This window comes from Erysipelatoclostridium sp. AM42-17, from assembly GCF_003480255.1.
In the GTDB taxonomy this organism is placed as follows: Bacteria; Bacillota_I; Bacilli_A; order Erysipelotrichales; family Coprobacillaceae; genus Faecalibacillus.
This window is the reverse complement of record NZ_QUIN01000011.1, coordinates 1-57,671: the sequence shown is the minus strand read 5'-3', so window position 1 is coordinate 57,671 and position 57,671 is coordinate 1. Positions and strand designations below refer to the sequence as shown.

At 30.0% G+C, this 57,671-nt stretch carries 48 protein-coding genes, 1 pseudogene and 1 riboswitch (1 of these 50 running past the window's edge); of the genes and pseudogenes, 6 read left to right on the top strand and 43 right to left on the bottom strand.

Annotated features, from left to right (window positions below; translation table 11 throughout):
* Positions 1-1,317, top strand: partial view of a glycerol kinase GlpK gene (gene glpK, locus DW911_RS05795; RefSeq protein WP_118607576.1) — the 3' portion only. The gene continues 165 nt to the left of window position 1, outside the view; 1,317 of the gene's 1,482 nt are visible here — the last part of the coding sequence; the start codon falls outside the window, past its left edge; its stop codon occupies positions 1,315-1,317.
* A 37-nt stretch (positions 1,318-1,354) separates the two neighbouring features.
* Here the strand turns inward: glpK and DW911_RS05790 are convergent, their stop codons facing one another.
* From DW911_RS05790 to DW911_RS05780, 3 genes are all read right to left on the bottom strand, one after another.
* Positions 1,355-2,056, bottom strand: a complete 702-nt coding sequence (locus DW911_RS05790) for a hypothetical protein (RefSeq protein WP_118431363.1) — start codon at positions 2,054-2,056, stop codon at positions 1,355-1,357.
* Positions 2,057-2,406: 350 nt separating this feature from the next.
* Positions 2,407-3,267, bottom strand: coding sequence for an alpha/beta fold hydrolase (locus tag DW911_RS05785; RefSeq protein ID WP_158568148.1), 861 nt, complete (start codon positions 3,265-3,267; stop codon positions 2,407-2,409).
* Positions 3,268-3,468: 201 nt separating this feature from the next.
* Positions 3,469-5,118, bottom strand: a complete 1,650-nt coding sequence (locus DW911_RS05780; protein WP_233543023.1) for a glycoside hydrolase family 13 protein — start codon at positions 5,116-5,118, stop codon at positions 3,469-3,471.
* Between the two features lie 140 nt (positions 5,119-5,258).
* On the opposite strand from DW911_RS05780, the gene DW911_RS05775 reads away from it, so the two are divergent.
* Positions 5,259-5,597, top strand: coding sequence for a hypothetical protein (locus tag DW911_RS05775; RefSeq protein ID WP_118431369.1), 339 nt, complete (start codon positions 5,259-5,261; stop codon positions 5,595-5,597).
* Positions 5,598-6,012: 415 nt separating this feature from the next.
* Here the strand turns inward: DW911_RS05775 and DW911_RS05765 are convergent.
* The 24 genes and pseudogenes from DW911_RS05765 to DW911_RS05650 form a co-directional block, all read right to left on the bottom strand.
* Positions 6,013-7,344: pseudogene (locus tag DW911_RS05765) on the bottom strand (MATE family efflux transporter).
* 86 nt (positions 7,345-7,430) lie between these two features.
* On the bottom strand, positions 7,431-7,805 hold the full coding sequence (locus tag DW911_RS05760) for a DUF956 family protein (protein ID WP_118431373.1): 375 nt from the start codon (positions 7,803-7,805) through the stop codon (positions 7,431-7,433).
* Between the two features lie 30 nt (positions 7,806-7,835).
* Positions 7,836-8,753: a PTS system mannose/fructose/sorbose family transporter subunit IID gene (locus DW911_RS05755; protein ID WP_118431375.1), complete on the bottom strand. Its 918-nt coding sequence runs from the start codon at positions 8,751-8,753 to the stop codon at positions 7,836-7,838.
* 20 nt (positions 8,754-8,773) lie between these two features.
* On the bottom strand, positions 8,774-9,589 hold the full coding sequence (locus DW911_RS05750) for a PTS mannose/fructose/sorbose transporter subunit IIC (RefSeq protein ID WP_118431377.1): 816 nt from the start codon (positions 9,587-9,589) through the stop codon (positions 8,774-8,776).
* A 16-nt stretch (positions 9,590-9,605) separates the two neighbouring features.
* The gene (locus tag DW911_RS05745) at positions 9,606-10,592 is read right to left on the bottom strand and encodes a mannose/fructose/sorbose PTS transporter subunit IIA (protein WP_118431379.1); all 987 of its coding nucleotides are present in this window, start codon (positions 10,590-10,592) and stop codon (positions 9,606-9,608) included.
* 210 nt (positions 10,593-10,802) lie between these two features.
* Positions 10,803-11,666, bottom strand: coding sequence for a nucleotidyl transferase AbiEii/AbiGii toxin family protein (locus tag DW911_RS05740; protein ID WP_118431381.1), 864 nt, complete (start codon positions 11,664-11,666; stop codon positions 10,803-10,805).
* Positions 11,666-12,244 carry a type IV toxin-antitoxin system AbiEi family antitoxin domain-containing protein gene (locus DW911_RS05735; RefSeq protein ID WP_233541806.1) on the bottom strand — a complete coding sequence of 193 codons (579 nt, stop codon included), beginning with the start codon at positions 12,242-12,244 and terminating at the stop codon, positions 11,666-11,668. The genes DW911_RS05740 and DW911_RS05735 overlap by 1 nt, the downstream gene beginning before the upstream one ends.
* 122 nt (positions 12,245-12,366) lie before the next feature.
* The gene (locus DW911_RS05730) at positions 12,367-13,191 is read right to left on the bottom strand and encodes a PRD domain-containing protein (RefSeq protein ID WP_118431383.1); all 825 of its coding nucleotides are present in this window, start codon (positions 13,189-13,191) and stop codon (positions 12,367-12,369) included.
* Between the two features lie 13 nt (positions 13,192-13,204).
* On the bottom strand, positions 13,205-15,292 hold the full coding sequence (locus DW911_RS05725; protein ID WP_118607574.1) for a PTS transporter subunit IIABC: 2,088 nt from the start codon (positions 15,290-15,292) through the stop codon (positions 13,205-13,207).
* 138 nt (positions 15,293-15,430) lie between these two features.
* Positions 15,431-15,943 carry an ATP-dependent Clp protease proteolytic subunit gene (locus DW911_RS05720; protein ID WP_118431386.1) on the bottom strand — a complete coding sequence of 171 codons (513 nt, stop codon included), beginning with the start codon at positions 15,941-15,943 and terminating at the stop codon, positions 15,431-15,433.
* On the bottom strand, positions 15,936-17,303 hold the full coding sequence (locus tag DW911_RS05715; protein WP_118607573.1) for an AAA family ATPase: 1,368 nt from the start codon (positions 17,301-17,303) through the stop codon (positions 15,936-15,938). The genes DW911_RS05720 and DW911_RS05715 overlap by 8 nt, the downstream gene beginning before the upstream one ends.
* A 237-nt stretch (positions 17,304-17,540) precedes the next feature.
* Positions 17,541-18,938, bottom strand: a complete 1,398-nt coding sequence (locus DW911_RS05710; RefSeq protein WP_118607572.1) for a Cna B-type domain-containing protein — start codon at positions 18,936-18,938, stop codon at positions 17,541-17,543.
* A gap of 379 nt (positions 18,939-19,317) precedes the next feature.
* Complete coding sequence (locus DW911_RS05705; RefSeq protein WP_158568149.1) at positions 19,318-19,473, bottom strand: hypothetical protein; 156 nt, start codon at positions 19,471-19,473, stop codon at positions 19,318-19,320.
* A complete protein-coding gene (locus DW911_RS05700) occupies positions 19,457-21,229 on the bottom strand; it encodes a hypothetical protein (protein WP_118431393.1) in 1,773 nt (590 codons plus the stop codon). The genes DW911_RS05705 and DW911_RS05700 overlap by 17 nt, the downstream gene beginning before the upstream one ends.
* Before the next feature lie 378 nt (positions 21,230-21,607).
* Entirely contained in the window at positions 21,608-21,814 is a 207-nt protein-coding gene (locus DW911_RS05695; RefSeq protein WP_118431394.1) for a hypothetical protein, read from the bottom strand.
* 56 nt (positions 21,815-21,870) lie between these two features.
* Positions 21,871-21,946: riboswitch (cyclic di-GMP riboswitch) on the bottom strand.
* 53 nt (positions 21,947-21,999) lie between these two features.
* Positions 22,000-23,664 (bottom strand): glycoside hydrolase family 13 protein, encoded by a 1,665-nt coding sequence (locus DW911_RS05690; RefSeq protein ID WP_118431396.1) that lies wholly within the window; start codon positions 23,662-23,664, stop codon positions 22,000-22,002.
* Positions 23,665-23,730: 66 nt separating this feature from the next.
* Entirely contained in the window at positions 23,731-24,546 is an 816-nt protein-coding gene (locus tag DW911_RS05685) for an AraC family transcriptional regulator (protein WP_118607571.1), read from the bottom strand.
* Positions 24,547-24,595: 49 nt separating this feature from the next.
* A complete protein-coding gene (locus DW911_RS05680; protein WP_118607570.1) occupies positions 24,596-26,446 on the bottom strand; it encodes an acyltransferase family protein in 1,851 nt (616 codons plus the stop codon).
* Positions 26,447-26,534: 88 nt separating this feature from the next.
* Positions 26,535-28,331, bottom strand: coding sequence for an acyltransferase family protein (locus DW911_RS05675; protein ID WP_118431402.1), 1,797 nt, complete (start codon positions 28,329-28,331; stop codon positions 26,535-26,537).
* A 65-nt stretch (positions 28,332-28,396) separates the two neighbouring features.
* The gene (locus DW911_RS05670) at positions 28,397-29,554 is read right to left on the bottom strand and encodes an MFS transporter (RefSeq protein WP_118431445.1); all 1,158 of its coding nucleotides are present in this window, start codon (positions 29,552-29,554) and stop codon (positions 28,397-28,399) included.
* A gap of 156 nt (positions 29,555-29,710) precedes the next feature.
* Entirely contained in the window at positions 29,711-30,178 is a 468-nt protein-coding gene (gene tnpA / locus DW911_RS05665; protein WP_118431404.1) for an IS200/IS605 family transposase, read from the bottom strand.
* A gap of 116 nt (positions 30,179-30,294) precedes the next feature.
* Complete coding sequence (gene bilR, locus DW911_RS05660) at positions 30,295-32,274, bottom strand: bilirubin reductase, long form (RefSeq protein ID WP_118607569.1); 1,980 nt, start codon at positions 32,272-32,274, stop codon at positions 30,295-30,297.
* A 4-nt stretch (positions 32,275-32,278) separates the two neighbouring features.
* Positions 32,279-34,189 carry an oxidoreductase gene (locus DW911_RS05655; protein ID WP_118607568.1) on the bottom strand — a complete coding sequence of 637 codons (1,911 nt, stop codon included), beginning with the start codon at positions 34,187-34,189 and terminating at the stop codon, positions 32,279-32,281.
* Between the two features lie 120 nt (positions 34,190-34,309).
* Positions 34,310-35,362, bottom strand: a complete 1,053-nt coding sequence (locus DW911_RS05650) for a helix-turn-helix transcriptional regulator (RefSeq protein WP_118607567.1) — start codon at positions 35,360-35,362, stop codon at positions 34,310-34,312.
* Between the two features lie 90 nt (positions 35,363-35,452).
* Here DW911_RS05650 and DW911_RS05645 point away from each other — a divergent pair, with 90 nt between their 5' ends.
* Positions 35,453-36,091 carry a GDSL-type esterase/lipase family protein gene (locus tag DW911_RS05645; protein ID WP_233541807.1) on the top strand — a complete coding sequence of 213 codons (639 nt, stop codon included), beginning with the start codon at positions 35,453-35,455 and terminating at the stop codon, positions 36,089-36,091.
* A 34-nt stretch (positions 36,092-36,125) separates the two neighbouring features.
* Here DW911_RS05645 and fic read toward each other — a convergent pair whose 3' ends face one another.
* The 10 genes from fic to DW911_RS05595 all read right to left on the bottom strand — a co-directional run bounded on the left by fic (position 36,126) and on the right by DW911_RS05595 (position 45,788).
* A complete protein-coding gene (fic, locus tag DW911_RS05640) occupies positions 36,126-36,728 on the bottom strand; it encodes a protein adenylyltransferase Fic (RefSeq protein WP_442896710.1) in 603 nt (200 codons plus the stop codon).
* An 80-nt stretch (positions 36,729-36,808) separates the two neighbouring features.
* Positions 36,809-37,927 carry an aldo/keto reductase gene (locus DW911_RS05635; RefSeq protein WP_118607566.1) on the bottom strand — a complete coding sequence of 373 codons (1,119 nt, stop codon included), beginning with the start codon at positions 37,925-37,927 and terminating at the stop codon, positions 36,809-36,811.
* A gap of 64 nt (positions 37,928-37,991) precedes the next feature.
* The gene (locus tag DW911_RS05630; protein ID WP_118431418.1) at positions 37,992-38,369 is read right to left on the bottom strand and encodes a nuclear transport factor 2 family protein; all 378 of its coding nucleotides are present in this window, start codon (positions 38,367-38,369) and stop codon (positions 37,992-37,994) included.
* A gap of 418 nt (positions 38,370-38,787) precedes the next feature.
* Positions 38,788-39,429 (bottom strand): HAD family hydrolase, encoded by a 642-nt coding sequence (locus tag DW911_RS05625; protein ID WP_158575439.1) that lies wholly within the window; start codon positions 39,427-39,429, stop codon positions 38,788-38,790.
* Between the two features lie 2 nt (positions 39,430-39,431).
* A complete protein-coding gene (locus DW911_RS05620) occupies positions 39,432-40,427 on the bottom strand; it encodes an SIS domain-containing protein (RefSeq protein ID WP_118607565.1) in 996 nt (331 codons plus the stop codon).
* Between the two features lie 17 nt (positions 40,428-40,444).
* Positions 40,445-41,278, bottom strand: coding sequence for a PTS system mannose/fructose/sorbose family transporter subunit IID (locus DW911_RS05615; RefSeq protein ID WP_442896709.1), 834 nt, complete (start codon positions 41,276-41,278; stop codon positions 40,445-40,447).
* Positions 41,259-42,026, bottom strand: coding sequence for a PTS mannose/fructose/sorbose/N-acetylgalactosamine transporter subunit IIC (locus DW911_RS05610; protein ID WP_118607564.1), 768 nt, complete (start codon positions 42,024-42,026; stop codon positions 41,259-41,261). The genes DW911_RS05615 and DW911_RS05610 overlap by 20 nt, the downstream gene beginning before the upstream one ends.
* 15 nt (positions 42,027-42,041) lie before the next feature.
* Positions 42,042-42,512 carry a PTS sugar transporter subunit IIB gene (locus tag DW911_RS05605; protein WP_118431426.1) on the bottom strand — a complete coding sequence of 157 codons (471 nt, stop codon included), beginning with the start codon at positions 42,510-42,512 and terminating at the stop codon, positions 42,042-42,044.
* Positions 42,513-42,522: 10 nt separating this feature from the next.
* Complete coding sequence (locus DW911_RS05600) at positions 42,523-42,936, bottom strand: PTS sugar transporter subunit IIA (RefSeq protein WP_118607563.1); 414 nt, start codon at positions 42,934-42,936, stop codon at positions 42,523-42,525.
* Between the two features lie 176 nt (positions 42,937-43,112).
* Complete coding sequence (locus DW911_RS05595) at positions 43,113-45,788, bottom strand: sigma 54-interacting transcriptional regulator (protein ID WP_118431430.1); 2,676 nt, start codon at positions 45,786-45,788, stop codon at positions 43,113-43,115.
* A gap of 137 nt (positions 45,789-45,925) precedes the next feature.
* Here DW911_RS05595 and rpoN point away from each other — a divergent pair, with 137 nt between their 5' ends.
* Complete coding sequence (gene rpoN / locus DW911_RS05590; RefSeq protein WP_118431432.1) at positions 45,926-47,158, top strand: RNA polymerase factor sigma-54; 1,233 nt, start codon at positions 45,926-45,928, stop codon at positions 47,156-47,158.
* A gap of 183 nt (positions 47,159-47,341) precedes the next feature.
* Here rpoN and DW911_RS05585 read toward each other — a convergent pair whose 3' ends face one another.
* The 6 genes from DW911_RS05585 to DW911_RS05565 all read right to left on the bottom strand — a co-directional run bounded on the left by DW911_RS05585 (position 47,342) and on the right by DW911_RS05565 (position 54,914).
* Positions 47,342-48,580, bottom strand: coding sequence for an MFS transporter (locus tag DW911_RS05585; protein ID WP_118607562.1), 1,239 nt, complete (start codon positions 48,578-48,580; stop codon positions 47,342-47,344).
* Positions 48,570-49,418, bottom strand: a complete 849-nt coding sequence (locus tag DW911_RS05580; RefSeq protein WP_199669458.1) for a zinc dependent phospholipase C family protein — start codon at positions 49,416-49,418, stop codon at positions 48,570-48,572. The genes DW911_RS05585 and DW911_RS05580 overlap by 11 nt, the downstream gene beginning before the upstream one ends.
* Before the next feature lie 67 nt (positions 49,419-49,485).
* Entirely contained in the window at positions 49,486-49,656 is a 171-nt protein-coding gene (locus DW911_RS10920) for a hypothetical protein (protein WP_158568150.1), read from the bottom strand.
* Positions 49,657-49,746: 90 nt separating this feature from the next.
* Complete coding sequence (locus DW911_RS05575) at positions 49,747-52,233, bottom strand: excinuclease ABC subunit UvrA (RefSeq protein ID WP_233543021.1); 2,487 nt, start codon at positions 52,231-52,233, stop codon at positions 49,747-49,749.
* Positions 52,234-52,617: 384 nt separating this feature from the next.
* Positions 52,618-53,055 carry a hypothetical protein gene (locus tag DW911_RS05570; protein WP_118607561.1) on the bottom strand — a complete coding sequence of 146 codons (438 nt, stop codon included), beginning with the start codon at positions 53,053-53,055 and terminating at the stop codon, positions 52,618-52,620.
* A 224-nt stretch (positions 53,056-53,279) separates the two neighbouring features.
* Positions 53,280-54,914 carry a glycogen synthase gene (locus DW911_RS05565; RefSeq protein ID WP_118431438.1) on the bottom strand — a complete coding sequence of 545 codons (1,635 nt, stop codon included), beginning with the start codon at positions 54,912-54,914 and terminating at the stop codon, positions 53,280-53,282.
* Positions 54,915-55,248: 334 nt separating this feature from the next.
* Between DW911_RS05565 and DW911_RS05560 the strand changes: the two genes are divergently transcribed.
* Entirely contained in the window at positions 55,249-55,983 is a 735-nt protein-coding gene (locus DW911_RS05560) for a MurR/RpiR family transcriptional regulator (protein ID WP_158568151.1), read from the top strand.
* An 83-nt stretch (positions 55,984-56,066) separates the two neighbouring features.
* Positions 56,067-57,491, top strand: a complete 1,425-nt coding sequence (locus DW911_RS05555; RefSeq protein ID WP_118607560.1) for a 6-phospho-beta-glucosidase — start codon at positions 56,067-56,069, stop codon at positions 57,489-57,491.
* Positions 57,492-57,671 lie beyond the last annotated feature (180 nt).

Here is a 57,671-nt window from a genome sequence, read left to right as displayed (position 1 = left end):
ATAGAAGTTGTACAAAGTTTATTCATTGAAAATAATATTAAAGCAAACCAAATAAAAGGAATTGGTATTACAAACCAAAGAGAAACAACTGTAGTATGGAATAAAAAAACAGGTCAACCTATTTATCATGCTATTGTCTGGCAATCACGTCAATCTCAAGATATATGTGATCAACTTATTCAAGAAGGATATAGTGAATTTATACAAAATAAAACGGGTTTACTTATTAATCCTTATTTTAGTGCCAGTAAGATTAAATGGATCTTAGAACATACTCATGAAAACAAAGATGATTTATTATGTGGTACGATTGATAGTTGGTTAGTATGGAAATTAACAGGTGGAAAGGTTCATGTGACTGATTATAGTAATGCTTCTAGAACATTACTTTATAATATTTATGATTTTAAATGGGATGAAGAATTATTAGATTTATTTTCTATTCCTCAATCTATGTTACCAGAAGTAAAGGATTCTTCTTGTATATATGGTTATAGTGATGAATCTTTACTTACTGGTTTACATTTTAAAGCCCCTATATGTGGTATTGCTGGTGATCAACAAGCATCCTTATTTGGTCAAACATGTTTTCATCATGGCGATGTTAAAAATACATATGGCACAGGATGTTTTATGTTAATGAATACCGGACATCAACCTGTTCATTCTAAAAAAGGCTTACTTACAACAATCGCATGGGGCCTTCATCATCAAATTACTTATGCTTTAGAAGGATCCGTCTTTGTCGGTGGTAGTGTTATGCAATGGCTAAGAGATGGTCTTCATCTCTTTGATAATGTAGCTTGTAGTGAAGAAATGATTAAAGATTTAAAAGATAATGAAGGGGTTTATTTAGTTCCTGCTTTTGTGGGTTTAGGTACCCCTTATTGGGATAATGATGTAAGAGGGACATTACTAGGTCTTACAAGAGGAACAACTCAAGGCCATATTATCCGTGCCGCTTTAGAATCCATTGCATATCAAAGTAAAGATGTCATTGAAACTATGAAAGAAGAATCTAAACTAACATTAGATCACTTATTTGTTGATGGTGGTGCTACTGCCAACCACTTTTTGATGCAATTTCAAAGTGATATGCTCAATACTCAAATACTGATTCCTCAAGTAAAGGAAACAACGGCGTTAGGTGCTGCTTATCTAGCAGGACTCGCTATTGGTTTTTGGAAAGACCAAGAAGAAATAAAACAACTTCATACTATTTCTACAACCTATAAACCTAGCATGTCTTTAAAACAACAAACTCAAAACTATGAAGGTTGGAAAAAGGCTATTGCTGCAACAAAAGTATTTAAATAACCAAAAAGCTTGTATCCAAATACGATACAAGCTTTTCTTATTTAACCATGTCTCTTACAAATTCAACAACTTCGCTATTTTTCTCTTGAATATCTGAATCATTCATCATCTCATCTAAAGTCATCCAATAATAATGTTTATTATTAATAACAAAATTATCCTTTTCCATCATGGGCAATAATGGCTGAATAGTCATAATATATAATTTATGATTATAGACTCTATTTTCATTGTGACTTACAGAATACTTTTCCTGTATTCTAGAAGCAATATATTGACAAGATAAAGATGATACGTCTATATCTAAATCTTTACTAACAGCATTAAGAATAAACTGTTCATTATTTACTTTTTGTGTTTTATAATTTAAAAACAGTTTACATTGCCATCTTTCATCATCATATAGTAAATAATGTTCACTATGTTTAATGATAACAAGAGAATGATTATGCTGTATGAGATTTAAATTGTTTATATCAACTATTAAATTTTCATGGTCATATTTTTTCATCATACTTCTTTTTCCTATCTTCATTAAATATATTATTCCAATAAGAATAAATATAGTCTTGATTTGATTTCCAGATAGTAACCCAATTTGATCATATTGCGCTGTTAAAACAGACAATATAAATGATACTGCTGCTATCCATGTATCAAAAGTTACTTGATTTCCTATATAATCCCTTTTTTTCTCTACTAGTAATTCTAAATCCTTTGTATCTATTAATAATCTCATTGCTTTATTAATCTTTCCAAAATTATAACTTAATCCCCAACAATATACAAGAAATATAGTTTTTAGGGTATCGGATTAATTAATAATTTCACCTCCCATATTTATATATAAAATATAAGTTATTTTTTCTTCTATTTATTAAAAAAAAGGTTTTTGGTTTGATTTTCTTCAACTTTTTTTAGTTCTTTCGTAACAGCCTCTTGAGAATATTTTCTCTAAGCATCGTCAATTTATTATTTTGCTCTTTGACCATCTTCTTTAGTTTGATCAAAACTTCTCATTATAATATGCTCCTTATCTTATATGTATATTATTTTAAGCATATTAACTATTATAATAAATATATTCTTTTATGACTCATTATTCATCTTTTCTAAAAATGCACGTATTGTTGTTACATATTCATCTACATTAAGAACAGTAGAAAGATGCCCTCCAGATATATATTTGATTTCTGGTTGATGCATAAGCTGAATAAGATCTTCTTGCATCTTGCCTGAAAAGAAATCTTGGTTTGGAAGAATAAGCAATATTTTACCTTCTAATGCTTTAAAATCATCTTTAGTAACTGGAATTTGATTCATAACATCAGCTAACAATCCTGTAATATGAACATCTTTTTCTTTAGTGTAATCTTTAAAAATGGTTTCAAACATATCTCTAGCATAGTTGATTTGTTCTTGACTTTCTCCTCGAATATGCCCCATTCCTAATTTAATAAGTCTTGGTTTTAATTTCTCATAGTTACAATGTTTCATATAAAATAACATGATCGGTGCAAAAAAATATTTCTTTTTAAGACTCTTAATTGTATTAGCGTCTAATCCGCCGGTAGAGATTAAAACAAGTCCTCCCACTTCTTGAGGATATTTTTGCACGTAGATTTGAGCAACCATCCCACCATCACTAGCACCAATAAATATAGGATCAATAATGTTAAGCTTGTTAAAAAAGGCATGTATTCCTGTTACTAACTCTTGATTTGTTTTCAATGTTTGGGGATAGTCAAAGAGTAAAACTTGATAATCTTGAGCTAAATTATCTACATACTCCATCCACATTTCTAAAGTATTCATTCCCCCATTTAACATCACTAATGTTTGACTATTCTTATTTTCGCTTAATACATACTTAAATGTATTACCATCAATATTTATATTTTTATATGTATGGCTTGCTTGAAATGACTTTAAATCTTGAGAATATGACATATCGTTTTCCCCTTTCATAATTAAATGGCATTAGTTAGTCATATCTAACCAATGCTATTTTAACATATCTTGAACATAATTTCTTTAGTCTTATAGACAAAAAAGCTATTCTTGAATTTATATTTATCGGCAAAAATATGAATATTTAACACGATGTATTTGATGTTTTTTTGCTGATAAAGGAAAAAACCTTTAGTTAAACTAAAGGCTTTTTATCATAACAAACTGATATGGCTTTAAGGTTTTATCTTGATAATTGTTATAGTTATCTAGTAAGATATGTCCTTTTATATCAGGAATATCTTGAATCTTATTTGTAAAGTTACATAAACATATGATTTCTTCACCTTGATATAGACGTTTATAACCAATGACTTCATCATTCGTTTCTAATTCTTTAAAATCACCATAAATAAGTGTATCTTCTTGTTTTCTAATAGAAATCATTTGTTTATAGAAATGATAGATTGAATGAGGATCATGGATTTGACTAGCTACATTGATTGTATCTTGACTCCCTGTCATTTTAATCCATGGTTGCTGATCACTAAAACCACCATATTCACTATTATCCCATTGCATTGGTGTTCTGGTATTATCTCTACTTCTTAAATTAAGAAAATGCATCGCTTCATCTTTACTGAAGCCTTCAGCTAAAGCTCTTTGATATTGTCCATGACTACCTATGTCATCAAATTCATCAATGCTAGTTCTTTCAAAGTTTTCCATTCCTATTTCTTCACCTTGATAGATAAATGGTGTCCCTCTTAAGTTAAAGAACATTCCCGCTAACATAGTTTGACTATAATAAGAATGATCTTTTTTATCTAAGATAAATTTATTAATTGCTCTTGGTTGATCATGATTCTCTAAAAAGCTTGCAATCCAACCTAATTTTTGTACTTCCCTTTGACTCGTAAATAACAATTCTTTAAATTGTTTTATCGTCCAATTTTGTCTTCTAAACCATTCTTCATCTTCACTAATATCAAAATTACAATAATTAAAATCAAACATCATTGAAAAACAACCTTGTTTGCCAATAAAGATACCTAAATCAGAATACTTAACACCTACAGCTTCAGCTACTGTCATACAATCATATTTAGCGAAAGTTTCTCTTTTTAATTCATCAAAAAATACTTCTATTCCTGGTTGATTTCTAGCATAGGCAAAACAAGCACTTAAACCATCTTGTCCATCAACTGGTCCATCTAAATATCTTTGATCTTTTTTAATAAAGTTGATCGCGTCTACTCTAAATCCGGCAATTCCTTTTTCTAGCCACCAGTTAATCATCTTGTATAATTCTTGTCTTAATTTCGGATTCTCCCAGTTTAAATCAGGTTGTTTTTTTGAAAAAGAATGAAAATAATATTCATCTCTTCCTTCCACCTTTTGCCATACTGAACCTCCAAATACCGATCTCCAGTTATTGGGTTCTTTCCCATTTACTGAAGGTTTAAAGATATAATAATTATGATAAGGACTATTGGAATCTTTTAATGCTTCTTTAAACCAAGCATGTTCATCAGAACTATGATTGATGACTAAATCCATAATAATCTTAATTCCCTTTGCTTTAGCCTTTTCTATCAATTCATCCAAGTCTTTCATTGTTCCAAATTCAGGATTAATATCATAATAATCCGATATATCATAACCATTATCATCCATAGGTGACTTATAAATAGGACATAACCATAATAAAGTCACTCCTAAATCTTCTAAATAATCTAATTTTTCAATAATCCCTCTTATATCACCTATTCCATCATGATTTGAATCCTTAAAACTCTTAGGATAAATCTGATAAGCGATTTCTCTTTTCCACCATTGCTTTTCCATCATCAAGCCTCCTTATCTTTATTATATCTAAATTGTTTTATTTTTTTGAAGAAAACGATGAATTATTTTTATATATAATAACGAAGGGTATAGATTGACTTCAATAAGATAAATAGATATTGTAAAAATAGGAGTGTGATAAAATGTTAATGGAAATCTATTTAAATGAAAATAAAGCTAAATCAAACCATATTGATATTGAAGCATGTTATCAAAAAATTGATTATTATTTTCTATCCCGTGGTGTAGAAATTATATCTAAAGGTATTTATAGAGGAACAAAAAAGGATTTCAATACCTTTGCTTTAGCCCAAGGCTCTCTTCCTAGATCATCATGGTTTTTAAAAATAGTAGATCAATGGTATATTAGCTATTTTGGCGATACACCCGATAGTCCAGAATATAGATCAGATGCTTTAGCTTCATATTATCGTATCAACAAGCAAACAAATGAATACTTTAAAAACCAAAAAAGCCATTAATTTTGATTTAAGTGTTTCTGCATTAAAACAACACTACCCTTCAAATAATTACAATAAAAGTTGGTATGACATTAAAAATTATCTCCAACAAAACAACTTTTGCCATAGGCAATACTCTGGTTATGTTTCGAGTAGTACTATTGAAATGACAGATGTCATTGAAATAATTATAAGTATGTCTTTATATTTTAAATGGCTTCAATATTGTGTAAAACAATTTGATATCACTATAGTAAGTGATCAATATAGCATGTTAGAGTACATCCACCATCAGATTTTGTTTTAATTAACCAATACATATAGAAATGAGTATTATTTTTATTGTTTTTTAAACACTATTAACCAGTGTATAATATAGGAAGAAAATACGTATGATAGTACGTAAGAAAAGAGTTCACTTCAAAAGTGAACTCTTTTAGTTTAATTTATGGTGTTTTTTCATGTATTGATAAACAATGATACAAATAATAGCTGATAATAGAGAACCAGCTGGTGATGCTAATCCCATTGGAAATAGATTATCTGGAAATAGATAAGAAGCCAAATATGCACCCGGTATCCTTACAGTTAAAATAGATATAAAATTATGAATAAATGAAATGATCGAATAACCATAAGCTGTAAAGTAACCACTAAATCCAAATGAGATTGCAGCAAAGATACAATCAAATATATAAGATCTTAAATATTGTCCCCCATACATAATCACAATCTGTTCTTGGCTAAATAATGAAACAAGTGGTTTAGAAATAAATTGGCAAAGGATAGTAAATAAAATCCCAAAGCTTAACGCTATAATAATGCCATATTTAAGGGTATCTTTCGCTCTTTGATGTTGTTTTGTTCCAATACATTGAGCACATATTGCTGAAATAGCTGATAACATACTTGAAGGTACCAAGAAGCAAAAGCCAATAATTTTTTCAACTACCCCAACTGCGGCAGCTACATCGACCCCTCGACTATTAGCGATAATGGTGATAATTATAAATGAGATTTGAATAAACCCATCTTGAATACAAATGGGAAATCCTATTTTAATTACATCTAAAATGATAGATTTTTTTACTTTAAAATCTTCTTTATGTATTTGAATTAACTTTCTTTTATAAATAACAATGAAAGCAATGATAACACTCATGACTTGGGCTCCTACCGTTCCCAGTGCTGCTCCCATGGCATGTAAATCAAAGTAACCAATAAACAAATAATCTAAAACAATATTAAAGAAACAAGCAATCGCAACAAAGTACATTGGACTTTTAGAATCACCCAGTCCTCTAAATATTGAACCCATAACATTATAAGCAACAATAAAAGGAATACCTAAAAAACAAATTGTAAGATAATACTTTGTTTCTTGAATTGCTTCTACTGGTGTCAACATGACATGAATAATAGGTTGAATACACAATAATAGAACTCCCGTTAAAACAATAGCCATGATTAAAAACAGGATAATCGTATTTCCTATTGTTTGTCTTTTTTCCTATTCCCTTCTTTCACCAACGTAACGCCCTATCATGACAGTAGAACCCATTGCCAGTCCAACAATCATCACCGTTAACATATGCATGACTTGGCTACCAATAGAAACCCCTGATAAAGAAGCTGCCCCATTATATTGACCAACAATAAATAAGTCAGCCATCCCATAAAATGTTTGTAAAAGGTTAGCTAATAAAAAAGGAAGTGAAAAAGTAATAATATTTTTTAAGGCACTGCCTTTCGTTAAATCTTTTTGCATAAGTTGTCCTCCATGCATCATTATAACGAATACTATTAAAAGATAAAGAAAAAAGGTTAAGAATAATTCTTAACCTCAACTCAATATTATTTACGTTTGAACAATGATTTAATTCCTCTTTTAAGAACTTGAAAGAAACTTAATGAACGTACCATGTTTTCAGATGGTATATAGTGATTAATTGCTTGTAAGGTTTTTCTATTATCACGGGTTGAAAAAATAAAGTTTCCATTATTCTTAGTTACTAAAGCAAAGCGAGGAATCCATTTTCCTTTAAACATCACTGATGCAATGACACCAGTTACTTCACTCCAAGGAATCTGAATATAATCACTTATATTTTTATCATTATAATATTCAAAGGCTTCATCGCCAATCATGGCTTGACCATAACTGGCCATACCAAGATAAGATGTAGCTTTAATTGTAAGGTCGACTTTTTTATTTAATGATTGTACCATAATGTTCCTCCGTAAATATTGAGTTTATTTTTACATAATTCCTGCTAATCTAGCTAAGATACCTACTACGAATAATGCAATGATAATAACGATAGGAGATACTTTTTTCTTTAATAACCAGCAGCATAATAATGTTAATAATAAAGCTGCAAGTCCAGGAATTAATTGATCTAAGTTTTGTTGTAAAGTTGTCACTTTAACTTTGTCTAATCCATTTGCTCCAAGAGCTGCATATTGAGTTAATGCTGATTTAATACCAGCAGCACCACCTTTGATTGAACTCCAATCAATGTAAGCACCTTGAGATTGAGTAACTCTTGATACAACTGGTGTAAATGAAATACTTACCCAACGTTGTACTAAAGCACCAATGATGAACATACCTAAAATTGATGCACCTTGAGTGATTTTACCAAGTAAACCACCAGATAAGTCTTGAGCAATAGATGTTCCTACTTTATATCCAAATTCTTGAGTATACCACAAGAATGCCATACGAATAATATTCCAAGCAAAGAAGAATAATAATGGACCAACAATATTACCACTTAATGCAAGAGATGCACCTAAAGCTCCTAAAATAGGTCTTAAAGTAAACCAGAATACTGGATCTCCAACCCCTGCAAGAGGTCCCATCATACCAACTTTAACCCCTTGAATAGCTTGATCATTGATTGCTGCTCCATTAGCTCTTTCTTCTTCTAAGGCTAATGTAACCCCCATAACTGGAGCTGATACATATGGATGTGTATTATAGAATTCCAAATGTCTTTTTAAAGCTTCAGATTGTTCTTCTTTAGTTTTATATAATTTTTTGATAGCTGGAATAATTGAATAACACCAACCACCATTTTGCATACGTTCATAGTTCCATGATCCTTGAAGGAACTGATGACGCCAACAAACTGATAAACGATCTTTTTTAGATAATTGAATTTTTTCTGCCATTTTTCTTTCCTCCTTCAAGATTAATAATCATTTAAGATATCACCTAATGGGTCTCCAGATCCTGTAGATCCTCCACCATTAGAACCACCATTTTCTTTAAGTCCTAAATAGATTAAAGCAAATGCTACACCTAATACACCTAAAGCAATTAATGTTAATTGACTTAATGCTGCTAATACAAAACCAATAGCAAAGAATGGCCATGTTTCTTTAGTAGACATCATATTAATAACCATTGCATAACCTACAGCGGCAACCATTCCACCACCAACAGTCATACCACCTGATAACCAAGCTGGCATTTGATTTAATGCTCCAGTAACTACAGAAGCAGGAACTACACATAAAGCAGCAGCAGGAATAGCAATTCTGATACCTTGTAATAAGATAGCTAATACTTGCCACATTTCTACTTTACGAATATCACCTTTTTCAGCAGCACTGTCCATGAAATGTACCATTGGAATTGCAATAGTACGACAAATCATAGTTAAGAATAAACCAGCTACTGAAAGTGGAATTGCAACTGCGATTGATGTAGAAATAGCAGTTTGTGTATTAACAGTTCCACCATTTAAACCTAAAACCATAATGATTGCTGATGCAACAGAAGCTAAAGCAGCATCTGGAGCAACGGCTGCACCTACGTTAGCCCAACCAAGTGCGATCATTTGTAAAGAACCACCTAAGATAATACCTTCAGTTAAGTGTCCTGATACTAAACCAATTAAAGTACACGCTACTAGAGGTTGATGGAATTGGAATTCATCTAAAATACCTTCCATACCTGCTAAAAGCGCAACGATAACAATTAAAATAATTGTAATTGCAGACATTTATATTTCCTCCCTTTTACATTCCTAATTCACTTTTTGCTTTATTAAGTAAACTATCCATACTTTCTTTAGAATCTGCTGGAACTTTACGTACATCAAAAGTAATTCCTTTTGCTTTTAATGCTTCTAAAGTTTCTACATCTTCTTTACCCATAGCGATAGCTTTATTTACAACCACTTTACCAATTGAATGAGCCATTGATCCAATATTTAATTCTTTAATATCAACTCCACCTTCAATCGCTTTTAAAGCATCTTGAGGAGTTTCAAATAATAACATTGCTTTTGTATTACCAAAGCGTGGATCTTTAGCCACTTGAATCATTTTTTGAATTGGTACAACATTAGCTTTAACACCTGGAGGTGCTGCTTGTTCAATCATTTGTTTACGTAAATTATCATGTGCTACTGAATCGGATACAACAATAATACGATTTGGTTGTGTTGTTTTTGTCCATGTAGTAGCAACTTGTCCATGTAATAAACGTGTATCAACACGTGCTAATACATATTTAATATGACCATCACCAATGACTGTTCCTTCAGGAATAGCTCCTGTAGGTTGTGCTTTTTCAACTTTAACTGCTTCTTCTTTTTTAGGTTCTAAAGTTTCTGGTTTAACTTTAACCCCTTCTCTAGCAACTTCACAAATATGAGTTGCAATTTCATGTGCAGTTTCCATAGACATACGTGATGCATAAGCCTCAATTAACATCGGTAAATTTAAACCTGTTACGATTGCCCAATGATCTTCATGTCCATTAATCAATCCATTAGATTGATTAAATGGAGTTCCACCCCATAAATCAACTAAGAAAAGTACTTCTTCCTGATTTTCAAAGCTTGCGATAGCTTCTTCGATTTTAGCTTTTAAATCATCAGGACCTTCACTTGGTTGTAAAGTCACAGCTTTAACATCTTTTTGTTCACCAAAAATCATAGAACCTGATTGTAAGATTCCATTAGCGAATTCACCATGACTTGCAAGAATAATTCCTACCATCTTTTTTCCTCCCTTTCTTTTTACCTAATAACGTAAAAAAAGCAGGCAAACTATTAAAATAAGATACAATGATATTAGTATATCTTATAAAAATAGTTCATGCCTGCTTAGAGTAACACACTATTAAGTATTCACTTTTGACTACGTTATTTATGATAGCACTTACTTTTTTTATTGTCAATCATAATTATTATTCTTTTCTCTTAAAAATTAAACATATTCTTTGGTTTCTACTGATTTCATTTGTTCTATTAAATTATAAATAATAGAGATGTTTGTAGAAAATGCTATATGTTTTGCATACTGGTATTTTTTACAATAGTTTCTCCATAAATTTTGTAATGATGAATCTAAATTTAATTCATCCAATATCTCATTTGCTTTATCTAGTAAAGAATAAGTTCCCCTTTTGTTACATGTTTTTTCAAATGCTGAAGCTAAATTCACATAGTTAATTGATTCTTTATAATAATCAAAAAGAATAGTTACATCATAAAAATCTCTCATTCGTGTATTTAAAATTCCTCGAGATAGTATTGTTTGTATCTTTTCTGCAAGAATTGTTTCTAAATTATATGACCATAATTGAATGGTACGATTTTCTAATAATAGTGGATATTCATATTTAATTTCACTTGGTGTAATCATATCACCCGTTGATATATCAATTTTAATTGGAACAACTAAATTTTCCAAATTAGCATTTAGATGAATACGAATACCTGGGTATTCCATATTATCCATAATGTTTGATACATCGTTTAAAATAAATTCAATATTATCATCTAGTTTAATATCTTTAATCTCGTATATAATTTCTGTAATTTTCTCTTTTGTTAAGTCGAAATTCCGTATTGAAGTATCAATATCCATTGTTGCTTGCATCGATATACCTATCATTGAAGTTACAAGTATTCCGCCTTTTACAATGAAATCATCCTTATATTTTGAATATGTTATTCTTTCAAGAAATCGTTCCATCATATAAATACGCATCAAAGTAATAGGATCTGCTTTGTTTTTCTTTGCTATATTTTTAATTCTTCCTTTCACTTGTGCAGGAGTTAAGTACATTATAATAGTACCTCCAAATATTGTCGTACTAATTTTTCTATTCTAAATACTTTTGCATAAGTCATTAATTGATTTAAATCTTTTTCTTTACTTTGTACATAAGTTTTTAGTGCCATTGTGAAATCTTGAATCTCAAAATTGTTACGACTTCTTATTAAATCACATATCGTTCTTTCCAAATCATATATAGGTATCTCATGTCCAAATTGATTCTTAACCATTGTTTTACCAAGATTTAATAAATCTTTTTTTACTGTGTACACTTTATAACCAGAATCGGTTAAAGATGTAGGATTATAACCACTATAAATCGTGATAGAATGCACAAAAGGTTCTCGATCAACTAATCCATAATAATATAAAGCATCATCATGAGAAATAACACCTTTAGGACATCGTAAAGATAAAGTATATGCCTCATCTTCTAATACATCTGGTGCGATATAAATCCCCGGTCCGACATTTTCCATATGATGTTTTTTTATAAAATTATAAATAGTTTGTCTTGAAATATTCATATCTTTTAAACTTTTAATATTCAAAACACCGTGATTTACATAATAATTTACATTACTCATCATCTCACCTCGCATTTACATTCTTGCTAATATTATAAATCATATTAGCAAGAATGTAAACTTATGACTATTTTTATATAATAAAAAAATATCCTAATTATAAAAGGATATTCTTCTCAATTTTAAAATGCACTTGATAAAATACGCTCTAGATGTAAAGCAAGATAGCCTACTTCTGATTCAGGTAATTCCATTTTTAAGACCTTAGATAAGGCATCGCACATTGTAATAGCCTGTTCATAAGCAAAAGGGAATTTTTCTTTCGTAAATTCACCAATATCCATTTGTAATTGTTCATGATTATTTAAACGAATAATTAAGAATTTAATATGATTCATTAATCTGGCATAAGAAATGGATTCGACATCTATTTTAATATGTAAATCATTTTGTAGTTTAACAATACTTTCATGAACAACTCTGGCTGCTTCCATTGACTCTCCTACTTTATTTGTTGAAATAGCAGAGTGAATATGCAAAGTAATAAAACCAACTTCATCTAGATTAATTTCTTTAGAAACATACTGTTTAATAATCTCTCTAGACTTTAATGCTACTTCATATTCATCGGGGAATAAAAGTCTAATATCATAAGTAAATGGATTAGTTGGCATGATGTTTTCATCCATACGTTTAATCGCAAAATAAATATGATCCGCTAAAGGAAGTAAAATATCATGTTTAACATCATTAAATTTAATTGTCGCTTCTTTAATAATTTCAGCCGCAATTTCTAAGTAAACAGGATCAATATAATCAATAATATTACCTGGTTCTTTAGGCTGGTAATTCTTTTGCATCATATACTTTTTAGCGTTCGTTGGTATTTCAATCATTTGTTTCACTTTTTTACCAAAACCAATACCTTTAGCCATGACAATCATTTCTTCACGGTCATGTTCTACCAAAATCGTATTATTATTCAATATTTTAATAATTTCATACATGTTATTTCACCTCCTAACTACGTATTTTCATAATTGTTGCTTCACATTTTTTATACCCATATTCTTTTTCGATAGTACTATGATCTGGTATTTTTGAGACAACTACTAATAATTTATCATCAATAGCGTGTTCTTGTATATAGCCTAAATCAACATTCCATAAAACATCACCTTTTTTTACTTTTTGATTAACATTAACAAGTAACTCAAATCCTTGTCCATTAAGACTTACTGTATTAATTCCAAAATGTAATAATAATTCAATACCATTATCTAAAGCTAAACCAAGGGCATGTTTCGTTGGATAAATCATGGTAATTGTTGCATCACATGGAGCAACGACCACACCATGGCGCGGACTAATCATAACACCATCGCCCAAGAGTTTATGTGCAAAAATATCATCACTACAATCTTCAATTGGCAATACTTCACCCTCAACAAGATTACCAATATCAACACTATCATTTGAATAAGTCATCATTTCTTCTTCATCATAAGCTTCAGGTACATGTGCTAGATAATCATCTATTTTCGTTTTAATAGAGGAAGCTTTAGGTCCAAAGATAACTTGAATCGCATTTCCTTGAATCAATACAGCGGCTGCTCCTGCTTGTTTTAAGACACTTTCACTAACTAGACTTGGATCATCTAAATTAGCCCTTAAACGCGTAATACAACAGTCTAAATCACTAAAATTATGTCTACCACCCATTCCCCTAATAACAAGTTGTACTTGAGAATCTAAATAAGATTTATCAAAAGAATAATCCATTTTCTTTTGTTTAAAGATAGTAAGTTTATTATCATCTTCCCTACCAGGTGTTTTTAAATCAAATTTTTGAATTAAAAATCTAAAAATTAAATAATAAGCACTAAAATACAAAATACCAAAGAAAACAACAAAGACCCATCTTGTCTTATCATTACCTTGTAAAACGCCAAAAACAATAAAATCAATCAAACTAGAAGAAAAAGTAAAACCTATCGTTACTTTTAAAACATGACCTAATAAAAAAGCAGTACCAGCCAATAAGACATGACTCACAAACAAAATAGGAGCTACAAACAAGAAAGTTAATTCAATCGGTTCTGTAATCCCTGTTAAAATACTTGTTAACGCTGCTGAAAGGAGTAAACTCTTCACTACTTTTTTAGATTCTGGTTTAGCCACATGATACATTGCTAAAGCTGCTCCAGGTAATCCAAACAACATAATCATGAATTCACCAGAAAAATAACGTGTTGCTTCGACACTAAAATGAGTTAAATGAGGATCTGCTAATTGAGCAAAAAAGATATTTTGAGCCCCATTTACAACGACCCCATTAATTGTCATGGTTCCCCCAATAGCCGTTTGATAAAAAGGCATATAGAAAACATGATGTAACCCAAAAGGAACCAATGCCCTTTTGACAATCCCATAGATAAATGTTCCCAAATAGCCTGTGTTCGCAATAAACTTACCAAAAACAAAAATACCACTTTGAATTGTTGGCCAGACATAAAACATCACACATCCCACCACAATATAAACAAGGGTAGAAATAATAGGCACAAAACGTTCACCTTCAAAAAAAGATAGAATATCCGGTAATTGAATACGATAGAAATGATTATGAAGATAGCTTACTCCTAAACCAACAATGATTCCTCCAAAGACACCCATTTCTAAAGACATCATCCCACACACATTACTGAGCGTTCCTGATAAAACATGACCAACTATTTGATTATTTTTAATAACACCGGTCCATGTAAGTAATCCATTGATGGTAGAATGCATGACAAAAAAGGCGATGACTGATGATAATACAGCCACCTCTTTTGCCTTTTTAGCCATTCCTAAAGCTACTGATGCTGCAAAGATAAGCGGTAAATTATTGAAAATTACCTCACCTACCGACATCAATAAAGTTAATATATGATTTAAAAAAGTTCCTTTACCTAAAAGATATTCTAAATGTAAAGAAGAAATTGTCGCCATATTCGTAAGAGAACTACCAAGACCTAAAAATAATCCAGCAATTGGTAATACCGCTATCGGTAACATAAAACTTCTACCAATTCTTTGTAAAACCCCAAAGATTCTCTTTTGCATACATTCTCCCCCTACTCTATACATAGTAAAACTATTTTATTATTCATACTTATAAATTTCAATTATATTTATATAATTTTATTCATTTATTTGCATTTTAAATATAAAAGAGGAGATTTAAAACCTCCTCATCTTCATTTATATACTTTGGTCAATTAAACCGCAATCAATAGCTTGTTTTGTCGTCATAATATAGTCTTTTTGAAGATTCTCTCTTAACTCCTTTTCACTCATTAAAGTGTAATTTTCATACATTTGCAAGACTGTATCATTGATATATGTCATTCTTTGATATCGATCTTGGATATCATGATAACTCCCACTTAATGTTGATTGTGCTTGGTGTAATAAGATAAAACAATGCTCATTAGCTTGACGATGTCCTTTCTTCCCTGCCGCTAATATTAATGATGCCATTGAAGCACAAGTTCCTATCCCAATAGTGTAAACATCACTTTCAATTGAATTCATGATATCAATGATAGCTAACCCCGCATGAACTTCTCCTCCCGGTGAACAAATCTCCATCTTAATGGGTGCATGATTTTCTTGATTATAATATAATAACTGATTAATGACATTGATCATCATTTCATTATTAATTTCTCCACACACTCTAACAATACGATTATCTTGGTCATATCTATCCATTGATACATACCTCCATATCTTCAAATAATTCAATTTTCTTATATAATATATCTCTTAACTCTTCTTCACTGCCATATTCATGTAAAGCTTGTCTTGTTTCTATGGCTTTTTGATAATCAGCATCATCAAGTTCCATTTCATCTTGATATAAATCTTCTATCATAATCAAGCTTCTCAATATTCCTTGTTGGACAAATATCTTGAACAAATTATAACTGATTTCAAACTCAGCCATATATAAAGAAACTAACATGTCCACATGATAATCCAGTAATATTTTAATTCCTTTCTGTTCATTTTCATTTAGACTCTTAACTTCTTCTTTAAAGAAATCAAGAAACTCTTGAACTCTTTCAATATCATCTTTATCTTCTATGTATAATTTTGATTTTTCTTTTTTTTCAATTACTATAGGTTCTTTGATAACTTGATACTCATATTCTTGTGTTTCATGATGATAATTTAAAATATGAAATTCTTGGATTTGATAATTCATTTCACTTTGATATAAGTATTCATTGATGAATGTTTTAATCTCTTTATTTACACCTCTTACCCCAAACTGACTGGTACTAGCTAAATCAATAAGATGTTCTTTAACATCATCACTGACATATAATTGTCCTTTTCTTCTTTGAATCAACATATCTAATCTTTGATACAAAGATCCTTTAGAATGAAAGATAATATCTTCATATTGTTGGTAAGACAATTGATTAACAGAAATAACTTTATCTATTCTCCCCATGAATTCAACAGGAACATTTTCATAACGCACGAAATCATCATCTATTAACTGAATATCATTCTTTTGATTAGTAAATAGATCAGACTTATTTTTCTTGTCAGTGAGCCTTAAAAAGGCTCCTGAAAAGATGAAAGATACTTTAGATAAATCTATTGTACTTTCTTCATACGCATATTGATCATCTTCCATCAGTTTTAAGAATTCTTCATAGACTTTAGTTGCTGCACGATTACTTTCTTGATAGGGATCATATACTTTATCAAGTTCATCGAAAAAGACAATAAGTCCATTTTCATCATCTACATCAAGACTAAGCATCATCTTGCCAATACTGTTTCCTTTATAACCAATAGAAGTAATATTTGAACAATCTACCTTTTTAAAGTTACAATTCAACAATTTGGCTAAGACTTCTACACCATAAGTTTTACCACATCCAGATGGTCCCACCACTAACAAGTTAGATGCCATCTTTCTATCAATTAATCCTTTACATTTTAATTCATGTAAATGACCAAAAACGGATAACTGTTTACAGTATTCATCTTGTCCTTTTACATATTTTTTTAATTCCTCACAAATAGCTTGTGGATAAGATTTATTTAATTCCATAGTATCGTCCTCCTTGTATAAATCTTAAAAAAAGTTCATTCATCATATTTTCATTTCATTCATTACTACTTAAAAAAAATTAATTAACGATACTATTTTTATTACACCCAAATTATATCTCATTATATTCTGAATATGTTATCTAAAATATAAAATGAACACCAATAATAAGGTGTTCATTTTACTAAATATATCTCACTTTTTATAATAAAGTGCTATGAAGTTTGTTTTATATAATTAATCTTCTTTTCTTTTTTTCTTTAAGAAAGTTAAACCACTTAATGATAATAATCCCATTAATCCAAATAATCCTACTTCTTGGTTATCTCCTGTACTTACATGAGATTTCTTAGAATTAGATTTATTATTTTGAGATGGTTTATCGCTATGAGGTTGATCTGCTACAGGGGTTGAATCTTTTTGATATGTATTTGTAATAACAAATCCTTGATCTTGATCACCTGTAACAGTTGCCTTATAGCTATTTACTTTTTCTTCTTCTACAGTATATTGAATAACTTGTCCATCTTTAAATTTGTCTAAGTTATCAAATACTGCCATCCAATTATTATCATTCGATAATTCTACTGTTTGATCTGTTTTTTCACCATTTGCATATAAGTGAACAACGACACTATCAGGACGTTTTCCATCTTGGTCATCATGATCATCCCATGTTTTTGATACAGGGACATCTACTTTTTGTTCAATTAAACCTAAGTTTTGATCTGGTAAATTATAAGTTGTTTTACCTTGTGATTCCATCTCTTTTATAGATGGCATTGTAATTTCTGTAATTGTTCCTGATTGTAATTTACGTCCGTTTTTATCAACATGACCTGTATCTACTTTAGAACTTTGCTCTTTATTACCTTTATCAAAATCAGTTACATTATAGTCTTCAATACTATTATCACCTGATTCAAAGATAACTTTGAATTCACCTTCAGGTAATCCTTCAAATTTATAATGACCATTTTCATCAGTATTTACTGTTGTAGGATGTTTTACTGTTGTAACTTTACCACCTTTATCAACTGTTATTTCTTCATAGGCATCAAATGGTACATAATTGCCATCTGCATCTTTCTTTAATAATGTAACTTTTGCACCTTTAAATAGTGTTTCATCATCAGATGTACCCAACTTACCATCTTTGTCTTTATCAACCCAAACAGTTCCTTCTAATGTACGTTTATAAATCTTAACTTGTGTTTCATCATTTAACGTACTACCTTCATTTCCTGGTGCTGATAAACTATTAGATAGCTTATCACCTTCAGCAACCTTTGCATTATATTCAAGTTTTATCTTTGCAATCGTGTCTTTTTTCAAATTATCATCAACATAAACAATTGCTGCTGGCCATGAACCAATAAGTCCAGTTCCTGTAAATTTTACATCTTCACCTTCATCTGTTTGTGTAGCTTCTTTCCAAACTTTATTGCCTTCAGTATCTGTTTTATTTAAATCATCTTTGGTAATTTCACCAGCTTTTTTCCCTTTATATTCACTGTCGCTTGTATAATAAAGTTTAAAATCATTATCATTTTTTAATAGTTTTTTGTTAATTGTGACTTTAGAAATTTTATATTGTCCTTTCATCACAGTTCCATTAATACCATCTTGTGGCATTGTATCGACAACAAATAAATTTTCTTGATTACTTGAACTATTATTTGTAATTGTTAAATCGAAATAAGCTGTATCATTTAATTCTAGTGTTTGTTTTCCACTTTTTGTTAAATAATATTCTTTATCTTTTACAACTGTAATTGAAGTAGAAGCAATATTATCATTAGCTGATGTAAGTTCTCTTTGATCTTCAGTTGTTTGAATTCCAATATTATTCTTTAATGCAACTTGATCATTAACATCATTTTCTGGATTTTCATCATCACCAATTTTACATGAATAATGAATTTGAGGTAATTGAGTTTCGCTTAATGAAACATTAGGAACTTCCCATTTTAATGTTGTTGTCCCGTTTTCATTTTTTGTAACTTCCGTTGGCTCAATTTTTTGTTCCTCCAGTTACTGTACCTTTATCTTTATCTTTTGACTTATAAGTTCCGCCTAAATACAATGTACTATCAACGTAAGTAAGACCTTTAGGTAAAGTATCTGTATAATAAACTGTTGTTTTTGCATCCTTATCTGGTGTTACCATTATTCGCAAAAGTAATTTGGCTTGCAACAACATAATCAACGTATCTTTCTTTTTTACTTACATTATAACTTGTTTTAATTTTATCGTTTTCTTTTTGTGCTACTTTCTTTTGAATAGATACTGTATAAGGAACTAAATATAAAGCATCAGCACTATTCCTACTAAACTTATGTGTTGTTGAATCTGGATTATACTTTTTATTAACATATTCAGGAACAGTATAGTAATCTCTATGATCTATTGCCGCTTGTGTGTGTGCATGATCAAATAAGTTAACTTCTGGATGATCTTTTATCCATTTACTATATTCTGCTCTTGTAATGTTATTAATACTTGTTTTATGTGTATCAGCTAATATTTGTGCTTTTTCTTCATCTGTTAAATCTCTTGCATCCCATGTATTCGTTACAGCAGTAATCATATAAACATGATCTGACAAGTCATAATTAGGTTTAACATTACAGAAGAATCTTGTCATTTGATTTAAATTTGTACTTTCTTTATTTGTATAGCATCCACGATAACGAACAACAACACCATCGCAATCGGTTGAATCATCTGTTATATTAAAATCACTTAACTGTGCACTACGCATTGATTCTGCAGTTAAACCTTGTCCATCTTTATGATGTAGATATAAATATTCAGCTTCATAGCCTTCCTTATTCGATAAGTTAACATTCATATCTTTTTTTAATTCTATGGCATTTCGATCAAAGAGTACCATTTGTTCAATTCCTAATGGCACTTGACTTGATTCGTCTGCTTCACCTACATTAGTTTGACTATAAGTAGCCGTAAATGCAAGATCTTTAGCTCCTACAGTTGCAATATCATCATCTTTATTTCCTGAACCATCAGTATAACCATTATTCCAATTTGCTGAATCTCTATTTGAATAAATAATAGCATGGTCACGTGTCCCTTTATTATTTTTTGTGAATGTTTCACTTGCTTTATTATCTGTATTTTCATATAAAGTACCATCACTGTTATATAATGGGATTGTTTCTTGATCAGATGTAGTATTTGTTTCTGATACTGCGTGCATATTATTTACTGTTACAGATGCATTAGCACTAATTTGGTCTACACCAAATTGACTCATTAAAGTATCCCCATTTGCATTTTTATAAGGATAAACTACTTGGAATTGGTATGATGAAAAAAATCCATCTTTCATCATTTCTACTTGTTTTCCATCCCAATAAGAAATATTTCCATATGCATCTTTTTGAGGAAATTTTTTATAATCTACACTATAATTTTTTACTTTAACATGTAAAGTTGATCCTTCTTGAGTTATTGTATATTCCCCACTATTATCACAATATTTTTCTGGTTGAGGTGTTTTACCTGACGCACTACTATCTGTAAATGGGATGCCATTAACTTGCGCTCCACCTGCGTTATTAGCTCCACAATAATATAAAAGAGGTACAAATCCCGTATCATTAGCTGATTCTCCATTTACCTTATAATCTGATAAATTGATATCAAAAGTAAAATATTGACTAGGATCTGGTAATTCAACACCTTTGATTCCATTTCCCGGCTTTTTAATTTCTAAAGCAAAACCAAAAACTTGTCTAAAACCAGTAACTTTGTAATCACTATCTTTATAAGCTGCTGCATTTTCTTTATAGGCTGTTTTGTCTTTTGCTCCAAAATCATAAATATTAAACGTATTTTGGAAATTTCCTTTTTTTAATACAATATTATACATTGGGGCTGAGGTAACAGTAACTGGTTGCATTGCTACAGTTTTACTGTTAGCTTCATCATCAACGTAAACTGTAACCTTTGGTTCAATAACATCTCCTTGATGTTTGTTACCAACATTTATTATAAAACCATGTTCAATAGATCCTGCAGATTGGTTAGCTTCTACATCCCATTGAAAATTATATATTTTTTTATCATTTTCTTCTTTTTCTGAAATAAGTTCTCCATTAATTGAAGTTACATCTAGAGCTTGATCATTAGGTATCTCAACAATAAATCCTATTTTATGTGCTTTTCCACCTAAGTTATTTACTCCTGTATTAATATTATAAGTAATGACATCAAATGAACGAACAATATCATTTGCATTCGAGTTATCATACCCTCGATTAGTATCATCAGCTCTATTCTAACATTTATCATCCATTTCTTCAGTACCATTATCTGTTGTACCAGTAAGGATACCATTTCCATATACTGATCCGTTATTTTCTAGTAATTGCGCAGATGAAATCACAACTGCTGAATTATCTGCATAAGCTGTTGTAGGTAACATACCCATTAACATGCTTAAACAAACCATGAAGCATAATATAAATTTACATCTTTTCTTCATAGATATCCTCTTCCATCATTTATGTAAAATAAAAGCCAAATGCAATCAAATGAACTGAGTGCAGCTGGCTGGCAGTTTAAAGCCCCTATAGCTTTGCGTCACTATTTTTCAATAGTTTTGCCTATCTATTACAACTTTAAATATAATGATATGTTTTAAAAAATAAACAATTTTTAAGAGATATGTTACATCTTTTGTAACAAGGCGTAACAGCCATAAGGTTTGATATGTAAAATATCGTGTATTTTATCACATTGATCATTAGAAATTAATAACTGACTATACCTAAATTCTTTTAATTCATAGTCATATTCATGACTAGAAAAATTATTAATAACTAATAATTTTTCATCTTGATATGTTCTGGTATAAATATATAAATCAGGATGATTTTCTTCTAATAATTCATATGTACCATAAACAATGATTGGCATTTGATGTCTTAACTGAATTAATTTTTGATAATAATGAAAGATAGAATTAGGATCTAATAATTGTTGGTGAACATTAATGGTTTTATAGTTTGGATTAACATTGATCCAGGGATTACCGGTTGTAAAACCAGCATTGTTTTCATTATTCCATTGCATTGGTGTTCTTGCGTTATCACGACTACTTGCACAGATTCCTTTCATCATTTGTTCATGCGTTAATGCTTTTTTATCTTTAACTAAATCTTGGTAAGCATTGAATACTTCAACATCTCTGACTTCATCTAAAGAGGTAAAAGGATAATTTGTCATGCCTATTTCTTCACCTTGATAAATATAAGGTGTCCCTTTTAAAAAGTGTAAAGTCGTAGCTAACATTTTAGCTGAGTCTTGCATATAATCTAAATTACCAAATCTTGATAAGACTCTAGGTTGATCATGATTATCCCAAAATAAACTATTCCATCCTTCTTCTTGTAAACCATATTGCCATTTTGTAAGAATCTTCTTTAGTTTTACTAAATCTAAAGGAACCGGTGTCCATTTACCATAAGGACCCGCATCAACATCAGTATGTTCAAATTGAAATAACATGCTTAATTCATGCTCATTTTCTCCTGTATATTGTTTAGCTTGTTCAATAGTACACGAAGTAATTTCCCCAACTGTCATGACATCATAATGAGATAATGCTTTTTGATTCATCTCTTTTAAGAATTCATGAATTCTTGGTCCATTACTGACATATTTTGATGGTCTCATATATTTTTTAGTTTGTGGAAAAACATCTTGGAATGTTTGTACTTTACTTAATTTATTAATGACATCCATTCTAAAACCATCAATACCTTTATCTAACCACCATCTCATCATCTTATAAATATCATTTCTTACATCTTCATTTTCCCAATTTAAATCCGGTTGTTTATCAGAATAAAGATGCAAGTAATACATATCCGTTTGCTTATCGTATTGCCACGAAGAACCGGAAAAGACTGATTCCCAGTTATTAGGTGCTTGATGATTCTTGCCTTCTTTCCAAATATAGTAATCACGATAAGGATTATCTTTGCTTTTTCTGCTTTCAATAAACCAAGGATGTTGATTGGAGGTATGATTAACAACTAAATCCATCACAACCTTGATTCCTCTTTGATGTGCTTCTTTTAATAAACAATCAAAATCTTCCATTGTTCCATATTCTTTAGAGATTGCCTGATAATCACTAATATCATAACCATTATCAACTTGTGGTGAAGCATAGACAGGTGATAACCAAATAATATCTATTCCTAATTCTTTTAAATAATCTAACTTTAATATAATTCCTTTTAAATCACCAATTCCATCCCCATTACTATCATAGAAGCTTTTAGGATAAATTTGATAAATAACGCTCTCTTTCCACCATGTTTTCATATTCCACCTCTTTCATCTAACATTTTATCTTTTTATTTTATCTTTTATACCCAAAAAGGACCTATCTTATAGGCATTTATTATCCTTTCGATAAGTTCCCGGTGTTTTTCCATATTTTTGTTTAAAAGCTTTGATAAATGATTTACTGTCAACAAAACCATGACGATGACTAATAGTCGCAATAGATAAATCTGTGCTACACACATCAATATAAGCATGATTAAGTTGAACCGTTTTAATATATTGTAAAACAGTCATGCCACACATCTTTTTAAAATAACGACATAAATAGTTAGGTGAATAATGAAATTCTTGGGCTAATAATGAAATACTTAATGATTGCCCGTAATGTAATTCGATGTATTCTAAGATATTTTGAATACGATGCGTATTAGTTAATAAAGGGGTTGTTCTTTTTATTTTATAATCAGTTAATAATAGATAATAAATACGATGTAAGTATTCAATAACTTTAAGATATTTATAGTGATCTTGACTTTTACGATATTGATCCATAGTCTGAATTATTTCTTTTAATTCTTGTTGTCTATCTAAAGATAAGTGAATATCAAAATAATAGTTATCTATTTGAGGTTCATATTGTTTTAAAGCATCATAAGAGATAAGGATTGTGATCATTTGACAATCTTCCAGCATCTCAAAGTAATGAATTTCATTTGTATTGACTAAAAAGAGTTCATTTTCACACACATGATAAGCCTTACCATTTATATAACCCATAAAGCTTCCTTGTATTAAATAGACTAATTCTACATTATGATGAAAGTGTTGTTTCATATAATGATAATGCGGTAAATAAAGATGATATATTTTAGCACTTTCATATTCTTTTGTATCAACAACTTCTAATTCGTAATTCATATTGTTACCTCTATCTCATTATATAAAATAAGAGGTTATTTGAAACCTCTTATGATTTTTTAGTGAGTTTAATTTTATCTTTTTGATATGCTTTAATAATACTTTCTTTAATACAATTTAAGAATTGTTCAGTTCCCCCAAGTTTATTAGGATGAGTTTGATCTTTTTCAAACCAATCATTATGTCCTTTACAATATTGAGCCCAATCAATCAAATAAACATTATCTGTATTTTTACAGAATTCTTCTATTTTTTGATTATTATCATCTTGCCACTGAGTATAAGGTGCATGTAAAGAAATAACAAACATCGTTTTATCTTGTGGTAAGAGTTCTCTTACTTTAGGTAAATAGTCATATAATGGACCATTTGTTCCTAAAGCAAAGATTAAACTATCCCCATTCCATCCTTCTTCATTTAATGCTGAAGTTAAAATAGGAATACTTAAATTAGCTTGTCTTGATTCTTTACTACTTAGTTTTAAATGAGGGAATGTCTCTTGGAACTTAGCAAAAGATCCACTTACAATCGAATCACCAATAACAAAAACATCTAAGTTATTGATAATTTCTTGACCATTAGATAAATCTACATATTGACTATCTTGACTATTGGTTGTAGATGGTGTTGTTTCAGGTTTCTTGATGTCTTTCTTTACGACTTTGTTTGATGATTCTTGAACGATATCATCTGACATATTTTCTTTAGGAACAAAGGCTACACATAACGTACTCGTAACAACTAACGCTAAACAAACAGAGGCAATCGTGATTCCTTTTTTGATGACCCTTTGATCTTTTTGAATCTTGTCTTTTAACATCTTTATTGTCTTAGATAAGATACCTCTTCTTATTGGTGTTTCTACTAAATAATATGATAATACTGAAGCCACTAATGTCAAAGTAACTTCTAATAACATAATTGAAAGAGAAGCACTTTGTCCGCCACTAATTAAAATAATAATCGGATAATGCCATAAGTAGATACTATATGATAGTTTTCCTAACCAATCAATAACCGGTATTGATAAAAACTTAGATAGCATACTTTGTTTTCTTAAGATCGATAAGATCACAAATGCTGTAAGAATAGAAGTTAGAAGATATCCTCCCTTATATAGAAAAGCATCATATCCGGCTACTTTTGTTACAATTATACATACACATACTAATGAAATGATTCCAATAATATCATTTGCTGGTTTAGTTAAACCTATCTTGATATCACTTTCTACAATGATAGCGAGTAACGCTCCTACTAATAATGAAAAACATCTTGTATCTAATCCATAATAAACACGACTTGGATCTCCATTTGGATTAAACAAGACAGCCATTAAGATTGCAGAAATAATAATAAGTAATGTTGTGATAACAGAAAGAACTTGATGACGTTCTTTCTTTGTTGATTTAAACTTTGCGATAATAATGATAATCAATGGGAAAATAAGATAGAATTGGGTTTCTATCGCTAATGACCAACAATGTAATAATGGTGATGGAGCACCCCCATTATCAAAATATGAAATATTATTAAATATCTGATACCAGTTATTATATCCTAGTAAAGCAGATATAAAATCTCGACAAGCTTTCGTAAAAACTAAACGATTAAAAATAGCACTTAAAATAACTGTCACTGACACCATTAAAATAAGGGCTGGCCAAATACGTTTAATTCTTTTTATCCAAAAATTCTTTAAATCTATTTTATTTGTTTTTTGTAATTCTTGTAGTAATAATCTGGTAATTAAAAATCCTGATATGACAAAAAAGATTGTCACTCCTAAGACCCCACCCTTAAAAATAGGCAGTTTTAAATGATAACCAATAACCATCAAGACAGCCACAGCCCGTAATCCATCTAGTCCGGCTATATATTTTTCCTGTAAATTCTTCATATTTCCCTCCCATAATAAGCATGGACATTATAACAAAAATATGAATTATAAAAATACAAATTTTATCAAATTATACAAAAAAAGGTGATTAATTCACCTTTTTATCTTTAAATACTGAAAATACTTTTTCTTTTATACAATTATTAAAAGCATCTATCCCTGTATCCGTTAAATGCGTTTCATCTTTTACAAACCAATCTGGATGTCCTTCACTATAACTTGCCCAATCAATTAAATAAACATTATCATTTTCATCAACAAATTGTTTGATTTTTGCGTTGTTATCATCACTCCATGATTGATAAGGTGCATGAACAGATAAGACAAACATTGGTTTGTTGGCATCTAACATACTGCGTACTTTAGGCATAAAGTCGTATACAGGACCATTGGTACCAAGAGAGAAAATAAGTCCATCACCGTTCCATCCTGAATTCAGTGCTGCTTGTAAAATATCTACACTATCTGAACAATGTCTAGATACTTTGGCGTCTATTTTTCCTTGAGGGAATGTTTCTTGTAATTTTGATGAAGCACCCAAAGCCACTGAATCACCAATGACAAAGATATTAAGCTTACTACATACTTCTTCTTGTGATAATGTTGGTTGACTTTGTTGAGGTGCTGGTGTTTGTTTCTTTTTAGGTTGAGTTTTTGTTGTTTGGGTAATCTGTTTTGACATAGTTTCTTTAGGAACAAAAGCTACACATAGACTACTTGTTATAAGTAATGCTAGACAAACTGAGGCAATCGTGATTCCTTTTTTGATGACTCTTTGATCTTTTTGAATCTTGTCTTTCAACATCTTTACTGTCTTAGATAAGATACCTCTTCTTATTGGTGTTTCTACTAAATAATATGATGCACTCGCTAGTACAAGGGTTAAAATAACTTCAATTAACATGATGTACCATGATGAAGTTTTTCCCCCACTTATTAAAATAATAATTGGATAATGCCATAAGTAGATACTATATGATAGTTTTCCTAACCAATCAATAACCGGTATTGATAAAAACTTAGATAGCATACTTTGTTTTCTTAAGATCGATAAGATCACAAATGCTGTAAGAATAGAAGTTAGAAGATATCCTCCCTTATATAGAAATGCATCATATCCGGCCACTTTTGTTACAATTATACAAACACATATTAATGAAATGATTCCAATAATATCATTTGCTGGTTTTGTTAGACCTATCTTGATATCACTTTCTACAATGATAGCGAGTAACGCTCCTACTAATAATGAAAAGCATCTTGTATCTAATCCATAATAGACACGACTTGGATCTCCATTTGGATTAAATAAAATCATCATTAATAATGAAGAAACAATAATCAATACTGTTGTAATAATAGAAAGGACTTGATAACGTTCTTTCTTTGTTGATTTAAGCTTTGCGATGATAATGATAATCAATGGGAAAATAAGATAGAATTGGGTCTCTATCGCTAATGACCAACAATGTAATAATGGTGATGGAGCACCCCCATTATCAAAATATGAAATATTATTAAATATCTGATACCAGTTATTATATCCTAGTAATACTGAAATATAATCTTGGCTGGCCTTAGATAGTAATAAACGATTAAATAAAGCACAGACAATGACTGTTACAGAAACCATTAAAATAAGGGCTGGCCAAATACGTTTAATTCTTTTTATCCAAAAATTCTTTAAATCTATTTTATTTGTTTTTTGTAATTCTTGTAGTAGTAATCTGGTAATTAAAAATCCTGATATGACAAAAAAGATTGTCACTCCTAAAACTCCACCTTTAAAAATAGGCAGTTTTAAATGATAACCAATAACCATCAAGACAGCTACAGCACGTAAACCATCTAGTCCGGCTATATATTTTTCCTGTAAGTTCTTCATATTTCCCTCCCATAAATAAGCATGGACATTATATCAATTATATCGATAAATAGATACCTATTTCGTCATGATTTGCAATAGATAGCCGATAATAATCCGGCAATGATACAAATACAAGCCAAAAATAAATATGCATAAAGCATGGATGATACACTGACAATATGACCACATATAATTGGAAATAATGTCATTCCCAAAGCATAAACAGCTTGAAAGAATCCCATAGCTGTTGATTTACATTCTTGAGGAACATATTTCATGGCCTCACTTGTTAGATAAGAAAATAAAATCCCAGTAGCCATACCCGGTAAAATTTGTAATATGTAAAGAAGATACAATGATGAACATTGGGGAACAAGAATACAATAGATTGCTGTTGTAAAGAAAGTGATCGTAATCCATTTCCCTGTTGATAATGACATACATAACTTACTTGAGGCCATTTTTGCAAAGCATACCGCTGATAACATATAAATAATAGAAGAAAGACCTATTTGTAAAGATGTTGCCCCTAAATTTTTAATAATTTGATTTGTAAAGGACATTGTTGTTGTCATTTGCACGCCTTGTTGAACTAGGGCAAGAAGTGAGTATACAATAAGATTTTTTTGTAAACATATTTTGAGTAGTGAAGGTATCGTTTTTGTAGTAGGCTGCGCCTCTTCTTTTGGTAGAAGAAAGATAAAGAAAGCACTGATTAAACCTGATAGTACACTTAACATACAAATAAATGTCATTCCTACAACGTCATATAAAAGTGTACTTGTTATAAAACCAATAAGCATACCTAAATTATTAGCGACAACAATTGAACTTGTCGCCTTAGCTTGATGATCTTGATCATAAAAACTCATATACATAACCATAAAGGATATCCACATTGCACTAGCTAGTCCTGAAAATAAATTACCAATTAAAAAACCAATCCCATTATTAAAGATAATTCTAAATAGTGACGCCATTCCTGATGATAAAGACCCGATCATCATAATAACTTTATGTTTATTTTTATAATCTGCTAATAATCCTACTGGCAATCTTAATACCATTTGTGAGATTCCATAAGTTCCTACAATCAAACCAATAAAAGATGCACTTGTATGAATGAGTGTTAAATATGGTGTTTGATAAGGTATATAAACATATTGACCAAACCAAAAAAAGATGACAGCAATAAATAATATATTTTTCTTTTCTAATTTCATGATCTTTCCTCTTTCCATCATATAAACCTCATTTAATATAGTTGAATTCAATTAAAATAGCAAATAATAATTATTCACCGGCTTAGCCGGTGGTTTTCTGTTTCGGGCATAGCCCTGCTCCTAGAGCTATGTCTTAAGACATTTTCTCAGCCTACGGCTACCCCGTGCATTTCTCTACTTTCCTTTAAATGGATTTTCTAAATCCAATGTTAATTGTTCTGATTCTTTATCTTCTTTTAATTGATTTGCTATATATTCTTTTATTTTCTTTGTATTTTTTCCTACTGTATCTACATAGTATCCTCTACACCAGAATGATCTATGTCGATATTTATATCTCGCATTTGCCCATCTTTCATATATCATTTGTGAGCTTTTTCCTTTTAAAAATCCCATTATGCCTGATACACTATATTTGGGTGGTATCTCTATTAACATATGTACATGACCTATACATACTTCTGCTTCTATTATGTTTATTCCTTTCCATTCACATAGTTGTCTCAATATTGATCCTATTTCTACTCTTCTTGCATCATAAAACGCTTTTCTTCTATACTTTAGTGCAAATACCACATGATATTTGCAGTTCCATTTTGTGTGTGATAAACTGTGTAAGTCATCTAAATATTGTTTGTTCATATGATTCCCTCCGTGTTCATTATCACTCCACTAAAGTTTTCACTGACCCCCAGCCTAGCTGGGGGTTTTATTGTAAGACAAAAATACCCTACAGTCTATCCTGTAGGGTACAATTATTATTCAATATTGTTTGCGGCTTGATATCCACTTCTAATAGCACTAGCAATATCTGCTGTTTTCTCTCCTGAACAATCACCGGCATTTACAAAAGGAATTATTATTGTTGATTCATCAAAGATATTTTTCTTTGATCCTAATGCATTAATAATTGTATCAGCTTTAATTTGTTCATTTTCTGTATAAACAATATTGTTTTCAATATGGTCAACTTTAGTGTTCACTAATTGTTTTACGTTGTGTTCTGCAAAATCTTTCATCATTAATGGTAAAACAGTTGTTGATTCACCAGAAGCAATCTTATCCATCATTTCTACAATTGTGACATGATGTCCTTTGTTAGCTAAATATTCTGCTGTTTCAGCACCTACAAGACCTCCACCAATGACAACACAATCACCTTGGACTTCTTGACCAGCTAAAACATCCCAGCTTGAAACAATATGACTCTCATCATGAGGAATTGGCATTTCCATATTATGTGCTCCAATCGCGATAATCGCATAATCATAATGATTGAAATCTTTTACTTCTTCATTTAAATGAATATCAACATTTAATGTTGGTAAGATTTTTTGATAGTATTCTACACTTCTTAGTATTTCACTTTTTCTAGGTGGCATTGCTGCAATATTAATTTGACCACCTAAATGATGCGTTTTTTCAAATAAAGTCACTGTATGTCCTTTAATAGCTGCTACTCTTGCGGCTTCTAAACCAGCAATACCTCCACCAATGACAACTACTTTTTTAGGATGATTTGTTGGTTTGATTGAAATTGTTGCTTCATTACCATTTTCAGCATTTAATACACAAGAAATGTATTGTCTATTTTGAATAGCATCAACGCAACCTTTGTTGCAGTTTAAACATTCTCTAATACATTCTCCTCTTTTTACTTTTAAGGCAATATCAGGATCAGTTAATAAAGAACGACCATAACCGATCATATCAGCATCACCATCATTTAAGATTTTTTCACCAGCTTCTACTGTGACTACTCTTCCTACTGTCGCAACCGGAATAGAAACAGCATCTTTGACTCTTCTAGCAATAGGTAAAGTCCAATTATAAGGTACATCACCCATTGGAGGAATGGTATCTCCCATATTGCCTGTATGATTGGCTTGGGCTACTTGAATCATATCTACGCCAGCTTTTTCTAGTAACTTAGCAAAAGCTACACCTTCATCTGCTTCTAAGCCACCTTTTCCTCTAAAAGAACCATCTTGATTAACAGTGATAATTGGTAATTTATATTCAATCGTTAAATCTGGAGCAGCTTCTTTAATAGCCTCAACAACTTCTAAAGCATAACGTGTTCTGTTTTCAAAACTTCCACCATATTCATCACAACGATGATTAAGTACTTTTGAACATAATGATCCTAGTAGTCTATCACCATGAACTTCAATAGCATCAATACCCGCAAGCATTGCTTTATGCGCACAACTTGCGATACTGTCTTTAATTTGCGCTAATTGTTCATGAGTCGCTTCACTAACAAAGTGTTGCATATCATGATGTAATTTAGCATAAGCATCTTTAGTAATCTTTTGTGCTAATTCGTTTTGTTCTGTAGCTTTTGCTTCATCCCCTTCAGCTTTGGCTTTAGCCGCATTTTGACGAGCAATACCAGCATCCATAATCATTTTTCCTACACCAGGAACATCATATTCTGGATGAAATAATTGTAAAGCGACTTTACAATCATATTGATGTAATGTATCAGCTAGTTTTTTAAAGGCAGGAATTTGTTCTTCGCTATAAAGTTTAGGAGTTGGTGAAGCAGTACGTACTGGGGCTACATCTCCAATGACAATATAAGAAACACCACCTTTAGCTAATCTTTCATAAAAACTTAAACTTCTTTGTCCAATAGATCCATCTCTTTCTTCATAACCTGTTGTAAGAGGTGGAAACATAATTCTGTTTTTTAATGTCATCTTTCCTACTTGGATTGGTTCTAATAGTTTCATTTCATTAAATCTCCTTTGTTATATGATATGCATTTGTAATAGCATCTTTAAGTGTTCCTACTTTTTGACAATCACCAATTAAATGGGCATTTTCAAATGGTAACGCAATTGGATTATAACCTACAGCAAACACTAATGTATCGACATCATCTAAAACATATTCTTGATTATTTTTTTCATATTTAATGATATTTTCATCTACATATGTCACTTTAGAGTTTAATTCAATTTTAACTCCTTTTTCCATCATTCTTCTTGTAAGTAATGATTTTGTTGCTCCAGATTCTCCCGCCATTAAACCATTTGTCATTTCAATTAAAGTGATATCTCTATTTGTAGGGAATAAATCATTAATTAATGGTGCTAAGTAATCTGCTGTTTCACAACCAACAGAACCTCCACCTATAATAACAATCTTTCTACCTGGGAATTTCTTTCCTGATAAAATATCATCCGCTGTCATAGTTTGTTTAAAGACTTTATAAGGTTCAATTTCTTTAGGTGTAGCTCCTACGGTTGTAATGATTTCATAATCTTTAAATTCACTATCTATCATTTCTGGTGTTACTGTCGTATTTAAACGAACATCTACACCTTTTAATTGACTCTTCATAAATTTAACAACTTTAGTAATTTCTTGTTTACCAATAGGTACACAAGCAATATTTAATTGACCACCTAAACGATCACTTTTTTCACATAAAACAACTTCATGTCCACGTTTTTTAGCGACATAAGCAGCTTCCATACCAGCTGGTCCACCACCAATAACAAGAACTTTCTTTTTAACTGGCGCTTCGTCAATTTCTTCTTTTTCTACAGCAGGATTGACTGTACAACTAATGGGTTTACCAAACATGATTCCTGTTAAACATCTACCACAACCAATACAAGGTCTAATTTCATCAGTTCTTCCTTCTTTTGCTTTATTCGCAAATTCACTATCACATAGATTAGGACGTCCAATCATACAAGCATCACATTTTCCATTTGCGATTAATTCATCCGCTACCCAAGGTTCATTGATACGAGAAACGGTTGTAACTGGAATAGAAACATGTTTTTTAATTTCTTCACTAGCAGGCATATGTGGGGCTGGTGCTGTTCCACTAGCAGGCATAGAACTTCCTCTTTTAATGGTGTTTCCTCCTGATACATGAATAAAATCTACTGAAGCTTTTTCTAACTGTTTAGAAACATAAATCATATCATTAAGAGTAAGTCCACCATCACTGTATTCATCTCCAGAAATACGCACATCAATGATAAAATCTTGACCACATTGTTTTCTTACTTCTTCTATGACTTCTAAAGTTAAACGTAATCTTCCATGAATATCGCCACCATATTCATCGGTTCTTTTATTATATAAAGGTGTTAAAAATCCTCCTAGTAAACCATGAGCATGGGCAGCTTGAATTTCTACACCATCTCCCCCTGCTTTTTTAAAACGTAAGGCCGCCTCACCAAATTGTTTAACAATGACTTTTAGTTCTTCTTTCGTTACTTCTCTTGGAGCACTTTTGGCGTAATAAGGTCCTACATTAGATGGGGCAATAAGTTGAGGTGTTCCCGGAATAGGAAAAGCCATATAAGCAGGATGAAATAATTGTGATAAGATTTTAGTATCATATTGATGTACAGCATCTACTAATTTTTTCCATCCTGGAATATAAGAATCATCATAAATTGACATATCTCCAGGTAAATATGTATAAGTAGGTTCTACTGTGGTAACTTCTGTTACAATCAGTCCTACTCCTCCTTTGGCACGGGCTTGATAATGTTTGACTAAAGCATCCGTTACATATCCTTTATCAGCTAAATTGGTTGATAAAGGCGGCATAAAAATACGATTTTTAACTGTTGTATTACCTATTTTAATAGGTGTAAATAAATGTTCATAATTGTTCATACACATTCCTCCACTCCTTTATTTTATCATATCAGTTATATGAAAACGGTATCATTAATAGATAAATACTCCCTCTTTTTGTCATGCAAAAATAAAAACAAGGACAAAATTTAGTCCTTGTCAGCAATTATTTGATTTAATCACCATTTGATTATTTTCTTGATGAATTTGTTTGTTTGATACTTCTTTTATCACATAAGTTATTTCATCATTTTGTTTAGTTATCATCATATTTTCATCTTGATAAACGAGCTGATCAACAATCAAATGTTGAATAAGCTCAATTTGTTTTTTATCTAACTGCATACTTTGTACTTGTTGATCTTTATTGTATTTTAAATTATTTTGAAATTGTTTACGATAAAAACTTGGGGTAATGCCATAAAGTTCTTTAAAAGCCTGGCTATATGCTTTAGCACTATTCATCCCACATGCAAAAGCAATTTCCTCTATTGAATCTTTACCAGCCAGTAAGGCTTCTAACGAATGTCGTATTCTTACCATTGCAAGATATCTTACAAAATTCACACCTGTATATCTTTTAAATAATCTTGATGCATAAGAAATACTAAATGATAAGTTTTGTGCTATATCTTCTAAATGGATATCTTGTTGATAGTTTTGATCAATGAATAGTATGGCTTTCATATAGTTTTCATGATTTTTAGATGAAAGGGGTAATTCTTCAAGTGCGAACTTTTGATTATGACTGGCAATATAAATTAAAGAGGTTAAAACCTGATTAAGTTCATAAAGATTATTTGTTCCTTTTATAATCTGTAAAAAGAGAATGCCTAATTGTTGTTGAATCTTTTCAAGAATCACTTTGTTTTGTTTTTGATTACAAATAATAGAAGTAAAACTATGAGATACATCTCCTACCATATAATGTGGTAAATAAGAAAAATCTAAATGAACTGTAAGGATAATACTGTCTTGTTGTAATGGTTTTATCATATGAATATCGTAAGGCGCAATAAGGGCTAATTCATGAACATGAATGATAGATGATGAATGTTCTGTCGTTACTTCATAGCTTCCTTTTAATACATAAGAAATTTCTAAACTAGATTGTCTTGAAAAGACATGTCGATCAAATTGATTAATACTTAAACTGATAGGATATTCAAATTTCTGACCGGAAAAGTCATAATAATAGTTCATATTTTGCATGATCTTACCTCATTTCATATATTTTATTATACCACTTATTCATCAGTGTGTTTATAATAAAGATAAGAGGTAAAAACAATGAGAGAAAACATGAAATTTTTAACAAACTATTATCAAATAAGAGAAATGACAATTCAAAGAATGAACGAAATCATTCAACAAAACAAAACATCTATTCCTGGAGGAACGGTCTTTTTTGGAGATTCTCTTACTGAATTTATGGATATTGATCGTTATTTTCCAGAAATAAAGAATAAGTATAATTGTGGTATGGGTGGTATTACTTCAACTATGCTACTTCATTTTATTGATGAGGGTGTCTTAAAATATCAGCCTAATCAATTAGTTTACATGATTGGTACAAATGACTTAGGGAAAACTGTGATGCAATCACCTCGTGATATTGCAATCAATGTCAAAGAACTTGTAGAAACCGTTCATTATAATTTACCTGAATGTCAGATTTTTGTCGTATCACCTTTGCCATGTCTAGCAAAACATGACTATAAACATACTGACGGTGTTTTAAGAAGTAATGATTTATTAAAGATGATCTTTAAGGAATATAAAAAGACAATTCCTTATGATTATGTTACTTTTATTCCTGCCTATGCTTCATTATGTAATAAAAAAGGTGAACCAATAGAAGCTTACTATCAAGATGGTTTACATATCAATCATGATGGTTATCTTCAGTATACTCAATGTTTAAAACAATATATATTATAAAAGGTAAGAAATTTTATTATTTCTTACCTTTTATCTATAATTCTTCTGTTTTATAAGTCATGTATCCTTCATAGTAATAACTATGATCAATGCCTTTCATATATACTTCTCTACTATGAATTTCATCTGTTAAAGCATTCTTTAAAAGATATTTAATTTCTATATCCTTTATAGGACTTCTTTCCATAGCTAATAAATAATCTTCTTTATCTACTTGACTCCAATCAATCACTTTTCCTATTTCATTTTTTAAAATATGATCTAACCAAATACGTGTACTTCTGCCATTTCCCTCTCCAAAAGGATGGGCAACATTCATTTCAACATATTTTTCTATGATTTCATCAAAGTTTGATTGTGGCATATCATCAATATTCTTTAGTGCTACTTCAAGATACATAACAGGTGCAAAACGAAAGTTACCTTTAGCGATATTAACAGCTCTTAGTTTTCCGGCAAATTCATAGATATCTTCAAATAAATATTGATGAATTGTTTGTAATGTAGAAAACTTACCTGATTCTAATTGATCTAAGATGTTGTTTTCAAATAATTCTACTGCTTTTTTTTTACTTATTCTTTCTTCTTCACGTGCAAGATCAGTTGAATTATTAATTCCAAGTTTATTATCCAACATAATAATCCCTCATTTCTTTAGTTACCATATTATACCATAAATCATTATAGAAAAAGGTAAGATTTTTTTTACCTTTAAATTTATAAATTATTAATATCATGTATCACACGTTGTAAGTCTTCTCTGATTTTAATTCCTTGTGGACAAAGTTTTTCACATTTACCACATTTCTTACAATATTCAGCTTGTCCTTTTTCTAAGTTTTTATAACGTCTTATAGCTGTATCTTTTAAAGACAACATAGCATATTCATTCCATAACTTAAAGTTACCTGGTATATCGACACCAAATGGACAAGGCATACAATAACGACATCCTGTACAACCATTATTGGTTCTTGCTTTAATCATTTTTGCTACCTGATCTACTAATTGAGATTCTTCTGTTGTTAGTGGTTTAAAATCTTTAAATGTTTTTAAATTATCTTCTACTTGTTCATAAGTAGACATCCCACTTAAAACAACTTTCACATTAGGTAATGACGCTACAAAACGTAATGCCCAACTTGAAATACTCGCATGAGGATTATAGTCAGTAAAGACATGAGCAATATCATTTGATAAACTAGCTAAAGCTCCACCTTTAATTGGTTCCATAATAACTAATGGTACATTTTTTTCTTCTGTAAGTTTATAACCTTTCATCCCCGCTTGTATATCAGTATCAATATAATTCAACTGAATTTGACAAAAATCCCAATCACGATAATTAAGAATTTCTTCAAAGACTTCATAATCATCATGAAAAGAAAAACCTAGATTTTTAATTCTCCCTTGTTTTTTAAGTTCTTCACAATAAGGAAGAATACCTAAAGCTACTACTTTTTTCCATGTATCTTTATTTAAAGCATGTAATAAATAAAAATCTACATAATCAACATCTAATCTTTTCATTTGGTTTTCAAAGATTTCTTTTGCTTGTTCTAATGAATCTATTTGAAACATCGGTAGCTTCGTCGCTAAATAAAAATCTTTTCTATTAAATTTTTTTATTACTTTTCCTACAAAGGGTTCACTTTCTCCATCATGATATGGATAAGCTGTATCAATATAGGTTACACCTTGTTCCATCGCATGATCTATCATTCTTTCTGCTTCTTTTTCATCAATTGTCCCATCTTCATTTTTAGGAAAACGCATGCAGCCAAACCCTAATAATGAAGGACTAACACCTAATTTATCAATTTTACTATATTCCATCTTGATAACCTCCTACATTTAACCTAGTTCTATTTTAAATCCTAAAGTGTACTTGAGGTCAAGATTATTTAGAATAATGAACATGCATTAATTTCCATCCATCATCTTCTTTAACAACAATTTGAGTTTCTAATCCTTGAATACCATATTCTTCTTTTGTTTGTCTTCTTATACATTCAGTATGATATTTAAAAATAACGATTGCTGTCTTTTCATCAATATATCTTATATTGATATCTTCAACGATTAAATCAATACTTTCATAGTGTTTTTGAATACCACCTATTAGAAAGTCCTGATAAATAGCATCTGTTCCTTTAAATTGATTTGTTAATGAAATAAGGACATTTTCTTGATGTGACCATAATGCCTTAAATTCCTTTTCATTTTGATTATGTATAGCCTTAGCATAGTCATAAACTAATTTTTTTATTTCTTCCATAACAATACCTCCTCTATATCATTATATCTTTATAAAGGGGAAAAGGTAAGAACCATTAGTTCTTACCTTTAATCTATTTACAAATAATCTGATGGAAAAATAGTTGTAATCTTTTATACGTGATGTGAATATTTATCTTTTAATAAAAAGTAACCTAGTAAAGATACTCCTATAGCAAGTATGTACCATACTATACGATTCGTATCTCCTGTAAAGGGGAATTTTAAATCAAGCTTGTTAACATTTTTATCTTTATATATAACATCCTACCATCAATTTATGGCTATATTCTTTTTTAGCAAAAACATCAAAATAAATAGCATAAATATTTTCACATTCAACAATTATGCTATTTTTTACAAAATCTAATAAAAAAGTATCTGCAATATTCAGATACTTTATGTAAGGTTAGATATTTTTATTTTAGATATTTAATGACTTCTACTAAATCGTTAATAATATGAGTGGCGTGACTTTGATCAAGATTTAAGATTTCATCTTTCAAAGCTATCACTTCTACATTTGCATTAATTGCAGCCTGTATCCCATAATACGAGTCTTCAACTATCAGCGTCTCATCTTTTAAAGAATTTAATTGATTCATAGTGTATAGATATATTTCAGGATTTGGTTTACTTTCCTTAAATTGGCTACCACTTGTAATAAGATCAAAATATTGTTCTAAATCCACACTATTTAGCGCTTGCATAATGAGTGTCTTTGGGGAGGAAGATGCAAGTGCTATTTTATAGCCATGATTTCTTAAATATATTAACAATTCTCTAACATGAGGTTTTAAAATAGATTTGTAATCTCGATATATGTGACTATAATAGCTTTTTAAAATATCAACAAACTCATTAAAAGGAGTATCATATTTCCACCATTGATAGACAATTTGATAAAACTTATTATTATCTACACCAATGACCTTTTTGCACATGTCTTTTGTAATACAAATATTATTTTGGTTAAAAAATTCAAGCAGCTCTTTCATATACATCTTTTCGCTGTCAAATAATACACCATCCATATCAAATATAACTGTTGTTTTTTTCATCATTAATAATCTAATGCTTTATAATAACGTCTAATATCAATTGGATGACGTCTGCAATGTTCTAAATGTACATTTAATCTCATAAATGCTGATCTCATCATAATTGGTGATAAGATACCTCTAAATTCATCACTAATTCCTTTTAATTGGTAGTCTTTAGTATCAAATACCGTAACTTTCGCGCTAACTCGATGTACAAAATTTTCAACTCTATCCATTTCTGGTCTTGTTGCATCTTCTCCTTTAATAAGGATAACCGGTACATCTCTTTCGATAACTTCTAATGTTCCATGAAAGAAATTTGCTGCTGAAATAGGTCTTGTTTTCATCCATTGCATCTCTTCCATAATACACATTCCGTAACATACTGCCCAGTCTTCTAGATTACCTGATGCTACTAAATACGTGATAGGTTCATCACAATACTTTTCTGCATAAGCTTTCATCTTTTCATCAGCATCTTTGTAGATTTGTACTACATTTTCTGGCATGTTTTTGATTTCTTCCATCAATTGATCATACTTATCAAATTGTCCTGCATTTTTCATAAAACGTAATACTACTGAATACCACCAATAATATTCACCACCTACTGTATTAACTAAATAATCTACTTTTTTAGCTAATGGTGAATCTAAAACTTCGACATATCCCATGACTTTAGCTCCAACTTCGTGAGCTTTATCGATGGCTTTTTCAATTTCTATTGTATTTCCTGATAGTGATGCAATAACTACAATTGAATCTTTATCAAATTTTGCATTTCCTTCATATAGAAAATCTGTTGCATTTTCAAGATACAATGGCAAATTGCAACCTAATTGTTTTGCAGTATGCATAATTTGTCCTGCATATAATAATGTTCCACCAATTCCAAATAAGAATATATTTGAATAACCTTTTTGACATACTTCATCTACAATTTTTTCTACTTCTGGAATTAAATTTACTCCATTTTCGTGTTCTGTTCTTACTCTGTTTTCATCGAAATTTAACATTTTCTTATCCCCCTATATTATCCTAATATTCCAAATTGTGCACAGAAAATTCCAAATACTGCTGTTCCAATAATAATCCACATAATATTAATATTTTTTCCAAGTAATTTATAATAAATTCCTGTAGCACCTAAACCTAACATACCTGGCATAATACCATCCAATACTGTTTGAATTTTTGTTGCTGAATCGCCACTACCAATAGCTAATGATGTTGTTACTGACACAAGTTCATTTGTCATTCCACCAATAACCATTACCCCTAAAATAGCTGCTGCTAACATAAATTTCTGCATTAAACCAGATTTTTGAATTTTTTCTAAATAAGTAGCTCCCAATTCGTAACCCTTCATAGCACAAACATATCTTAAAATAAATGCTGGTATATTGAAGATTAATAAGAATAAGATTGGTCCTAAAATGCTACCTTTTAACGCTAATGATGTTCCAATACCAACCGCTAATACTCTTAATGTTCCTAGCAATAATGAATCTCCTATACCACTTAATGGCCCCATTAATGCTGCTTTAACTGCATTAATTGATGATACATCAAAATCTTCTTGTTTGGTATTCATTTCTTCCATTGCAAGTGTAATTCCCCCAACAAACGGTGAAACATGGGCAGTGATATTAAAGAATTCAAGATGTCTTTTTAATGCTGCTTTTAATCCATCTGGATCATCTTTATAAATTTTTCTTAATCCTTGAGAAATCATTGTACAGAACCCCATATGCATTTGTCTTTCATAATGCCAAGAGAATTCCATCGGTAATGATCTCCAAAACATTTTTTTAAGATCTTTTTTTGTAATGACTGAATTTTCATTATTAGAAGTCTTCATCTTCATCATACCCTCCTTCAGTTACTAAATTATTATTGTCGTTAAAGTTTACACGTAAGAATACTGTAATCACACCAATGATTGCAATTCCTACTACTGGTACTTTGAAATATGCTGATAATACAAATCCTAAGAAGAAGAATGGTACCACTTCTTTATTCATAATCATTCTTGCTAACATAGCAAATCCAACACCAGGTAGTAAACTACATGCAATTGATAAACCATTTGTAATGACTTTTGGAATCGCATTGACAATAGCTTGCATTTGTGAACTTCCTAATGAAAATCCAAAGAAAGTAATTAAGAATAATGCTGTACATGTAATAAATCCTGTACCCATATGTATAATCGTAATCGCTCTTGCATTTCCTTTTTCTGCGTATTTATCTGCAAGTTTTCCCATAAATGGTCTTACGATTGAAAAAATAACATTATCTACAGCTTGTGCTAATAAAGCAATTGGAAACGCCATTGTAAAGGCAATTTCAGCACCTTTTCCTGTTGTGATTGCAAAAGCAGTCCCAAGTACACCACCAACAATTACATTAGGTGGAATAAACGCACCTACTGAATATTGTCCTAAGAATGCTAATTCTAATGTAGCACCAACAACAATACCTGTTTGAAAATCACCTAAAATCAATCCAACTATTGGACCTAGTACAATAGGTCTTTGAATCATATTTGTTCCTGTTGCTAAATCGCATTTCCCAATAAAAGCAACTAAACCTAATAAAAACGCCTGTAACATATATCTTTCTCCCTTCTATATAACATCTTTTGCTAAAACCTTCTTTTCTGTTGGAACCATTCTAATTTCAACTTCATAGTCTTTAGCAATTAAATCTTTTACTAAATCAATTTCTTTTGATGTCAGATTAACAGCTTTAGAAATACTTTTTGTATTCTCTGTAGCTTTTGTTCCTCCTAAAACAACATTATGAAATTGTTTTGTTTCTGTCATAAGACGATATGCATCTTTCACGCTTTCTACAACTACAAATAATTTATATTTGTCAGTTACACCACTATTTAAAGCAGTAATACTATCGTCAATAGACTTAATAACAAGCTTAACACCTTGTGGCTTAGCCATCTTGATAGCCATCTTTTTTAATTCATCTTGCATAACCCCATCATTAGCAATCAATATACAATCTGCTTCAAGATAACTCGTCCAAGAGAAAGCAACTTGACCATGCAACAAACGATGATCAACTCGTAAACCTTTAATCATAAATTACCTCCTAAAAATCTTCCTCTTCAATCTTTTTTCTAACTAACTCCCTATTCTTCAAAGTAATACCATCTTTAGCATGAGATAAAATTGCATTTAAATCGATGTTTCCGGAACTCACCGCTAAAACAATTTCTAATACCAAATTCATGTTCATACCCGAGAAAATATCTACATTGTCATAAGTACACGTCTGCACTAATGCGTTATATACACTTCCTCCTTTGATATCACAAATAATGATATACTTTTCATTGCTTGAACTTATTTCCTTTTTAAGCTTATCAGCGTAATCGCCAGGATTTGCACCAGGATATAAACTAAATGTTTCAACATTCTTTGCTAAATCACCAACAATCATTTTCACTGAATCTAACATTCCCTTTGAAAGTTCACCATGTGACGCTAAAATAATCTTGGTCATACATTTCACCCCTTTCGCTTATTTACTAGCAAGAACTGTGCCAATTTCGTCATTTTAATGAAATTAATTAAAAATGTTCTCGTTAATTTACCAGCAAGAATCATGCCAATTTGACATGTTTTGATAGATTAAGTTTGTCACTTATATACAAGCAAAAAGCATGCCAACTTGGCATGCTAATCATTTTTTATATATTCAAAAATATACTCTATTTCTTCAACTGGTATTTCAACATTATAGTAATTTTCTACATTTTCCATTGCTTGTTTTAATAATGTTATAAATTGGGCATGTTCACTAGCAAAATTTTCATCTGCAAATGCGGTAATGGGTTGTTTGGTAACTAATCTTTCTACTAAACAACATATATGAACATATAATCCAAAACACGTTTGATTTTTGAATTTTTTATTCATTAATTGCTGTAAAACATCTATTCCCAATGAAACATGCTCTAATAGTTTATTAGGATTTAAAATTGTTAAACTATTAATAACATTAGAAAGCGAGAAATTCTTAACTATATTTTTTTCAAATAAAAGCATTTGATTTTCATTTAAATAATCTTCAAAATAATTTTTTATTTTATTAAATCCTTCATTTAAAATTAAATCTTCTATCGCTATAAAATGATAGTCATCAATATTAGGATTTAATGTTCCAATCACACAAACCACTTTATAATCTGAAAGAAAATCATCCGAAGTATGCTGCTTAATTAACGTATGATAATCATATGCTATCACATTCATTTTTATATCTTCTGGAAGTGAATCTAAAACAATATTTTTTAATTTATGTGCTGTCCCCATTCCACTAGCACAACTACATAAAATAACAGGTTCCTTCTGATAATTCATTTCAATATGAACATTATAATGATCCTGTTTTTGAATGTTATCAAACAACTCTTTCATTGGTTGATTTTGAATGATTCCTTGTCCTACTGTTAAAGCCAATTTAGTATTAACATTATTAATAAGTGCTATATCTATATTGTTATTTTCAATTCCTTGATATATTTCCTCTAAAGATCCCATATCTACTAGAAGATAAACTTTTTTTACATTACCAACATGAGATATAAAATCATTTACTTTCTTTGTTATTTGATTACTGTCTACATCTAATGGCATATCCAAAGCATCAAATATATATTTATCTAATAGCCTGTTAACTGCATCAGCTATTGAACTAGCCGTAGAATAACCATGCGCCAAAATAATAGCTATTGTCATATCATTATTCTCATGATTAACATATTTTACCAAGCATAATAAAATAATAAACTGTACAAATTTATCAATGCTATTATTAAAATTATCTTTAAGGTACTCAAAGATTTCTTTAGATATTATATATTCCTGGTGATATTTTGATTGCAAAAAGCTTTCTAACTCATCAATATCTTCTTTGTTTTTATTAATCCAATTAATAATGTGGTAAGTGTTACTATTGTATTCTAATATGTAGTTTGCAATTGCTACTAATTCATTATGAGACAAATGAAAACCATATCTACTTGTTACAATTTCAAATATTCTATTTACTGTTTCCAAGAAATATTTTGTTCTTGCCACATCACTTTTATTAAAAATAATCTTAGAAAAATAATCATCAATTTTTTTCTTTGCTTCAGCATAATAATTATGATTTTTCTTTATTGATAACAATTCATTATATACTTCAAGAATAATTGATTGTTTCGATGTTGGAAGCAACATATCAAGATTCATCATTTGGTGTTTCTTCATAACCAATCGATTGATATCAATTGATGATACAACATTATCTGGCAAGTCATAAGTATGAATTTCTAAATCGTCATTTTTACTATTAAATAAAGCACTAACACAACTGGCTTGAATTGTATTACTCAACTCCCCAATATTTCCTACAAAATCGTGATTAAGAAGTATCTGATAAACATTAGAAGAAATTTTTATTTTTTTATTTATTCTTTTTTCTTCTTTTTTATATAGTGAATATATAAGTTCTAATTTTTCATTACTTCCCCTTTGACTTAATGAAGGAATCTTTAAAATAACCGGGATTCTTCTAATCAATGTTTTTAACAAGACCTTCTCTGGTTCCTCTGTTGTTGCAAAAATAATTCTACATTTAGACTGATACCATTTATCATTATCACCAACAAGATGATATATACCTTGATCCATATATAAAAATAGTTTTTCTTGACACTCTGCTTTTAAACAATGAACCTCGTCTAAAAATAAAACTCCTCCATTTGCATAATGAAGCAACCCCAAATTATCTTTATCAGCACCAGTAAAAGCCCCTTTTTTATAACCAAATAAATTTGCTGTTAATAATTCGGGGTTATTAGCATATTCTGAACAATTAACTTGAACAAACTTAGCATCTTTACTAATTAGATCAGTATTTTTACAATATTCGTATGTGAGTTTAGCCATAAACGATTTTCCTGTTCCAGTAGGTCCATAAAGTAATGTAGGTAAACCATGTGGTGGATAGGATACAATTGCTTTAACCTTTTCAACTATTTGATTCATACTTTCATCATGACCTATTAATTTTTCAAAATCTTTTTGATTATTGTGATTAAATAAGATCATTAACTCTTCATATCTATCAAATTCGTTTTCTTTTATTTCTGTATGATATGTTCTCTCTAAGTATTCTTTTTCTAAAAATAAGAATGGTTTTGATTTGATTTTAATTAATATATGTTGGTTACACATCTTATTTAATAACAGAGTAATTTGATTTTTACTGATATGTAACTCTTGTGAAATATTTTGTACATTGCATGATTCGAAATCTTCTTTTTCCATTAAGTTGATAATATATTGTTTAATTTTCTCTTCCATCTCATTCACCTACTTCTTTATTATCTTATGTTACCAAAATAAAGAAAGTCAAGATTATAATTTTTCTAAAAACAATTCTTAAAAGTTGGCATGAATTTTGCTAGTATATAGATGAAAAAGTAAGGTCGGTGGTATATATGAATCAAAAAATTATTTTTTCTCAAACATTGAAACAGACATTTAAATTAAATCATACTTTAATTAACTCTTTAGATTTTCTAAAGTTAGATAATTATGAAATTGCTCAGTTAATTAGTAAAGCCTTACAAACGAATCCCTTTTTAGAAATCAACACTAACAATGGAGAAAAAGTTGATTATGAAAATAATTACATAGAAAATATTTCTACTTCTTTGTCTTTAAATGATGAGTTGCAAAAACAATTACTTACTGTTCCACTCCCATACGATAAATCTATTATGAACTTTTTAATTGATTCATTAAACAGTCAAGGATTTTTAAGTTATAGTGAAGAAGAATATTTATCTTTCTTACACATTAACAAAGAAACTTTCTATTTTCATGTGCATATTTTACAATCCTTAGACCCTTCAGGTGTAGGTGCTTTTGATATCTATGATTCCATTTGTATTCAGTTAAGAAAACTAAAAAAACATAATACTTATAAAATGTTGAGAAAATATAAAGAATACATTCTCTCTTATAATTATCAAAATATTATGACTCATACTTCACTTACAAAGGATGAAATAGATAATATATATCATGATATACGACTATGTAACTTGTATCCTTGTAGCCAATATAGCAAAGATAATAATAATATAATACAACCAGATATTAGTGTTTTTATAGATGATAATCAAATTATGATTGAACCATTTAATCAACCCAATATTATGATTAATCATGATTTATACAGTAAAGTAAAAGATAATGAACAAATGCGTGACTATTTTAAAAATGCCTCATTTCTAATCGAAAATATAAATAAACGCAATCAGTCATTATTATTAATCAGTAATGCATTAGTAAATATTCAAAGAGGTCATTTCCTATACAATGATGAACTTATACCTTGTACTCTCCGCGATTTATCACAATTATGTGGTTATCATGAATCAACCATTTCTAGAACTTTAAATAACAAATATTATCTATTTAACAATGAAGTATATCCTTTAAAGAATTTAATGGTTTCTAAAACAAATATGGGTGATAGTAGCGATGCAATAAAAAAAGCAATCACGCTTCTTATTGAAAATGAAAACAAAAATCATCCTCTCTCAGATCAAAAACTAGTGGAAGAACTTGCTGCAATGGATTTGTACTGCTCAAGAAGAGCTGTCACAAAATATCGTGAGCAACTACAAATAGCCTCATCATTCAAACGGAAAAATAGAATTTAGAAGTCATATTTGACTAACGTCAAAAGAAATATTATGTAATTAGAATAATTTTTAACAAAAAAGGTAAGGATTGGCAGATCCTTACCTTTTTTTTGATGTGTTTGCTAAGCAGTTCACGTTGTAATCATAACACGTCTATTTTAACTTATCAATATTCATTATCGTCATTTATCAAGTTTTTTATTATTCATATTTTTTTGATTCTGCCATCCTAAAAATAACGATTCCTAGTACAAAAAATAATGAAATAGCACCTAAAGAAAGATTAAGCTTTCCTGTCCATTGTGATAGTAGACTAACAACTGTTGTCCCAATAAAAGAAGCACCTTTTCCACATACATCCATTAATCCAAAATACTCACCAGACTTTTGAGATGGGATAATTTTTGTAAAATAAGATCTTGATAAAGATTGTATTCCTCCTTGAAACATACCTACTAAAACAGCAAGAACCCAAAATTGCCATTGTTGGGTAATAAAAATAGCAAATATAGCAATTCCCAAGTAAGCACAAATACAAACTGTTACTAATTTTGCTGTATCATAACGCGATGATAATCTACCAAATAAAATAGCAAAAGGAAAAGCAACGACTTGAGTTAATAATAATGCTAATAATAATCCGGTACTTTCAAAACCTAATGCTGTTCCATAGGCAGTAGCCATATCAATGATTGTATAAACCCCATCAATATAAAAGAAAAAGGCAAGTAAGAATAGAAATATCTTTTTTTGTTTTCTTACATTAATAATGGTGTCTTTTAATCTTTTAAAACTATTTTTTATAGCTTGTGGTTTTCTTTCAACATAATATTTTTGTTTATATGTTTTTAAAAGTGGAATGGTCATAATAAACCACCAAGCAGCAATAATAATAAAAGAAAGTGTCATGGCTGTTTCCACCTTTATTCCTATTGATGATGAACCCAGTACAAGAATAAGACATAAAACAAAAGGAACACAACTGCCAATATATCCCCAAGCATATCCTTGAGAAGAAACATGATCTACTCTTTGAGGAGTTGTCACATCTGTTAACATAGAATCATAAAATATTAAACTTGCTGAAAAGCCTACTTTAGCTATAAGAAAGATAATTAAAAATACTAACCAATATGTAGTAAATCCTAACAATAAACAACCTATCGTACCAATTAATAATGTTATTGTAAAAATAGGTTTTTTAAAACCTTTCGTATCTGCTACAGTTCCAAGTATAGGTCCTAAAATAGCAACAATCACTGTAACAATCGATGCTGTATAACCCCAATATGCTAAATAATCTATAGAAGATAAACCTGCTTTTTGAGATAAATAATTAAAGTATATTGGCATAATGGTAGAAACCATCAAAACAAAAGCTGAGTTACCTACATCATAGAGAACCCAATTTTTTTCTTCTTTTGTCATTTTAAACTTCATTTTTTTGCTCCTTTTTTCCACTAAATGTATAATCATAAAAATCATTTAATAATGCTTTATCTAAAATATATTGGTGGTATTCTTCAATCAGTTGGATTGCTCTTTTTTTAGCTATCTCATATAATTCGCTTAGTTTTTCAGTGCTATCTTGACAATCAGGATTAGCCTGATAGTTCACTAATAAGCCATGCATTTCTTGATAATTACCGGTTATATGTAATAAAGCATATATAAGCTTTCTTTTCAGCTTCGTTGGAGCAATCAATAAATGATTATATGTTTTCATTTCTTGTAATGCTTTTTCTATTTGTTTTGGTGTTGTTCCTTTAAAAAAAGGAGCTATGACTTTACCTTGTAAAGGTGTAGAAACAATATGATTCGTTAACTGATGATAGATGGGATTCCAACCATCTTTTATCATTAAATAACGATCAAATTCAACCTCTATTTCAGTATGTGAAATATGACTGGTTGCTATTTTTTGATCAATATAACCATGACACGATGCATCTAATGCAAAATGACAAATAAAACCAAAAATATAAGCTATTGCTTTTTCATCATGATGAATGATTTCTTTTGCATATTCAAAAAACTCTTTACCCGTATGTTCATGCATTTGATATCCTATAGAATTGACATTATTCATTTTTAATGGATGATAGTAAAATAAAATATCTGGACCATGCAACCCTATATCATATAATGTTTTATTTTTAATGATGATTTGTTTTAAATCATCAGGTATTTCTTTTAATACTTCTTGACCTAATCGATAATGTGCATATGTAGATGGCATATCACTTAACCTTCCTTCTCTATTTTCAAATTCCATCATAAGTGAATAAATTTGACCCAACTATCAACTTTATGAAAAGAAATGTTAAGTTATAGTAAAAAAGAAGTTAGCTATTTTGACATACTCTATAAATAGTGACGACAATAAATAAAAGAATAGATAATTCTAAATATTCTATATTCAATACTTGCTTATAAAACCAATCAACTACGATAAATAATAACGGAATTCCTACCCAAATCATTGTTTCAATCAAATGATGCTTTTTTATATCCACTTCAATCACCTCTTAACAAGATGTTACGCTTTTTTATGTTAAGAAAATATCATGTAAATGTAAAAAAGAACTTCATTTTTTGAAGTTCTATTATAAGTATCTACCAGTAATACTATTTTTATTATGTTTTATTTGTTCAACAGAACCTGTAGCTACGATAGTTCCCCCATCTTGACCGCCACCCGGTCCCATATCAATTAGATAATCTGCATTTTTCATTACATCTCGATCATGCTCGATCACAATGACGGTAGCGCCTTGATCAACAAGAGATTGAAAAACACGAACTAATGTTTGAACATCTAATGGATGTAGTCCAATTGTTGGTTCATCAAAAATAAAGATAGCATCATCTTGAGATTTACTCATTTCACTAGCCAGTTTTAGACGTTGGGCTTCCCCACCAGACAAACTTGGTGTTTCTTCTCCTAATGTTAAATAACCTAACCCTAAGTTTTCTAATACTTCTAATTTACGATAAACCCCTTTTAAAGTAGAACATGCTTCTTTAGCTAAATGCACATCCATTTCCATCAGTTCCGGTAGTGAATATTCTTTATTTTTGGATGTTTGATACTTGATCATATAACTTTCTTGGTTATATCGAGAACCTTGGCAATCAGGACATGTTACATGAACATCTGGTAAGAACTGAACATCTAGACTTAATGTCCCCGTTCCATCACAAGTTGGACATCTTAATTTTCCGGTATTATATGAAAAATCACCTGCTTTATAGCCTTTTGATTTTGCTGCTTCCGTTCTAGCAAATCTTTTTCTTAGTTCGTCATGAACATTGATATATGTAGCTACGGTTGAACGAATATTAATTCCTATAGGTGTTGCATCAATAAGTTTAATATGTTTAATTCCTTCTATTTCAACATTCTTTACATGTTTTGGTAATTCTTGTTGATTTATTTTTGCTTGAATAGCTGGTAATAAACTTTCTAAAACCATGGTTGTTTTACCTGAACCTGATACCCCAGTAACAACAGTAAGTTTTCCTTTAGGAATATCAACTTCTAAAGGATGAACAGTATGAATTTGATTAGTCGAAAGATGTATTTTACCTAGTTCAAAGATTTTATCTTCTGTTGATAAGGGACGAATATTGGCTTGATATTGATGACTTAAAAAAGGACCTATCATAGACTGCTTATTCTTTTTAATCTCTTCAACAGTTCCTTGGCTTAAAACATAGCCCCCATTTTCCCCGGCTTCTGGTCCCATTTCAATAATCCAATTTGCTTCTTTGATAATTTCAGTATCATGATCTACTAATAAAATTGAATTACCATCATGAATTAAATCATTCATAACCCCAACTAATCCATATATATTAGAAGGATGCAATCCAATTGAAGGTTCATCTAAAACATAAAGAATACCAGTAGTCCGATTCCTTACTGCTCTTGCCAGTTGCATACGTTGTCTTTCTCCTGTAGATAAAGTAGAAGCTGCTCTATCCAATGAAAGATAACCTAATCCTAAATCTAATAGTCTTTTCGATACATCTAAAAAGGAATCACATATTTCATGAGCCATCGGCTTCATTTCTTTAGTCATTGTCTCTGGAACACCTTTTACCCACTCTACTAAATCCTTTAAAGGCATTTGACATGCTTCATCTAGCCCTATTCCTCTTATTTTAGGTTTTCTTGCCTCTTTGGATAAACGTGTTCCATGACAATCAGGACATATTTCCTCTTTTAAAAACTTCTCTACTCTTTTCATCCCTTTATCATCTTTTACTTTAGAAAGTGCATTTTCTACTGTATAAGTGGCATTATAATAAGTAAAACCCATTTCTCCAGCATGATCCGTATTCTTTGCTTTATAAAAAATATGCTTTTTCTCTGCCGGTCCATAATAAACAATATTCTTTTCTTCTTCTGTTAATTGATTAAAAGGAATATCTGTTCTTACTCCCATCGCCCTACATACATCTGTCATTAATGTCCACATTAAAGAATTCCAAGGTGCTACTGCACCTTCATCAATAGTCAGTGTCTTATCAGGAACTAAAGAATCAATATCTACAGTTCTTACAATTCCTGTTCCCCCACATTTTAAGCAAGCCCCTTGACTATTGAAAGCTAATTCTTCTGCACTTGGTGCATGAATTTTTTCATGACATACAGGACAGATAATTTCTTTTTCTAATGCCACATTTAAAGTAGGTTCGATATAATGACCATTCTTACAACAATGACTTCCTAATCTAGAATACATCAAACGTAAACTATTAAGTAATTCTGTTCCTGTACCAAAAGTACTCCGAATTCCTGGTATACCTGGATGTTGATGCAAAGCTAAAGCTGCAGGTACATATAAAACATCCTCTACTTGTGCTTTAGTAGCACTTGTCATCCGTCGTCTTGTGTAAGTAGATAGTGATTCTAAATATCTTCTTGAACCTTCGCTATATAAAACACCCATCGCTAATGATGATTTCCCTGATCCAGAAACTCCGGCAATCGCTACTATTTGATTTAAAGGAATATCAACATCAATATTCTTTAAATTATGTACTTTTGCCCCTTTAACCTTAATCATTTTTGGTATATTATCCATACTATCCCTCATTTCTACTATATAGTTATATCTCATTTTTGAATATAAAAAAAGAAACACTCCTCTTTTTTGAAGCGCATTTACATTATTTCTTTTATATTGTTTTATTTTGTAAATGAAATTTAACAATATTGTTATTTCAAATAAATATCACTATTATTGTTCTCCTGAAAGGAGACAATGTTAGTTGTTTTCTAGTTTGGTAGTATCTGTCATAACTGATATTCCCCACTTTTTCTTGGCATATCTTAATTTATCATGTACTTTGAATATTTTGAATCACTTTTGGAACAGAGTTCCAACCATAGGAAATAGTGTCATTAGTATGAGAAATTTCCCACAAAAAAATATCCCTTATTTGGGATATCTTTTGATTTACATTATTTACTTTATATCGGCATGAAGCACATAATTAACAGTTATCTTTTTATTAAAATTAACCTTTTTACCATTTAATTGAGTTGCTGTACCAAAGTATTTCAATATTGTTTTATTATGCTTTTCAATAACTTTTAACTTAATGTTTGAATCACGATAGTTCTCTTTTACGCTTTTACACATAAATTCATGTTGCATAGTAAGATCGTAAATTTTTAAATTGATAGATGAAGCCATCGGAACACCATTTCTATCTGTATAAGCAATGGATGGTGCTTCAATTTTAAGGTTTTCTCCTGCCGTGCCAGCACTAACTTGAATTTGAATATAAGGATGATAGGAAGAGTAAAAATACCAACCTGTTACACCCATAACAGTAAGTAAAAATACACAAATGATTATTAATGTTCTCTTCTTAATTTTAAATTCTATATAATCTTTCATACATAACCTCCTTCCTTTAAATATTTATATCTTATTATTTATTATACAATAAACATATTAAAAAGAATACATTCATCATCAACCCTATTTATTCATTTAGTACATCAACTATATACTATAAAAAATGAGATGTCATGATAACTGACACCTCAATCTTTAAATATTATATTTATATGTTTATTTTTGATAAAATCTTTAAAAATCAATTGATTATCAATACTTTTTTAATCTCTTGGTGTTAATTCTACATACATATCTTTATATTGTTTTGCACTCTTTTGCCAAGAGACATCTTTATTCATATTACGCATGACCATATCATCCCAATATTTTCTATTTTCAAAATAAAGTGTTTTAGCTCTATTAATTGCATCATAGAGAAGACCACTTTCATATCTATCAAATGTAAAACCATTACCAGTATTATCAAATAGATTATAAGGTTGAACTGTATCTTTTAGTCCTCCTGTTTCTCTTACAACCGGTATAGCACCATATCTCATAGCGATAAGTTGGGTAAGTCCACATGGTTCAAATCTTGATGGTACTAAAAGGGCATCACATCCTGCATAAATATTGTGAGCAACATTTTCGTTGTAGGCAATATAGGCACAGAAGTTACCTTTATACCTATCTTCATAATAACGGAATGCATTTTCATATTCAGCATCTCCCGTACCTAAAATAACAACTTGTGTATGTTCATCCATGATACCTGGAATAACATCATTTACAAGATCAAGACCTTTTTGATTAGTCAAACGTGAAATAAGTCCAATAACAATCTTATGGTCATCTACTTCTAGACCTAAAGCTTCTTGAAGTGCTTTCTTGTTTATCTTTTTATTCTTTAGCACTGATTTTGCATCATACTTCATCGCTAACAATTCATCCGTTTTAGGATTCCAAATGTCTGTATCAATACCATTTACAATTCCTTGAATCTTATTATGATGATATCTTAAATGTGCAGCTAATCCTTCACCGTACTCATCTGTTTGAATCTCACCAGCATAAGTATGACTTACTGTAGTCAGTTTATTACAATAAGTAATACCGCCCTTCAACATATTAGCATCAAGCCAATTTTGAGTCATACAATCTTTATTAAAAACATAATCAGGAAGTCCCGACCAATACTGTATCATTTTTCTATCATAAATACCTTGGAATCTTAAATTATGAATTGTCAGTACAGCACTAGCACGTCCTACATTTGTATTATTAAAACATGTTCTTAAATAAAGTGGTACTAAAGATGCTTGCCAATCATGGCAATGTACAACATCTGGAGTCCAATCCAAATAATTAAGTGCAGCAAGCGCAGCTTTACTAAAATAACAGAACTTTGGAATATCATCAATAAGATTTGTATAAGGATTACCCCAAGAGAAAAACTCATCATTATCTATAAAATCATAAACGACACCATCTTCCTGGTATTCCATAATTCCTACATAATATTGTTTTCCATCAGCACATAAATCCATATAAAATGAACCTTTATATTCCATCTTTTCTTGATATTTTTGAGGAATACATTTATATCTTGGAATAATTACTTTAACATCAATATTTAATTTAGCTAAACTTTTAGGAAGAGCAGACATGACATCTCCTAATCCCCCAGTCTTGACGAAAGGATAACATTCTGATCCAATAAAGGCTACACTTCTTCTTGGTCCTAAATCAAGTTGTTTTGTTGGGCTTTCTTGTTTAACAGAAACCTTTTGAACAGTTTCATTTTTCTTAGCAGCAACATGATTCACTTTTGAAATAGTCGTTTTTTTCTTGTTAGTGTTTATATTATTTTTTGTGTTCTTTTTCTTATTGCTTTTTTGTACTGCTTTTTTTCTCATATTATTTTCCTCCTATCTATAAAATAATATTATAATGTCTATTGATATCTTATATTATATCATTTATTTCTACGATTTTTGTATATTTTGGGTATACTCTTACATTTATGTTATTTTCAAGTAACCATAAGCCTATTATTATTTTTTATACGCTTAGTTTCACCATTATTTTAAAAAAGTAGTTTATAAAAAAATGACTTTCTCAATTTATACAATTAGGTATCCTCTCTTTCATGAAAATTAGAAAATCAAACAATTATAAAAATATTGATAAATAAAAAGAATATTTATATTCTTATATGATAAAATGAGAGTTGTTGAAGGAGGAAAATATATGCTTATTGATAAATTAAATATTATCTTAAATTCAAATGACGAATTTTCTCCAAAGTATGTTATTAGTTTATTTGTAAAAAATAATCTAAATGATATTCCAACAATGTCTATAGACGCTATTGCTCTTTCATGTCATACCTCTAAAAGTCAGATTTCTAAATATGTAAAATCATTAGGCTATGAAACAATGAAAGACTTTAAAGTAGCTTGTTTAGATAATATTTCTAGTATAGAAAGAACCAACAAAACTTTATTTTCTTTACAAAAAAATATTGAAAACCAATTTATTGATTTTACATCTAATATTATTAATGAACTCTATTTTACAATAAAGCACATTGACGAAGTCAAATTATTGAAACTTATAAATGATATAAAGAATAGCCAACGTATATTTGTTTACGGACACGGTCATGCTAGAACACTCTGCTCATATATTCAAAATGAACTTTCTACAAAACAAAAAGAAACAATAATATGTGATGTTGATTTTGAAAATGAATATAATTTTAAAGATAGTGATCTTCTTTTAATTATGAGTATCAATGGAGATACATTTTATTTTAATAAAAGAGTAATTCATCATATTTTAAAATGTCCTGTTAATACTTGGCTTATGAGTTGTAAAAATGATATTTCTTTTCCCAAAAACTACTTATATATTCCAACAACAAATATAAAATACAATGACTATTTATTAAGACATGTTATTGATTTTATCTTGATGTATTAAGTTTCCATTTCAGAAACTTTTTTATTTTATTAATTCTTATTTTCTAAAATGAATGTGTAATAAAAGTAAAGGAGGACTAAACAATGGGATTTAAAAAAGATTTTTTATGGGGTGGCGCTACAGCTGCTAACCAATTAGAAGGTGGAGCTCATGAAGGGAATAGAGGTCCTGCGAACGTAGATTTCATGCCTCTTGGCAAAGATCGTTATTTAGTTGGTACAGGTAAAATGAAAATGTATGATTTTGATGATCAACATTTTTATCCAGCTTTGACTGCTGTTGATTTTTATCATCATTATAAAGAAGACATTGCTTTATTTGGCGAAATGGGATTTAAAACTTATCGTTTGTCAATTGCTTGGACTCGTATTTTCCCAAATGGTGATGAAAAAAAACCAAATGAAGAAGGTTTAAAATTTTATGAAAATATTTTTAAGGAATGTCATAAATATAGTATAGAGCCACTTGTTACAATTAATCATTTTGATTGTCCTATGTATCTAATAAAGAAAATAGGTGGCTGGAGAAGTAGAGAAATGATTCATTATTTTTATAAACTTTGTATGACTTTATTTAATAGATATAAAGGTCTTGTAAAATATTGGATTACATTTAATGAAATTAATATGATTTTACATTTTCCCTTTGTGGCTGCTGGTATTAGTTTTGAAGAAAATGAAAATGAAACCCAAGTAATGATTACAGCCGTTCATCATCAACTTATCGCTAGTGCAATGGCTACAAGACTTGCTCATGAAATAGATTCAAATAATCAAATTGGTTGTATGCTTGCAGCTGGTTCTTATTATCCAGAAACATGTAAACCAGAAGACTACTGGAAAGCCATTTGTGATAATCGAGAGATCTATATGTTTGCTGATGTTCAAGCAAGAGGTTATTATCACAATTATGCTTTAAAATGGATTGAAGAAAGAAATGCTAAGATTGATTTTAGAGAGGGGGATAAAGAGTTACTTAAAGAAAATACTGTAGACTTTGTAAGTTTTTCTTATTATTCATCGAGAGTGAGTAGTAGTGATTTATCTAAAGGTAACCAATCAGAAAGTAATATTTTCGCATCTGCTAGAAACCCATATTTAAAAGAAAGCGAATGGGGATGGGCAATTGATCCTTTAGGCTTTAGAAGTACAATTAATGAACTTTATGATCGTTATCAAAAGCCATTATTTGTTGTAGAAAATGGTTTAGGTGCCAAGGATATTATTGAAAAAGATGGTTCAATTCATGACGAATACAGAATTGATTACTTAAGACAACACATTCAAGCAATGAAAGATGCTGTAGAAAAAGATGGTGTTGACTTAATGGGATATACAACTTGGGGATGTATTGATTTAATTTCTAATGGAACAGGTGAAGTTAAAAAAAGATATGGTTTCATCTATGTAGATCGTGATAATTTAGGAAATGGAACATATAAAAGAATTAAAAAAGATTCATTTTATTGGTACAAAAAAGTAATTGAAACAAATGGTATTAATTTGTAATTAAAAAATATTTCATTAACTAAATTAGATGTTAAATGTATCATAATTCTATATATACAATATATTAATGATAGATTTCTTATAATCTAAACAAATATAAAAAAAGTGTGACCATATAAATAGCCACGGCTATTCAAATAATTTAGGGGGTTCAACTTTGGGGGTCTACTTTAGGGGACA

Bases quoted from the DNA above. Each gene is read 5' to 3' on its own strand.
- DW911_RS05710 (WP_118607572.1), bottom strand. From the start codon at position 18,938: ATGCCACAAGATGGTATTAATGGAACTGTGATGAAAGGACAATATAAA.
- DW911_RS05635 (WP_118607566.1), bottom strand. From the start codon at position 37,927: ATGGAATATAGTAAAATTGATAAATTAGGTGTTAGTCCTTCATTATTA.
- DW911_RS05790 (WP_118431363.1), bottom strand. From the start codon at position 2,056: ATGAGATTATTAATAGATACAAAGGATTTAGAATTACTAGTAGAGAAA.
- DW911_RS05785 (WP_158568148.1), bottom strand. From the start codon at position 3,267: ATGTCATATTCTCAAGATTTAAAGTCATTTCAAGCAAGCCATACATAT.
- DW911_RS05605 (WP_118431426.1), bottom strand. From the start codon at position 42,512: ATGATTAAAGGTTTACGAGTTGATCATCGTTTGTTGCATGGTCAAGTT.
- DW911_RS05760 (WP_118431373.1), bottom strand. From the start codon at position 7,805: ATGGTACAATCATTAAATAAAAAAGTCGACCTTACAATTAAAGCTACA.
- DW911_RS05700 (WP_118431393.1), bottom strand. From the start codon at position 21,229: ATGCAACCAGTTACTGTTACCTCAGCCCCAATGTATAATATTGTATTA.
- DW911_RS05565 (WP_118431438.1), bottom strand. From the start codon at position 54,914: ATGAGAAAAAAAGCAGTACAAAAAAGCAATAAGAAAAAGAACACAAAA.
- DW911_RS05575 (WP_233543021.1), bottom strand. From the start codon at position 52,233: ATGGATAATATACCAAAAATGATTAAGGTTAAAGGGGCAAAAGTACAT.
- DW911_RS05580 (WP_199669458.1), bottom strand. From the start codon at position 49,418: ATGATGGAATTTGAAAATAGAGAAGGAAGGTTAAGTGATATGCCATCT.
- DW911_RS05695 (WP_118431394.1), bottom strand. From the start codon at position 21,814: ATGAAGAAAAGATGTAAATTTATATTATGCTTCATGGTTTGTTTAAGC.
- DW911_RS05740 (WP_118431381.1), bottom strand. From the start codon at position 11,666: ATGTACTTAACTCCTGCACAAGTGAAAGGAAGAATTAAAAATATAGCA.
- DW911_RS05670 (WP_118431445.1), bottom strand. From the start codon at position 29,554: ATGGAAAGAGGAAAGATCATGAAATTAGAAAAGAAAAATATATTATTT.
- fic (WP_442896710.1), bottom strand. From the start codon at position 36,728: ATGTTGGATAATAAACTTGGAATTAATAATTCAACTGATCTTGCACGT.
- DW911_RS05595 (WP_118431430.1), bottom strand. From the start codon at position 45,788: ATGGAAGAGAAAATTAAACAATATATTATCAACTTAATGGAAAAAGAA.
- tnpA (WP_118431404.1), bottom strand. From the start codon at position 30,178: ATGAACAAACAATATTTAGATGACTTACACAGTTTATCACACACAAAA.
- DW911_RS05730 (WP_118431383.1), bottom strand. From the start codon at position 13,191: ATGTATGAAATTATTAAAATATTGAATAATAATACGATTTTGGTAGAA.
- DW911_RS05775 (WP_118431369.1), top strand. From the start codon at position 5,259: ATGTTAATGGAAATCTATTTAAATGAAAATAAAGCTAAATCAAACCAT.
- DW911_RS05630 (WP_118431418.1), bottom strand. From the start codon at position 38,369: ATGGAAGAAATAAAAAAATTAGTTTATGACTATGCTAAGGCTATACAT.
- DW911_RS05780 (WP_233543023.1), bottom strand. From the start codon at position 5,118: ATGATGGAAAAGCAATGGTGGAAAAGAGAAATCGCTTATCAGATTTAT.
- bilR (WP_118607569.1), bottom strand. From the start codon at position 32,274: ATGAAACTATTAGAACCAATCCAAGTAGGAAAGATGACATTAAAAAAC.
- DW911_RS05745 (WP_118431379.1), bottom strand. From the start codon at position 10,592: ATGGTAGGAATTATTCTTGCAAGTCATGGTGAATTCGCTAATGGAATC.
- DW911_RS05655 (WP_118607568.1), bottom strand. From the start codon at position 34,189: ATGAACAATTATGAACATTTATTTACACCTATTAAAATAGGTAATACA.
- DW911_RS05705 (WP_158568149.1), bottom strand. From the start codon at position 19,473: ATGGTAACACCAGATAAGGATGCAAAAACAACAGTTTATTATACAGAT.
- DW911_RS05750 (WP_118431377.1), bottom strand. From the start codon at position 9,589: ATGTCTGCAATTACAATTATTTTAATTGTTATCGTTGCGCTTTTAGCA.
- DW911_RS05690 (WP_118431396.1), bottom strand. From the start codon at position 23,664: ATGAAAACATGGTGGAAAGAGAGCGTTATTTATCAAATTTATCCTAAA.
- DW911_RS05755 (WP_118431375.1), bottom strand. From the start codon at position 8,753: ATGGCAGAAAAAATTCAATTATCTAAAAAAGATCGTTTATCAGTTTGT.
- rpoN (WP_118431432.1), top strand. From the start codon at position 45,926: ATGAATCAAAAAATTATTTTTTCTCAAACATTGAAACAGACATTTAAA.
- DW911_RS05585 (WP_118607562.1), bottom strand. From the start codon at position 48,580: ATGAAGTTTAAAATGACAAAAGAAGAAAAAAATTGGGTTCTCTATGAT.
- DW911_RS05560 (WP_158568151.1), top strand. From the start codon at position 55,249: ATGCTTATTGATAAATTAAATATTATCTTAAATTCAAATGACGAATTT.
- DW911_RS05675 (WP_118431402.1), bottom strand. From the start codon at position 28,331: ATGAAGAACTTACAGGAAAAATATATAGCCGGACTAGATGGTTTACGT.
- DW911_RS05685 (WP_118607571.1), bottom strand. From the start codon at position 24,546: ATGAATTACGAATTAGAAGTTGTTGATACAAAAGAATATGAAAGTGCT.
- DW911_RS05625 (WP_158575439.1), bottom strand. From the start codon at position 39,429: ATGAAAAAAACAACAGTTATATTTGATATGGATGGTGTATTATTTGAC.
- DW911_RS05725 (WP_118607574.1), bottom strand. From the start codon at position 15,292: ATGCAAAAGAGAATCTTTGGGGTTTTACAAAGAATTGGTAGAAGTTTT.
- DW911_RS05600 (WP_118607563.1), bottom strand. From the start codon at position 42,936: ATGACCAAGATTATTTTAGCGTCACATGGTGAACTTTCAAAGGGAATG.
- DW911_RS05620 (WP_118607565.1), bottom strand. From the start codon at position 40,427: ATGTTAAATTTCGATGAAAACAGAGTAAGAACAGAACACGAAAATGGA.
- DW911_RS05680 (WP_118607570.1), bottom strand. From the start codon at position 26,446: ATGAAGAATTTACAGGAAAAATATATAGCCGGACTAGATGGATTACGG.
- DW911_RS05555 (WP_118607560.1), top strand. From the start codon at position 56,067: ATGGGATTTAAAAAAGATTTTTTATGGGGTGGCGCTACAGCTGCTAAC.
- DW911_RS05645 (WP_233541807.1), top strand. From the start codon at position 35,453: ATGAAATTTTTAACAAACTATTATCAAATAAGAGAAATGACAATTCAA.
- DW911_RS05720 (WP_118431386.1), bottom strand. From the start codon at position 15,943: ATGGATAGATATGACCAAGATAATCGTATTGTTAGAGTGTGTGGAGAA.
- DW911_RS05610 (WP_118607564.1), bottom strand. From the start codon at position 42,026: ATGTTACAGGCGTTTTTATTAGGTTTAGTTGCTTTTATTGGGAAATGC.
- DW911_RS05570 (WP_118607561.1), bottom strand. From the start codon at position 53,055: ATGAAAGATTATATAGAATTTAAAATTAAGAAGAGAACATTAATAATC.
- DW911_RS05615 (WP_442896709.1), bottom strand. From the start codon at position 41,278: ATGAAGATGAAGACTTCTAATAATGAAAATTCAGTCATTACAAAAAAA.
- DW911_RS05650 (WP_118607567.1), bottom strand. From the start codon at position 35,362: ATGCAAAATATGAACTATTATTATGACTTTTCCGGTCAGAAATTTGAA.
- DW911_RS05735 (WP_233541806.1), bottom strand. From the start codon at position 12,244: ATGAGTAATGTAAATTATTATGTAAATCACGGTGTTTTGAATATTAAA.
- DW911_RS05715 (WP_118607573.1), bottom strand. From the start codon at position 17,303: ATGGAATTAAATAAATCTTATCCACAAGCTATTTGTGAGGAATTAAAA.